The organism is Sphingobium sp. TomMM15 (genome assembly GCF_055397045.1).
Genome location: NZ_AP027315.1, coordinates 875,805 through 932,815, shown reverse-complemented (window position 1 = coordinate 932,815; position 57,011 = coordinate 875,805). Strand labels below are relative to the sequence as shown.

Sequence of the window (57,011 nt, the reverse complement as noted above, 5' to 3'; positions counted from 1 at the left end):
TCAACGCCAGCCCGTCAACTGGATCGCGATCTGCATGTTCGTCGCTTTTGTCGGGCTGACGTTGTGGATCACGAAGGTCGCGGCTGCGCGCACACGCACAGCTTCGGACTTCTATACAGCGGGCGGAGGCATTAGCGGCTTTCAGAATGGCCTCGCGATGGCGGGCGATTATATGTCGGCGGCGTCCTTCCTCGGCATTTCAGCGCAGATCTACTTGGACGGATATGACGGGCTCATCTATTCTACCGGCTTTCTGGTAGGCTGGCCGATCCTGCTGTTCCTGATGGCGGAGCGGCTGCGCAACCTCGGACGCTTTACCTTCGCCGATGTAGCCTCCTACCGCTTTGCCCAGTCGCCGGTGCGCAGCTTTGCAGCGGTCAGCACGCTTCTGGTCGTCAGCTTCTATCTGATCGCTCAGATGGTGGGGGCAGGACAGCTCATCAAATTGCTGTTCGGCCTGCCATATGCGGTTGCGGTGGTGATCGTTGGCACATTGATGATGCTCTACGTCCTGTTCGGTGGTATGCGCGCGACCACCTGGGTCCAGATCATCAAGGCCGTGCTACTGCTTGGCGGCGCCACCTTCATGGCCGTGATGGTGCTGGCGCGGTTCGGCTTCTCGTTGGAGGCGCTCTTCGCCAGGGCCGTTGAGGTCAAGACGACTGGGGCATTCGATGCGGGCGCCAGCGCTGCCGATGCTGCTGATAAAGGGCGTTCGATCATGGCGCCGGGCAACTTCATCAAGGACCCAGTGTCCGCGATCTCCTTCGGCCTCGCGCTGATGCTGGGAACGGCGGGCTTGCCTCACATATTGATGCGCTTCTTCACAGTGCCTGATGCAAAGGAAGCGCGCAAATCCGTGCTGTGGGCGACCGGCTGGATCGGATATTTCTATATCCTCACCTTCATCATCGGCTTTGGTGCGATCGTGCTAGTCGGGACGCAGCCTGCCTATCTGGATACCGGAGGCGCGCTGCGGGGTGGAGGCAATATGGCGGCGATCCATCTTGGCCATGCAATCGGCGGGAATCTCTTCCTCGGCTTCATATCCGCGGTCGCCTTTGCGACTATTCTTGCGGTGGTCGCGGGGCTGACCCTGTCGGCTGCCTCCGCGATCAGCCATGACCTATATGCAACCGTGCTGAAACATGGCGAGGCGAACCCGGCTGACGAATTGCGCGTGTCGCGTTTGACCACGCTCGCGCTGGGCGCGTTGGCGGTGTTGCTCGGTCTCCTGTTCGAAAAGCAGAATGTGGCCTTCATGGTCAGCCTGGCCTTCGCATTGGCCGCGTCGGGTAATTTCCCCGTGCTGATCCTTTCCCTTCTCTGGAATGGCTGCACGACACGTGGTGCGGCCATGGGCGGCACGATTGGCCTGCTTACCGCTTTCATCCTCACGCTGCTGTCGCCGACGGTCTGGACAAGCACCTTCAACCTTGGTCCGGCTCCTTTCCCGTACAGCTCTGCTGCGATATTTTCAGTGCCAGCCGGCTTCCTTGCTATCTGGCTGATCTCGCACTTCGATCGTTCATCACGCGGGGCGATCGACAGGGCTGGCTATGCGGCGCAACGCGTACGGGCCGAGACCGGCATCGGCGCCTTCGCCGCTAACGAACACTGATCGGTGGGGGGCTTCCGGCATCTTGTCACGGTCGGTTGTTGGTAGAACATCGAGCGCCAGAACAGATCGGCCGGTCCAACGCAAACGCTGTTGAACCGGCCGGGGGTACAGAATGGGGCGGCCGTCATGGCCGCCGTCCCGTTTTTTTAAGCCTTATTCTCCGCCGAAACGATAGCGAAGCTTGAGGCCATACATGCGCGGCTCGCCGTAGATCGTTGCCCAGGAGAGCAACGAGCCGCCCTGGTACACGTCCGTGTTGCTGATCCGGTAGAGCTTGTTCGTGGCATTGGTGACGTACAATCCTGCATCCAAGCCGGAACCTGCGATATTGTTCCAGTCCAGCGACATGTTCAGCAAGCCGAAGGCGTCCAGCTTTTCGCCCGGCTGCTGCGGCGCAACGACCGTGGCTTCGGTATGCTGCGACGAATTGTGCGCATAGTTCACGAAGAAGGATAGGTTTCCTAGCCTTTCCGCGATGGGCAGGTTCACCGCCACGTGGAAGCTGTAGATGTAGGGCACGACATACTGACCGGGCAGGCAGGTCAGGTCCGTGGGCGTTCCGGGCGGCAGCGCCGTGCCGGAACAATCCGCCAGGAAGCCGTTCGATGGCAAAGTATATTCGGTATATTTAAAGCGCGTATAGCTGAAATTGCCGCCGATCTCGATGGGCTTCCACGGCCGGATGGACGCGTCGACCTCGACACCTGAAACATGGGCCTTCGCCGCGTTGATCCGCGCGCCGCTGGCCAAGGTTACGGGATTGAAATCCCCGGTTGCCTTCTGGATATTCTGGTAATTCAGGTAATAATAGGAAGCATTCAACCGGGCAGGCACGCTGGCGATCCGAAAGTCCGATTTGAACCCCGCCTCATAGGAAGTGACCTTTTCCGGTTCGAAGGTACGGGTGGTCTCGCGAACCGCGTAAGGATTGAACCCGCCTGCCTTGTAGCCACGGCTGACCTTGGCAAACACCATCAGGTCGCGAACCGGCTTGTAATCAAGCCCGACGAGCCAGGTGGCCGCCTTGCTCTTCAGCGAAGCGGTGAAGTTGCAATCCGAAATCGCGTCCACCAACGTCGAGTCCGCCGAGCAGATAAACTGTCCGGTTAGAGTCGGCGTATAGCTTTGCGAGAAGCCTTTGATCTTGTCCCAGGTATAGCGGAAACCGCCGGTAAGCCGCAGGCTATCGAGAGACGGCGTCATCGCTCCGAAATCGAATGTGCCCTGCGCATAGAGCGCCTTTGAGGTCGTCGCGACATAGCCCGGCGTTGCGTTCGCTACGCAGGTAGGTGGGATACCCGGAAGGGGGGTGCCAGTCAGACCCGCCGGACAATAGTTGATGGCGCTGCCTGCCTGATCGCCGTCAGGCTTCTGGCTGTAGTAGAAGCCGCCCGCCGTGAAGGTCAGCTTGTTGTCCAGGTAGGTGCCCTGGATCTGGAATTCTTCGGTAAACTGCTTGTAGCTGTCCCGCGGGAGCGTGACAGGCGACGTATTATTATAGACGACCGGCGTGCCTACGCCCGGAAGCGTAACCTGTCCCGGCGCGGGCAGCTTGTAGGGATCGACATCATATTGCTGCAAGACGGTGCCGTCGCCGTCATAACGGTAGAAGCTCTTGAACTTCTGATAGCTGACGATGTTGCGCAGGACGAGTTCGTCGTTGAGGTCGAAGGACAGGGTATCCGTGATGCCCCAAGTCTTGGTCTTCTGATAATCATCAATGCCGTGTGCGGTCTGGCGAGGGCCGAGCGCGTCGGCCTGAGCCGTGGTCGCGCGATAGACGTCGCACGAAAATGGCCCGCTTGTCGCGATCGGCGTGTTAGAGCAGAGCTGCAACTGAGCCAGACCGGCGGTGCCGTCGATATTGAATCCTTTATGGATAAGCCCCGTGCCGTTGAAGCGCGAGTAGGAGCCATAGGCCATCAGGTAATTTTCAATACGCTCGGTCGGGCGGAAGGTGATGCCGATGCGGCCCGAATACCAATGCGTATCGTCGCGATCCTTGTTCCAGATCACATCATGGGTATAGCCGTCGCGATCATGATAGGCGCCGACGACGCGGACGAGCAGCTTGTCCTCGACCACGGGCACGTTGATAACGCCTTCAATCTCCTTGGCTTCGTAATTACCATATTTCGCAAGCAGCGAGCCGGAAAAGTCGTTCGTCGGCTTGTGCGGCACGAGAAGGATCGCGCCACCAGTCGTGTTACGGCCGAACAACGTGCCCTGCGGGCCGGCGAGCACCTGAAGATTTTCAAGATCGACGAAGTTGCCGGGTCCGCCCTGCTGGCTGAGTGTGATCGGCGCAGGTAGCGGCACTTCGTTCAGGTAAAGGACGACGCCTGGCGACGCCTGGAACGTGGCCCCCTGACCGCGCAGCGTAAATGTTTGGGAGTCGCGTGAACCCTGCCCTGCGGACCCGACGACCAGCGACGGGACGCTGGCGTTCAGATCCTGCGACTGGGTGATGTTTTGTTGCTGAAGGCGTTCGGGCGAAAAAGCCGTAATCGCGATGGGCACATCCTGCGCACGTTCGGCGCGGCGTTGAGCCGTCACGATGATGTCGGCGGTTGCACCGAGTTGGGTGCCTGACGCGTCCTGCGCCAAGGCAGGTGTGGCTATCAAAACCGCGCATGATGCTACGCTGTTGAAAAGCAGTGCGGAATGCTTCTTCAAAATCCCCTCCTATTTTAGTTCGCCGCCTTTGTTCAGGCGGTCGATCTTCAGAGTAGAATATGGAAACAAACTACGCAATTGAGCAATGCACAATTGTGATGCACTTTTGTCACTATTGCAGGAAGAATTATCAATCTGGGTGCTGACGCTTTCCGAATTCCAGACTTACCGGCCGCATGACCCCATCCGGCCTGATCCTGACGCGCACCAGACCTTGCGCGTCCGCGTCCGCCAATCGGCGCGACAAAGACATCACATTAGCTTGCGACGTGAACAATATGCCGGAATCCAATCCCCGCACCTCGCGCCGCGTGCCAATCGAAGCACGAACGATAATCGCGCACCCCGTTATTTGCTGAGCATCGGGACGACCTGGAATGGGATTTAATTGGCGAACCCTGGCAATATGCGGCGCGGTGCCCTGAATGCATAATTCAGGTGCAAGCGATGCATCAAAGGAAGTCTTGCCGCCGTTGTGACCGTCGCGCGAAGCATCCACGGGCCAGTCATATCGATATTGAATATAATGCCCGCGCAGCAAATCCCTTGGATCATAACCCCGAATGGGAATGAGCCATTCTTGCCCTTGCTGCGCGAGACGATAGGTCGCGACCCAGCTGTAAGCCAAGGCCATGATCGGCAACAGCAGGGCGGCGGCGAGTAGAAAGCGGGGCGATGACGCAAGCCTCTTCATGCTGCCATCCCTTCCGCCGGTGCATAGCGTTTCGAGATACGGACGGTCGCCCACGCCACCGCGATGGCGAAAGCCCCGGAAAATATAAGACCCGCCCCGCTTTCAAGCAGGCTGTCATTAAGTTCGAAACTCAGGATGATGATGCGCAGCGCTACCAGCGCGATCGCCCCCTGGAACAGGCGCCGCCACCGGGCGAAGATGGCCCCTGCGGCCACGGCACCCCACAGCATGACGAAGAATGATGCTCCGATCCAGGGGCTGCGGATCGGGCCGTGCAGATCGACCAGCAAGGCCTGCGCGAAATGCAGCAGCGCCCCGGCGGCCAATATCCCCGCCGTCGCCGTTCCGGATCGTGTGGGCGTGACGCGGAATATGATCGCGGCGGCACCGATCAGCGCCAGACTCTGTATGGCGATGCTGCCGAGGGCAGCGTGGGTCCGGCTGCCCCAGCCGCCCGCTATGATGGCGATGCTGATGCCCGCAAGGATCACGCTGATCGCCAGCTGTTCCAGCAAGCGCCAGAAGGCGGGCCGGTCGCTCCGGCCCCGCATAAACGCGGCGAAGGCCGCCACCACCATCGGCGGACAAACGATCAGGCCCCAATAGAGTGTTGGAAAGGCGGGTTGGGGCGCATGCTGCCCCCATGCCCACGCAAGACCATATTCGTCGGCATGAGACCATGCCGTGCCGACTACCGCTGCCAGCCAGAGGCCCGCGATCGGCCAGCCTCTTCCAAACAGAAGCAGCAGCGGCGAAAAAATGACCAGCCATGCCAGCAGCGGCTGCCAGAGCGGCGAGGAGGTCTGATACACCTGCCCGACATGGCCAAAGAAGGCGAGACCCAGAACCGCAGCCACGAACAGTAATCCATCGCTGAAATAATGGTTCTTCGCCGCTGCCCTCGGCAGATACCACCATAGCAGTCCTGCAAAGCCGATCATCAGGGCGAAGTGGATCGCCAGACGCGTCTCACCGGGTATCGCGTCCCAATTCGCGGCGACGACGGAGATGATCCCCAGACCGATAGTCAACGCACCCAGGCCGACGATCGCCCACAATCCGACAGGCCGACTATGGACCAATTCCCACGCGCGGATACGTTCGGCAACATCGGCGTCGATCAGCCCCGCGTCCTGCCACGCCTTCAGCTGCCGTTCGGACATGGTTTATTCCCCCTGTTCAGTGTCCGGGCGTTCCATTCCACCCTGTGGATCTTGGGCGCGCTGGAATCGGAAACCATCAGAAGATGGCCCTGAGCACCGATCGGCAATGCAGGCGGAGGAAAAGACGAGATGAAATCAAGATATTTCAAACACGTAAGCCCTATCCGCCAGTATGCGCCAGCATGCCCGAAAATCCTTGGCGGCTCCAGTGGCATTCTGGCCGTCCGAGTCACGCGGCTGATCTTCGCGGCGACCACGGCATCGCTGGGGAAATTGCTTAATCTTAACTTTCGGGTTAATAAACTTACGCTGCGGACCTCGGTTCGTCGCATGAAGCAGTCCTACCAGCCCCAGCAGCGGAGCGCGATCGGGCGCGTTCATCTCCGCGAAAGGTTGGGCTGAACAGGCAGGACGCCCATGCTGTTCAGGTGCGGCCGAATACCGCGCGTCATAATGAGACTACATGGAGGGGGTTCTGACAGCCGTTACGACATCACGGATGCGGCGGTCGGACGAGAAGCTGCGATCACGCAGGCCCGCCCGATCGAGTTTGAAGGAGTAGCGCAATGAGTAACATTCTAAAAAGTCCGAAACTTTTCTTACTATTGTCCGTGGCGGCCGGGACCGCTTCAGCCAGCTTCGCGCAGGAGGCGCAGCAGGAAGCGCCTGAAGCCAATCTGTCGGCGACCTACAGCGCCCCTGCGCCCGAAGCGGCGCAACTGGCCGAAGGGCCGGAGGTCGAAGGCCTTATTTCCGCGCGCAATGGCGATAAATTGCAGGTGACTGCTGCCGACGGCACCAACACCATCGTAACCATCAATGACGCGACCCGCGTCAAGTCCAGCGGCGGCTTCCTTGGCCTCAGCCGCAGCAAACTTGCCACAGCTTCGCTGCTGAACGGTCTGCCAGTTTCCATCAAGACGCTTCAGTCGGGTGCTGACCTGATCGCCAGTCAGATCGATCTGAAGAGCAAGGACCTGAAGACCGCGTCGATGATCCGCAGCGGCACTGCCCAGGGCTTTGCCGAACAGACCGCCGCGACGGACGCCTTGCGCAGCCGCGTGGGCGATATCGATAAATATAATGTCAAAAGCACGACCAACGTGAACTTCGACGTCGGTAAGGCGGTATTGTCCGATCAGGCGAAGAACGACCTGTGCGCCACTGCGTCAGCGGCCGAAGGCATGAACAACGCCCTGTTGCTCGTCGTGGGCTATACCGATTCCACCGGCAGCGACGACTTCAATCAGGCGCTTAGCGAAAAGCGGGCCAGCCGGGTGGTCAACTATCTTCAGCAGACCTGCGGTTGGAAGCCCTATCGCATGCTGACCCCCACCGGCATGTCCGAAGCGGACCCGCTCAGCAGCAATGATACGGTCGAAGGCAAGGCGCAGAACCGCCGCGTCGCGGTGAATATACTCGTCAGCAAAGGGCTCGACGGGCTCTAAAAGGCAAGGGGCGGGCAACAGTCCGCCCCTGTTTACTGATTATCGTGGTTTAACCGATAGCGGCGATCACTTATCAGTCTTGCTCTCCAGCGCCCGCGCCATTTTCAAATGCCCCTCTACCACCGGAGCGATCTCGCCCGCTGCCGCCTTCAGCGCCGCGTCCGTCCCGCCCGACGCGTAGGAACGCATCAGCGCAAGAGCGTCCTCGTGCGCATCGACCTGGCCATCGATATATTCCTCGTCAAACGCCGCGCCCTTCTTCTGCCGCAGTTCGTCCAAATCCTTCTTCTGCCCAGCGGTAAGGTCAGGGTTCGGTATAACGGCAGGCCGTGCCTTGCCCGCTGCCGCCTTGATCTTCGCAGTGGACTCAGAGTGGGCCTTGATCATCTGAACGGCGAAGGCCTTGACTTCAGCGGACGTGGCGTTGGCCGAGGCCAGCTTCGCAGCCGCAATCTCGAACGCATCGCTCCTGGCTGCGAGGTTCACGAAATCCTGCGCATCAGGGGTTGGTTTCAATGCATCGATTGCGTTCTCCGCCGCCTTCTCGACCCTGTCGCCGGCATTTTCAGCAGCGTTCTTCGCCGCATTCAATGCGTCGGCATTGCGCTGCTCACTCGCCTGATTACAGGCCGCCAGCGTCAATCCTGCGGCTAGGACCATCGACGTGATACGCGCCATTTTCATTCTCCCTGAAATTCAGGACGCAAACGCGCCTTCGGTCCAGGCGTTCCTTCTTACCACGGGAGGCTGCACAGCATTTTTGGAACCGTTGCGCTGACGGCGGCGACAGGCCGTTCGACAACTGGCGACGTCAGGACGCGATCTGTTGACGATATCGGTTCGGACTGCTTCCGGCCTCACGCTTGAATGCCGCTGAAAAGGCACTGGCATTCGCGAAGCCCAGACGGTGCGCTATCCCTTTCAAGGGAAGCGATCGGTCGGCGAGGAGCATCTTTGCCCTTTCAAGGCGAATGCCATCGACATAGGCGCTGACGGAAGTTCCCGTGCTGGCCTTGAACAGGCGACGCAAATGCGGCGCGCTGATACCGCATTCGTCGGCCAATTGGCGGACGGTGATCGGCCGTCCTTCGACGGTTTCCACAATATCGCGGATCCGGCGCAGCTGCCATGAGGCGAGCTTACCACCCTCGCCAGCGCGCGCATTGGTGTGCGTATCGTCAAGCTGCCGCACCAATTCCACGAGGATCAACCGGCACAGGGAATCCACCTTCACGGCATGGGAAAAACCGGGCGCGCGAAGCTCATCTGCAAGAAGCTTCAACGCCTGTTGAGAGACATTCCCATTCTCGCAATATAGCAGCTGCTCAACATGGTTGAGCGGCTCTATACCCGTGGTCTCGTTGAAATATTCCTTTTCGAAATCGCAGAAGATTGCGGGCTTCAGGGGACCGGAATTTTCGACTTCGGCGATCCAGTCGATATCGGCGGGGACAAAGGTGGCCTGCTTCAATTCTTGATAGTGGGACTGGGTGGCGTAGCGAAATCGGCCGCGCGGCCTGTAGATGCTCGACGTCCACATGCCGACCTGATGAGTAGGCTCCCGTCCTGCGAGATGCTGTGGAAAACTCCCCCCGTGCGGAAGGTTCAGCCGAACGACGACCCCCGGAATGCGAGACGTGGCAAGACGCTCCTCTGTCCAGGTGACATATTCGTGCACTGCTGCGCTCTCCATGCGCCGCGCATATGCGTGGCGAGTCTTCCCCCTCTCTTATGGGAAAGACGCGGCGGCGGCGACAAGATTGATCGGCCGCCGCCCGCCCGAGCTTATTTCGGCAAAGCGTAGGCGACGAGGGAATCGCCCAGCTTCGTACCCAGAAATTTGTGCCCGCCAGCGGCAATCACGACATATTGGCGGCCATCCTTCTTCAGGCGGTAGGTCATGGGCGTGGCCTGCCCGCCCGCAGGCAGACGAACGCGCCAGACGACCTTGCCGGACCTAATGTCATAGGCCCGCAGATAACTGTCCGTGGTCGCGCCAAGGAACACCAGTCCCGAAGCCGTGGCGACGCTGCCGCCAAGGTTCGGCACGCCAAGCTTCAGCCACATGGGCGGCGGCGCCTGGTCGCGCGTGGTGCCAAGCGGCACGTTCCACAGCGTCTTGCCAGCCTTCAGGTCGATCGCGGTCAGGCGGCCCCAAGGCGGCCGGTTGCATGGCGCGCCAAAGGGAGACAGCATGGGCTTCATCTGCAGGCCATAGGGCGCGCCCTTGGTCGGCAGGATGGCTTCTCCGACCGCGGTGCGGGACGCGATTTCGGCCTGCGGGATCAGCTTCATGATCGCGCCCACCTGCGTGGTATTGGCGATCAAGATGCCGCGCTGCGGATCGACGGTCACGCCACCCCAGTTGGACGCGCCCTCAAAACTTGGCCATTGCAGCCATCCCCGTGTCGAAGGCGGCGTAAAGACCCCCTTATAGTTCACGGAGCGGAACAGTTCCCGGCACTTATATTTGTCATAGGGGGTAAAGCCCCACATATCTTCTTCGCGCAGGTCCGGATCGCGGATGATGAACGCCGGATTGGCGGGGAATGGTTGTGTGGGCGACAGCTTTTCGCCCGGCACCTTGCCTTCCTGCGGCACAGGGCGTTCGACCACGGGGAAGATCGGCTTGCCCGTGCGCCGGTCAAGGATGAAGATATGCCCGACCTTCGTGGTCTGCGCGAGCGCGGGGACAGGCCCGTCCGCCGTGGGCAGGTCGAACAACACCGGCTGCGCGGGAATGTCATAATCCCACACGTCGTTATGAACCGTCTGGAACCGCCACTTGACCTGACCTGTCGTCCCATCGAGCGCCACGACCGAACTTGCATAATAATCGAGGCCCGCCCGGTTGGCGGCATAGTGGTCGGGCGGCGCGTTGCCCATGGGCACATAGACAAGGTTAAGCTTGGGATCGACCGCCATCGGCGCCCAGCTATTGGGCGTCCTCCGCACGAATTGCTCGCCCTTCGGCGCGTTCTGCGCATCGCTCATCCCCGGGGGCAGGCCATTCCAGGACCAGAGCGGTTTGCCAGAATGAATGTCGAACGCCCGGATCGCTCCAGCCGGCATGTCGACCCGCATATTGTCGGTAAGCCGTCCATTCACGACGATGGCATTGCCGATCACGACGGGCGGTGAAGAGATCGATAAGTCGCCCCGCTCTATCTTGCCCAGACCCGGCTTCAGATCGACCACGGAATTGTGCCCGAAGGAGCGGCACTCGCGACCCGTGGCAGAATCGAGCGCCACCAGCCGCCCGTCCAGCGTCCCGGCAAAAATCCGTCCCGCGCATTCAGCGCCTGCTGGCACGCTCTCGTCACGCGCATAGGTGACGCCACGGCAATTCAGCAGGTAGGTGCTGAAATTGTCCGAGCTTGGCTGCTTCACCCAGATTTGCTTGCCGGTTTCCGGGTCTACCGCCGCGATGCGGCCATTGCCGGAGCAGAGATAAAGCCGGTTTTCCGCAATGATCGGCGTCGCCTGGAATGTCGGGGAAAGCGGCTCCGGCGCCGTGACCATGCCGATATGATAGGTCCAGGCAGGCTTCAGCGCCCAGACATTGTCAGGCGTGATCTGCGTCAGCGGCGAGTAGCGCGTCCCGCCCGCGTCCCCGCCATAAAAGCTCCAGCCCGCCGTCGGCCCGGAATAATCGATCGCTGGCGCAGGGCGGAACAGGTTCCCGCTATAGGCCCAATATCCCCCGCCCAGGATCGCGATGGCGCCAGCAGCCATTAGGACAGTGCGACGCCATCCACGGCGGCGCTTCTTCCCGCGCGTCCCGTTGCCGCCGCCTGACAAGGCAGGCTCTGCATCCTGAAAGGAAAAGCGTGTATCAGTCTGGTTCATATGGCCTCGATCATCGATGTTTGCGGACCACAGCGCGCATCCCTCCGCTGGCTCCGTTTGAAAACAGACCGGCCTTCACCCGGCTATCGCCTCCACCGCCTGTGCAGCGCCGCGCATTGCGCCTTCGATATAACCAACCCCTTTGGCATCGCCGAGGACGTGAACAGTAAAGCCCTGCGCCTGCAACTGATCGGCGAGCGTCAGGTTACCCGTCGCGCCTTTCGCGACGATCACATGGTCGGCGGCGACAGCCTGCTCCGCTCCGCCCTTGTTCATGAAACGGACAGCGTCGCGCTCGATCCGGATGGCGCTCGACGCTGGATAGAGCTGAACGCCATGTTCCTTCATTTCTGCAAGCAACCGCATCCGGCGGACGATCGTCGGAACTTTGGCCAGGCACCATCCGGCGCATGTCGGCTTGCCACTCCAATGAGATGGACCAAACTTGTCCCCACCGATTTCTCTCCTGCCTCTCCAAAAGCCTTATACCCTGCCCCCTCTCGGCCGACGATGCCTACCGCAGGCGCCCGTGCGTCATCAGCCCCATTTTATGTCGTGAAGCGCCCATAATTATGCGGATCAATCATCCTTCACCGCCTCCTTTGCGCCGCGCCACCGGATCGACGGCTGATCCTTCCAACGCTATGGGTCGGGCCATGAGCAGCGACAATCTTGAATCTTCCTCTGTTGAGGTGGAGGAGCCGCCACCCACTCCCCGCACTGTCGGGCGGCCACGCCGGTTGACCTTGGCTCAAATCCTCGACGCCGCGATCGACATGGGGCTCGATGGCCTCAGGATCGCGGCGCTCGCCGATCGGCTCGGCGTCCGCCCGGCGGTGCTGTACACCTATGTCACCGGCCGCAAGGAGCTGGTGCGGCTCGCAGCGCAGCGTGCTTCGGGGGCCGCCACCTTCCCGGAGGATGAGGGTCAATCCTGGCGCGAATATGCCACCCAATATGCCGAAGCGCTGCACAAGCTGGTGGAGGAAGGGCAGCTTGTATCCACCCTCGTCAGCGGCAATTTGGGACCAGCGGTCGAGATCGACAGTTCCGAACAATGGCTGCAAGCCATGCTAGCACGCGGGTTCGACCTGCCCGACGCGCTGGACCTGCTGCGCTCCATCGACCTGATCGTGCTCGGGGGCGCGTTCCTCTCCTCCTATGCCCGCGCGGTTGCAGGCGGCGAAGCGGAATATCGCGAAGCCGTGCGCTCCTCGATCAGGCAGCGTTCGGCGGAAGACGTACCGGTCATCGCCGCGCATCCTGACCGTTATGCCGACACCGCCCTCCCCCGCTGGCGCACCACATTGGCGCTGGCGCTCGACGGAGTGGCCGCACGGCGCGGCGAATAGTCGAACATATTTTCGGAAATTATTGCCAGCGAAGCGGTGATGGGATATTCCCGTCTTCAGACCCTGCCGTTCGCGCCGGGAAATTGCTTGCTGGAGAGAGCCTATGCCCGCTGATGTCGCTTCCACTTTCCTGCCCGTCGCGCCGCCCAGAATCGTCGACAATCTTTATACCGAAGACCAACATCAGCGGGTTCTGGACGTCGTCCGCCGGGAAGGCCCCTGGTCGCTGATCCTGGCGCAATATTTCGCTTCGCCCGAGGAGGTGATCGCGACATCCACCGGCTCCATCCCAGAAGGCTTCACGCCGACCTGGGAGATGTTCATGAACCCGGTTTTCCGGGGCTACCTCGCCGACAATGGCGTCAATCGCTATCCGGAACTGGACGATTGCTTCTATAACAAGAAGTTCCTCGACATGGCGCGCGCTTATTGGAACACGCCCTATGTCGAATGTGACCAGCTAATGTTCAACCTTCAGGGTCCAAGCTCGGCCGGCGGATCGCCGCATGTCGATGGCACGCATTTTCGCGGACTATACGAAGTCAACTGCCCGATCTGGCTGCTGAACATCATGGCCAAGTCCGGGCTGTTCCGGCGCTGGCAGGCGAAAAAGGCGCAGGTCATCGCCTGGTATTATCAGGGTTCGATCGGCGGCGGCTTCCACTATTGGCCGAACGGGCCGCAAAATGATCCGGTCTGCCTCGAAGCGCCGATGTGGGGACGCGGCGTCGTGGTCGAAAATGAAATGATGTTCCACACCGCGCAGGGCTGCGGACCGGTCGATCAGCGCAAACCTGTGGGCCTCGCGATCAATTCGACCATGTCGGCCGATCCCGATGTGGCTGCCGGATGGCGGATCATGACCGGCGACGATGTCGTGGCCAAGATCTCCGAGCAGGAATTTCGCCTGCTACTCCATTGGAATGCGCAGGTTTACACCGACCTCAACGACCTGCGAATTTCGCGCGACCATAGCGACGACATCACGACCGACATGGCGTTCGAGATATTCGTAAAGGACCTGCGCACGCGGGGCGAAATCTTTGAGATGCCGAGCGATCCACTGCACGACACCAATTTCATTCGCCTGCTGACCCGCGTCTATGATGTGGGAACGCCCAAGGGCGTGCCGCAGGACCCGGTCGAGCCACGACTGGTCGCCTGACGTCCTCGACTGGATCTGGGGCGCTTCAACTGATCGGAGCGCCCCCGCCTAGCAGCTCTTCCGATCTTTCCCGCAGCATGTCGGACACGGCGAGGATGCGGGCGAGCTTCGTCATTTCCGGATGCGTCACCAGCCAGAAGGATCGCGCAATCTCCACCTCTTCTGGAAAAAGGCGCACCAGCTTCTCATCCTCGGCGACGATGAAGTCCGGCAGCACGCCGATCCCGGCGCCATCCAGTATCAGTTGACGCTGCATGCCGATGCTACTCGACCGGAGCGACGCTTCCAATCCCGCATAGACCTCATCCAGATAGTCGAGTTCCGGCGAGTATAGAAACTCAGGCACATAGCCGATCAGCACATGCTCATGCAGCCGCTCGCGCGACACTGGAGCACCCCGCGCCGCGAGATAGCCGGGCGACGCATAAAGGTGCAGCTTGTAATCAGCCAGCTTCCGCACCGCCAAATGCCCCCGCTGCGGCCGCGCCAACATGACCGCCATGTCCGCTTCCCGTTTCGACGGATTTAGGAATCCCGACGCGGTAATCACGTCCAGTCGGATACCCGGATGGCGGGCGTGAAATTCGGGGATCGCAGGGGCCAATATCCACCGGCCAAAACCCTCGGCAACCGACAGCCGCACCTGCCCGTTCAGACTGTGCCTTTCCCCCTTCACATCGACGATCGCCGACATCGCCGCGCTTTCGATGCTCTCGGCGTGGCGCAGCAAGGCCGCGCCATGTTCCGTCAGCGCCCTCTCCGCGCCAGTCTGCTCGAACAGTTGCGCGTCTAACGCCTGCGACAATCGCCCCAAGCGCCGGGAAATCGTCGTCGCATCAATGCCGAGCGCCCGCGCCGCCGGAGCCACCTTCTTCAGCCGTGCGACAGTCAGAAATATGCGCAAATCATCCCAATCGAACATCACACGCCATCCATGCAAAAATGCAGATCAACTCTGCAACAAAGGGGAATTGAATGCATTATCGCCTTTCGGCATGATAAGGCAAATCTCATCGAGAGGGTGCCATGCGCGAAATTTCCCACAAGCTCGCCTTTGCTCATAACAGCGAAGCGCCGCGCTACAGTGATGTGTTCAATCCCAATGATGGGCAGGTTCAAGCCCGTGTGGCCCTGGGCGACCGCGCCCTCCTCGACCGTGCGGTAGAGGCGGCGAAGGCGGCGCAGCCCGCCTGGGCGGCAGTCAATCCGCAGCGGCGCGCTCGCGTCATGTTCAACTTCAAGACGCTGGTCGAGAAGAATATGGACGAACTGGCGCATCTGCTTTCGTCCGAACATGGCAAGGTGATCGCGGATTCGCGCGGCGATATCCAGCGCGGGCTGGAAGTCATCGAATTTTGCTGCGGCATCCCCCATGCGCTGAAAGGCGAATATACGCAGGGCGCGGGTCCGGGCATCGACGTCTATTCCATGCGCCAGCCGATCGGCATCGGCGCGGGTATCACGCCCTTCAACTTCCCCGCGATGATCCCGCTCTGGATGTCGGGCGTGGCGATCGCGACGGGCAATGCGTTCATCATGAAGCCTTCCGAACGCGATCCGTCCGTTCCCGTGCGCCTCGCCGAACTTTTCCTTGAAGCCGGTCTGCCCGAAGGCATTCTGCAGGTCGTGCAGGGCGACAAGGAAATGGTCGATGCCATCCTCGATCATCCGGACATCGGCGCGATCAGCTTCGTCGGCTCCTCCGACATTGCCCATTATGTCTACAAGCGCGGTGTCGATAACGGCAAGCGCGTGCAGGCGATGGGCGGCGCGAAGAACCATGGCATCGTCATGCCGGATGCCGATCTCGATCAGGTCGTCAACGATTTGTCTGGCGCGGCGTTCGGTTCGGCTGGCGAACGCTGCATGGCGCTGCCCGTCGTGGTGCCGGTGGGCGAGAAGACCGCCCTCGCCCTGCGCGAAAAGCTGATCCCCGCCATTCAGGCGCTGCGCGTCGGCGTTTCGACCGATCCCGAAGCCCATTATGGCCCGGTCGTCACCGCCGCGCACAAGGCGAAGATCGAGAATTATATCCAGATGGGTATCGATGAAGGCGCCGAGCTGGTGGTCGATGGCCGAGGCTTCACCCTGCAAGGGCATGAGCAAGGCTTCTTCGTCGGCCCGACGCTGTTCGATCAGGTCAAGCCTAGCATGCGAACCTATCAGGAAGAGATTTTCGGCCCCGTGCTGCAAATGGTGCGCGCCGAAAGCTTCGAGGACGCAATTGCCCTGCCCAGCCAGCATCAATATGGCAATGGCGTCGCGATCTTCACTCGTAACGGCCACGCCGCGCGCGAATTCGCCGCGCGGGTGAATGTCGGCATGGTCGGCATCAACGTGCCGATCCCGGTGCCCGTCGCTTATCACACATTCGGCGGCTGGAAGCGCTCTGCCTTTGGCGACACGAACCAGCACGGCATGGAAGGCATCAAATTCTGGACGAAGGTGAAGACCATCACCCAGCGCTGGCCCGATGGCGGCGCGTCCGGCGACAGCGCCTTCGTCATCCCCACCATGGGGTGACAGCTGCGAGGGGAGAGCGCATGCTCTCCCTCAAGACGCTTGGCGCACGCCATCGCCGCAACAGGATGCATAATGACCCAGTTCGACCTTACCGACGACCAACGCCAGATCCAGGACATGGCTCGGCGCTTTACCGCCGACGCGATCACGCCGCATGCGGCCGAATGGGATGAGAAGCATATCTTCCCGCGCGACACGATCCGCGCGGCGGCCGAGCTGGGCTTTGGCGGCATTTATGTGTCGGAAGAGTCGGGCGGCATCGGCCTTGGCCGTCTGGAATCCGCGCTGATCATGGAGGCCATGGCCTATGGCTGCCCGTCGACCAGCGCGTTCATATCGATCCACAACATGGCCGCCTGGATGATCGACCGTTTCGGCGCACAAACGGTCAAGGACAAATATCTGCCCTCGATGGTGCCGATGGAGCGGATGGGCAGCTATTGTCTGACCGAGGCGGGATCGGGATCAGACGCCGCCGCGCTCAAGACACGCGCCGTGAAGAACGGCAGCGACTATCTCGTAACCGGATCGAAGCAGTTCATCTCCGGCGGCGGCGAAAACGATATCTATGTCACCATGGTCCGCACGGGCGAGGATGGCCCCAAGGGCATAAGCTGCCTCGTCATCGAAAAGGATATGCCCGGCGTCAGCTTCGGCGCGCAGGAGCGCAAGCTTGGCTGGCATTCGCAACCGACCGCACAGGTCAATTTCGACAATGTCCGCGTGCCTGCGGAAAATCTTGTGGGAGCAGAGGGCGAAGGCTTTCGCATCGCGATGATGGGCCTTGACGGCGGACGGCTCAACATCGGCGCCTGCTCGCTTGGCGGGGCGCAGCGCTGCCTCGATGAAGCAGTCGCCTATAGCAAGGATCGCAAGCAGTTCGGCCAGGCCATCGCTGATTTCCAGAACACGCAGTTCACCCTTGCCGACATGGAAACCGAACTTCAGGCGGCGCGCGCGCTGCTCTACATGGCGGCGGTCAAGGTGACCGAGAACGCGCCCGACAAGACCCGCTTCGCCGCCATGGCAAAGCGCCTCGCCACCGACGCTGGGTCCGCTATCGCCGACCGCGCGCTGCAACTGCATGGCGGCTATGGTTATCTGATGGACTATCCGATCGAACGCTTCTGGCGCGACCTACGCGTGCATTCGATCCTGGAAGGCACGAACCAGGTGATGCGCATGATCGTCGCGCGCGACCTGCTGCGTCCATGAAGGCGGCCAGACAATCAACAGAAGGAAGTCGGCATGACTGAGACTATCGCCTTCATCGGCTTGGGCAACATGGGTGGCGGAATGGCCGCCAATCTCGTCAAGAACGGCTTTGCCGTGCGCGCCTTCGATCTTTCCGACGCGGCCCTCGCCAAGGCCGAGGCGGCTGGCGCGACCCGCGTCAGCAGCGCGGCCGAAGCCGTCGCGGGGGCCGATGCAGTGGTGACGATGCTACCAGCTGGCAAGCATGTCGAAGCGGTCTATAATGATGAGGTTTTCGGCACGGCAAAGGCAGGAGCGCTGTTCCTCGACTGTTCGACCATCGACGTCGCGACCGCTCGCCGCGTCATCGCTGCGGCGAAGGCGAAGGGTTTCCTGATGGCCGACGCGCCGGTTTCTGGGGGAATCGCCGCTGCAAATGGGGGATCGCTAACCTTCATGGTGGGCGGCGACGATGAAGCCTTCGCCAAGGCAAAGCCCATCCTGTCCGCCATGGGCAAGGCCGTAATCCACGCCGGTAGTGACGGCAACGGCCAGGCGGCCAAGATCTGCAACAACATGCTGCTGGGCGCGACCATGGTCGCAACGTGCGAAGCCTTTGCCATGGCGGAGAAGATCGGGCTCGACGCCCAGACCTTCTACGACATTTCCAGCGTTTCGTCGGGACAAAGCTGGTCCATGACAAGCTACTGCCCCGTGCCCGGCGTTGGTCCGCAATCCCCTGCGGACAACGGCTATAGCGGCGGCTTTGCCGTTGCCCTGATGCTGAAGGACCTGAAACTCGCGCTGGAAGCGGCGGCTTCCGTCAACGCCAGCGTACCCATGGGCGCGCAGGCGGAAAGCCTTTATCAGTTGCTGGCCAATAAGGGCGAAACTAGTCAGGATTTCTCCTCGATCATCAAATTCCTGTCCTGATCAGCATGTAAGTCACGCAGCCGCCAAGCCAAGCGGCGATGCCGATGCCGATGAAACTGAACGCCTCGCCTTCCGTTAACAAGGATAGGTCGTAAAAAAGTGAGGCAATTCAATGCGGACGGAAAGCGCGACGGGCTGGTCGGCAACCTACAGCTACTCCCCACTATATCGGGAGGATGAGCCCAATCATTGTCCCGGATGTGACAGGCAACATTGGATCATAGGGCGCATGACCGCCGAATGCAGTTTCTGCGGATCGGCCATGCCCCTTGAACACTTCAGCACCTACAGTGCGTCACCACGGATCGAGTGCCGTAATCATGCTGCCGATGAACTACCGGAATATCTGCGGCCAGTCGCCTGAACCAAAGCATCTGATCTCAACCGCAAAAAGCCCCACCTCCGAAAAAGAAGGCAGGGCAGTTTGGGTCGCACTGCAGGATAACCTGCTCTCAGCTAACCAGCTTTGCAGGCTACGGTTCCGGCTGCGAACCGCCCGCAAAACTTCCGCATTGGTTCCACACCTTTGAATTGTCCCGAAAACTCGGGCGTTTCACGCAAGGTATAACAAACGCTATAATCAGAAATATCATGCCGTTCGCTGACCTTTTCTGCGCTCAGCCGCGTGCCACCGCCTGATTGGTCGCGGCATAGCTGCGCAATCCGGACCATGCGGCGAGGGCAGCGGTTAGCGATGCGCATAGGCCCACGGTCGCCAGCGCGGGGCCGATCTGACCACGGCCATCGAACAAGGCGTTGTCGATCAACGGCACGATCGCTGTTCCGAGCGACAAGCCTACGAGACTGTTCGCCAAAAGGAACAGCGCGGCTCCGGTTGCCCGCATGCTGGGCGGCGTCGCGAGTTGGATCGCAGCCAGCGAGCAACCGAAATAGCCATTGAAGCAGAAGGTCAGGATTGAAAAGAGCAACAGCAGCAGCGTTGAGGAAGGCATGACCGGCGCAAGCGTCGCCGGAATAACGCACAGAAAGGCGAGGATCATCGCCATCCTCAAATTGGCATCGCGCACGCCTTTCAGCGAAAGCCTCTCCGCCGCGAAACCGCCCGCCAAGGAACCCAAGCTCCCAAGCAGCAGATAGATCAATCCCAGACGGAGCGAAGCCTGCCCGGGCGTCATGTCGAAGGTCCGGATGAGTAATGTCGGATACCATGCCGACAGGCCATAACCCATGGTCCCCAGCAATGTGGAATTGGCATAGATCGCCGCGAATGTCCGCCAATGCGCGCGCAGGTGCGAGAGCGCCGCGCGAAACGGCATACCCGCCTTCACCCACCCCGCGCGGCGTGCCGGTTCACGGGCCACGAAAACCAGCGCCGTCACCAACAGGCCGGGTAAAGCCACCAGCAGGAATGCCGCCCGCCAGGTAGGCATCGGCCCGATGCCGGGCAGCACCAGCGCACCCTGCGCCGCGACCATATCGACAACAGCGCCCCCGACCAGCAGCGCCAGCCCACCACCAATGGTGATGCCCAGATTATAGATCGCCATCGCCCGCGAAAGCTGGGCTGGCGGGTAGGCATCACTTAGCCAGCTGTGAGCCGAAGGGGATAGCGATGCCTCCCCCAAACCGACGCCCATGCGCGCGACGAACAGATGCGCATAGCTGCCCGCAAAGCCGCAAAGTGCGGTGCAGGCGCTCCAGAACAGGACGCCCACGGCGATGATCCGGCGGCGGCTGATCCGATCGGCCAGCATTCCGATGGGAATGCCGACCACTGCATAGAGCAGGGCAAAGGCCAATCCCTGAAGCAACCCGACCTGCAAATCGCTAAGGCCCAGATCCTGTTTGATCGGCTCGACCATCAGGCTCAATATCTGCCGGTCGACGAAGGAAAGGATGTAGGCGACGAGAAATATGCCGAGCGCAACATGGCCTTGCCGCAGAGCGGCCCTGCCGCCCGCAGCGGCAGACTGTTCGTGGCTCAACCCCTCATCCCCTCGTCCCATGCTTTTTTCTTCTGCTTGATCGTCTTGCGTCTCTGCATATCTTGGGAGGGGAAGGTCAAGGCTGCGGCAGCATGGCTGAAGCAGCCCGTGAAAAAACCTACGCCCGCAGAACGACCTTCCCGATGGATGCGCCCGTTTCGACCAGCTCATGCGCGGCCTTAAGGGTGGCGGCACTCATCAATCCTAGATCGCGCGTCATCGTCCCCTGCAAAACCCCTTCATCCACCAGCCGCGCAATCTCGGACAATATGCGATGCTGTTCGATCATGTCCGGGGTTTCGTAGATGGAGCGCGTGAAAACACCCTCCCACGCGACCGTGATCGACTTTTGCCGGAGGGCCACGATGTCGAAACTCTTTACGTCGTCGATAACCGCCAGGCTTCCTTGAGGCGCGATGATGCGGGCATAGGCTGGCAGATGCTGTTCGCTCCCAGCCAGACTTGCCACGAAGTTGACCGCCTTGACGCCGATCGCGGCTAGCCCTTCGTTCAAGGGCTTTCGGTGGTCGATCACATCATGCGCGCCCATCTGCTTCACCCAGGCGATGGTTTCCGGGCGCGAAGCGGTAGCGATCACGCGCAGCTTGGTCAGCTGCCGCGCGAACTGCACCAGCATCGATCCGACGCCGCCAGCGCCGTTGACGATCAGGATCGCCTGTCCTTCACCCCCGCCCCGCGGCACGCGCAGACGATCGAACAACAGCTCCCATGCCGTAAGCCCGGTCAGCGGGAGCGCGGCCGCCTGCGCGAAATCGAAGGAACGCGGCTTTGGACCGACAATCCGCTCATCGACGACGTGCAGTTCCGAATTGGTCCCCGGCCGCTTGATGGTGCCAGCATAGAAGACTTCGTCACCCGGCGCGAAAAGCGTGACGTCAGCGCCGACGGCTTCCACCACGCCCGCCGCGTCATAGCCCAGAACCATCGGCTCCTCAGCGGGCTTGGCGCCGCCGCGCACTTTCGTGTCGACCGGATTGACGGACACAGCACGCACACGAACGAGCAGATCGCGAGGGCCAGGCGACGGATCGGCGACCTCAATGTCGATCAGCGAGTCCTCCCGCTCCAGCGGGCCGCCCTCTTTGAATCCCACCGCCTTCATCCAGCGCCTGCCTCTCGATAGTTGATCTCAGGACGAGAGGCTTATTGTTGCCGCGCTGAAAAGGGAAGGCGCCAATGCGTCAGGCGAGCTCAAACGCCATAGCTGTCGCTTCGCCACCGCCGATGCACAGGCTTGCCACGCCGCGCTTGAGACCGCGCTCCTCCAGCGCGCCCAGCAGAGTAGCAATGATCCGCGCGCCCGAAGCCCCGATCGGATGCCCCAGCGCAGTCGCACCGCCATTAACGTTCAACTTGTCGGCGGGGATGCCAAGATCCTTGGCCGCGATCATCGCAACAACGGCGAAGGCTTCGTTCACCTCAAACAGATCAACGTCGGCCACGGACCAGCCCGCCTTGTCCAGCAGCTTGCGCATCGCCGGAACGGGTGCGGTCGTAAAGCGGGCCGGTTCATGGGCGTGTGCGGCGCTGGCCACTACCGTGGCTATTACCGGCAAACCCATACGCTCCGCCACACTGCGCCGTGTCATCACCAGTGCCGCGGCCCCGTCGGAAATGGACGAACTATTCGCCGCCGTGATGGTGCCATCGGCAACGAAAACGGGCCTTAGCGAGGGGATCTTGTCCGGACGGGCCTTACCCGGCTGCTCGTCGGTATCCACCAACGTATCGCCGCCACGCCCGGGCACTGTCACTGCTGCGATCTCGCGCTGGAAAGCGCCGCTCGCGATGGCCGCCTGCGCCCGTTCCAAGGATCGGATCGCATAGCCGTCCTGCTCCGCGCGCGTGAACTGATAATCACGCACCGCCTCCTCGGCAAAGACACCCATCGCCTTGCCGGGTTGATAGGCGTCCTCCAGCCCGTCCATCATCATCGTATCGATGATCCGATCGTGACCGATACGTGCGCCGGACCGGTGCTTGGGCAGCGCATAGGGCGCGTTCGTCATGCTTTCCATGCCACCCGCCACAATCAGGTCGGCCGCGCCTGCCTGCAGCGCCTCCTGCGCCATGATGGCGGCCTGCATGCCCGAACCACACATCTTGTTCACGGTGGTCGCCTGCGTGTTGAGGCCAAGGCCCGCGCCCAACGCCGCCTGCCGCGCGGGCGCCTGCCCCAAGCCCGCTGGCAGGACGCAGCCCATGTAGATACGGTCGATCGCATCCACAGGCGCACCCGCGCGCTCGACCGCCGCCTTGACCGCAGCCGCGCCCAGATCGGTCGCCTTTAAAGGGGAGAATATCCCCTGGAACCCACCCATGGGCGTGCGGGCATAACCGGCGATGACAACAGGATCATTCTGCATGACAACTTCCTTCAAAAGCCAGCTAGGGTTGGCACAACGCCGCTACTGCCGATAAAATCATATAGGTGCGCGCCTATGATCATGCACCGCCGCCCTTGATCAACGTCATGCGCAAACACTGGCATACCAGCTCATACCGCTGGTTCAGCAGCCGGTGCGAAAAGGTGACGACGCCCGAGCCCGGCCGGGATTTGCTCGGCCGCAACTCCATGACCTCGGTCTCGGCGCGCAAAGTGTCGCCCAGGAATACGGGCTTGGGCATGACGAGCTTGTCATAGCCCAGATTGGCGATCAGCGTCCCCAGCGTCGTGTCGCCCACGGACAGTCCGATCATCAATGCAAAGGTGAAGGTACCGTTGACCAGTATCTGGCCAAATTCGCTCGCCTTGGCCGCTTCGACATCCAGATGCAGCGGCTGCGGATTATGCGTCATCGTCGAAAAAAGCAGGTTATCGGTTTCCGTAACCGTCCGCCGGATTTCGTGAACAAGGGTCTGCCCCACTTCCCATTGTTCGAAAAACTTCCCGGCCATCAACCTTCCTCCGCTTTTGCTATTTTGACGAGCAGCGTGCCTTCACTCACCTGTCCGCCTTCAACGCCGTGCAGTTCGACGACTTCCCCATCGAACGGCGCGACAAGGCCATGTTCCATCTTCATGGCCTCCAACGTCAACAGCTTCTGCCCCTTCGTCACCTTGTCTCCCGCCGCGACGGACACGGAAATGATCCGCCCCGGCATTGGCGAGAGGATCGCGCCATCGGACGCCTCACCGCCTCCCAGCCCGCCAGTTCGCCAAGGCGTCAGCTGCCAACTCTGGCCGCCCTCCGCGACGATCACGCTACGTCCAGTCCTGGCCCCGCTCGAAACCGCCAGCGCAACCTTCACCGGCGCTCCATCCAGCAGGAACCAGCCGTCGCGCCGCGCCTCCGCATTCAGGCGAAAGCCAGCCATCGGCCCCGGCGCCGCGAGCTTGAACGCCGCATCTTCCAAAGCCGCCGTTGAGGGCAAGGCAGACGGCAACAGCGCCTCCCCCTCACGCCCGATCAGTCCGGTATCTACCCGGCCGTCAGCGAAATCGGGATGTTGGAGCGCCTTCGCCAGAAAGCCAGCATTGGTCTTGAGCGGCCATATGACCGTCTCCTCCAGCGTTTGCGACAAGCCCAGCCGCGCGGCGTCGCGATCTGGACCCCACGCGATCAGCTTCGCGATCATCGGATCGTAGAAGGACGATATCTCCGCCCCCTGCTCCACCCCGGTATCGACACGATAACATGGTCCGACATCGAAACGGTCCAGCCTGCCGATCGAAGGCAGGAAGCCCTTCGCGGGGTCTTCAGCATAAAGGCGCGCTTCCATCGCCCAGCCGCTGATCGACAGTTCATCCTGCGCCTTGGGCAAAGGCTCGCCCGACGCCACCCGCAATTGCCATTCGACCAGATCCTGCCCGGTAACCTCCTCCGTCACCGGATGCTCGACCTGAAGGCGGGTGTTCATTTCCATGAACCAGATGCGATCCGCCCGCAGCCCTTCGGAGCCGTCCGCAATGAACTCGATCGTCCCGGCGCCCACATAGTCGACCGCCTTGGCCGCGCGCACGGCCGCCTGACAAATCGCCTCCCGCGTCTGTTCATCCATGCCCGGCGCGGGCGCTTCCTCGATCACCTTCTGGTGCCGCCGCTGGAGCGAGCAGTCGCGTTCGAACAGGTGGACCACATTGCCGTGACTGTCGCCGAATACCTGCACCTCGATATGGCGCGGGTTCGTTACCCATTTTTCCAGCAGCACCTGATCATTGCCAAAGGAAGACGCCGCCTCGCGCTGGCAGGACATTAGCGCATCGGCAAAGTCCGCCGCGCTATCGACCTTGCGCATTCCCTTGCCGCCACCGCCAGCGACCGCCTTGATCAACACGGGATAGCCGATAGCGTCCGCCTCGGCTTTCAGCCTGTCGGGACTCTGATCCTCCCCCAGATAGCCGGGCGTCGTCGGCACGCCCGCCTCGCTCATCAGCTTCTTCGCCGCATCCTTGAGGCCCATCGCCGTGATGCTCGCGGGATTGGGTCCGACCCAGATCAACCCAGCGTCGATCACAGCCTGCGCGAACTCAGCATTCTCCGACAGGAAGCCATAGCCGGGGTGAATAGCCTGCGCACCCGTCTGTCGAGCCGCATCAATGATGCGCGCCCCCAGCAGATAGCTTTCGCGCACCGGCGACGCGCCGATATGCACCGCCTCGTCAGCAGAACGGACGTGCAGCGCATCGGCATCCGCGTCCGAATAGACTGCGACGGTACGAATACCGAGCCGCCGCGCGGTGCGGATGATCCGGCATGCGATCTCGCCACGGTTGGCGATGAGAAGGGACTGGATCATCGTCATCACATCCGGAAAATGCCGAACGACGGGCGCTCAGCAATAGGAGCGTTCAGCGTCGCCGCAAAGGCCAGGCCCAGCACATCACGCGTCTGGGCTGGATCGATGACGCCATCATCCCACAACCGGGCGGTTGCGTGATAGGGATTGCCCTCATCCTCATATTTCTGGCGGATCGGCGCCTTGAAGGCTTCCGCCTCCTCCGCCGTCCATTTTTCCGCATCCCGATGCACAGTCGCCAGCACGCTCGCTGCCTGCTCGCCACCCATCACGGAAATGCGGCTATTAGGCCAAGTGAAAAGGAAGCGGGGACTATAGGCCCTACCGCACATGCCATAATTACCCGCGCCAAAGCTTCCGCCGATCAGCAGGGTGATTTTCGGCACGCTCGCGGTCGCAACCGCCGTCACCAGCTTCGCGCCATTTTTGGCGATACCCTCGGCCTCATATTTGCCCCCGACCATGAAGCCGGAGATATTTTGCAGGAACAGCAGCGGTATCCGCCGCTGGCACGCCAATTCTATGAAATGCGCGCCTTTGACCGCGCTCTCGCTGAACAGCACGCCATTATTGGCTAGGATGGCGACCGGCATGCCCCATATATAAGCGAAGCCGCACACCAGCGTCGTCCCGTACAGCGCCTTGAACTCATGAAATTCGCTGCCATCCACGATGCGCGCGATGACCTCCCGTACATCATAGGGCGCGCGGACATCCTGCGGCACGATGCCATAGAGTTCCTGCGCATCATATTTCGGCAGCACCGGCTCGCGCATGTTAACGTCGATCGCGGGTGCGGGCTGAAGCGTCGATATGATGTCCCGGACGATGCTTAGCGCATGCTCGTCATTCTCCGCGACATGATCCACCACGCCGGACTTGCGGCCATGCAGGTCGCCGCCGCCCAGATCCTCGGCGCTGATGACCTCTCCCGTCGCCGCTTGCACCAGCGGCGGCCCGGCAAGGAAGATCGTCCCCTGATTGCGCACGATCACCGTCTCGTCCGACATTGCGGGCACATAGGCCCCACCCGCCGTACAACTGCCCATGACGCAGGCGATCTGGGGAATGCCTCGCGCCGACATCTGCGCCTGATTGTAGAAGATGCGCCCAAAATGCTCCCGGTCGGGAAATACTTCGGCCTGATTGGGGAGGTTCGCACCGCCGCTATCTACCAGATAAATGCAGGGCAGCCTGTTTTCGAGCGCGATTTCCTGCGCGCGCAAATGCTTCTTCACCGTCAGAGGATAGTAAGTGCCGCCCTTCACCGTCGCATCGTTGCAGACGATCATCACCTGCCGTCCCTCAACGCGACCGATACCCGTTATCAGGCCAGCGCCCGGCACCTCGCCATGATACATGTCATTGGCCGCGAGTTGCCCGATCTCCAGAAAAGGACTGCCGGGGTCCAGCAACCGCTCCACCCGTTCGCGGGGCAACAGCTTGCCGCGCCCGACATGCTTGTCCCGCGCCTTGGCCGGTCCACCGACTGCCGCAGCGGCAACCTTCGCCCGCAGCTCCTCCACCAACGCCAGATTATGGGCAGCATTGGTGCGAAACCCATCCGCCTGCGATGACAGCTTCGTGTCGAGCGCTGGCCCGCTCATGCGCCGATAAGCTCCCGGCCGATCAGCATGCGGCGAATCTCATTCGTCCCAGCCCCGATATCCAGCAGCTTGGCGTCGCGCATATAGCGTTCGACCGGCCAATCCTTCGTATAGCCCGCACCACCTAGCGCCTGCACCGCCTCCAGCGATACCCGCACCGCATTCTCGCTCGCCAGCAATATGGCACCCGCTGCGTCGAACCGCGTCGTCCTGCCCGCGTCACAGGCCCGCGCCACTGCATAGACATAAGCACGCGCCGAATTCAGCGCGACATACATGTCGGCCACCTTCGCCTGCATCAACTGGAATGCGCCGATCGGCTTGCCGAACTGGTGGCGCTCCCGAACATAGGGCACCACCGTGTCGAGGCATGCCTGCATGATCCCAAGCTGGATACCCGCCAGCACAGTGCGCTCATAATCCAGACCCGACATAAGCACGCCAGCGCCGCCGTTCAGCGGACCCATGATATTCTCTTCCGGAACTTCGCAATCCTCGAACACCAGTTCGGCGGTTGGTGAACCACGCATGCCGACCTTGTCGATCTTCTGGCCGATGGAAAAGCCCTTGAAGCCCTTTTCGATCAGGAAGGTCGTTATCCCCTTCGATCCCTCTCCCGTCCTGGCATAGACAACCAGCGTATCGGCATAGGTCGCATTGGTGATCCAATATTTGGTGCCATTCAGGATATAGCGGTCGCCCTTCTTTTCCGCCTTCAGCTTCATCGAAATGACATCGGACCCAGCTCCCGCCTCCGACATGGCCAGGCTGCCGACATGCTCGCCGGATATCAGCTTGGGCAGATAGCGCGCTTTCTGCTCCGCATTGCCCCAGCGGCGGATTTGATTGACGCACAGGTTGGAATGCGCGCCATAGCTCAGCCCGATGGAGGCAGAGGCCCGCGCCACCTCCTCCTGCGCGACCACATGCTCCAGATAGCCGAGGCCAAGGCCACCGTCCTCCTCCGCGACGGTAATACCGTGCAGGCCGAGCGCGCCCATCGCGGGCCACAGTTCGTCGCGCGGGAACCAATCCTCCGCATCGATCCGCACGGCCAGTGGCGCGATCAAATCCGTCGCAAAGCGGTGGGTCGTTTCCCGGATCATCTGAGCATTGTCACCCAGAGCGAAATCGAAATCGGGCGTCATGGCCTCTCCTGAATATCTTGCGCCCTTTTATCATGCCCTCGGACGGCTGGAAAATTGACCAGACACTAATGATATCATAGATACGGTCTATGATTGAACGCTACCTCATCCACTATTTTCTGGCAGTGGTGGATCACGGCAACTTCTCCCGCGCGGCCCAACAATGCGGCGTGTCGCAACCCACCTTGTCCGTGGGCATCGCCAAGCTGGAAGCGCAGATCGGGCACGTCCTGTTCCATCGCACCAATCGCCGCGTGGAACTGACTCCAGCAGGCAGCCGGTTTGCCGCTCATGCCCGCCGCATAGAAGCAGAGTTCGCCCGCGCCCAGCAGGCAATGGCGGAAAATGACAGCAGCAAGCTCATTCGCCTCGGCATAATATCGACATTGCCGTCCCATTGGATCGAACAAGCCACTCGGCACGCCTGTGAGGCGAAAGGCGAAAGGCTGGAAATCGTCGAAGGACGCATGCGGGAATTGCTGCCGCGCCTTGAACGTGGCCGGATCGATGCCGTCATTGGCGTGCTGGACAATGATGCGCGCGCCCGAGAAACCCTGTTCGAGGAAGGCTACGCCCTCGCCCTGTCGGGCAGGCATCCACTGGCCGATCGAGAAAGGCTGGACGCGGATGAGGTCGCAGGCATGGACATGATCGTCCGCCGCAATTGCGAAGCGCTTGCCGCAGTCAGCCGCTTCTTCACACAGCGCGGCGTCCGCCCCTTCTTCACCGCCCGCACGGTTAGCGACGACCGCGCGATCGCCTTCCTCCGCGCCGGGCTCGGCATCACCGTCATGCCCCGTTGTTTCCTGCAACCCGGCATAGCGATGCCCGCGCTTTCCGGTTTCGACCAACGTCGCAAGATCGGGATATTGATCGACCCGGCAAGCAGTGGACGGGTTGAAGCGAGCGAAACCCTGCGCCGTTTTTCTTCCGAATTGCGACGTCTACACGCCGCCTGACCCCTTATTTCGAAAGCTCGCCACCCACACAGCGCGGTCCTTCCAGCCCCGCCGCCCAGGCGATAGCTCCGCCGATCATCTTGCGATGTAGCGGCTCGCCATAGGTGGACGCGGCATGACCCAGCGCGGAATAGAATGCGCGTCCATCGCCCACGCAATGAGTCCACACCATCGGATGGTCGGCGCCCATACGGATATCCTTGGGCTTGGTGAAGGGGAGCAGCTTTTCAAACGGGCTGTAGCTTTTCTCGTCGATGGTGACGAGGATGCGGTAGCCCTTGTCCCGAGGATTTGACGCGAAGGAATACCATTCGTCCGTCCGTCGCCAGACCTTGGGCAAATCGCGGGTCGCGGGATGATCGCGATCCTCGACATTCAGGTTCGCCGCCTGAAATTGCGGGTCCATGATATGGCCGATAAACTGCGCGCCGATCAAATCATCGACATACCAGCGCCACGCATATTGCGGATCGCCACCCGCGCCATGCAAACCAACGAAGCCGCCGCCCTTTTCCAGCCACGCGCGAAAGGCGCTGCGTTGCTCCGGCGTCAGCACGTCACCGCTGACGCTGTTCCACACCACCGCCTTGAACCGGGCGAGCTGCGCCGGATTGAATATCGCGGCATTTTCCGTCGTGTAGCTGCTCCAGCCACGCGCCTTTGCAATCTCCTCCAACGCGCGATTTGCGGCGACGATCGACTCATCATCGCGAAAGCCATTCGTCTTTGAAAAGATGAGGATGGTATTGCCCGACAGCTTGGCGGGCAGCTGCGGCGGGGTCTTATCATAGCCCGCGCCAATGCCGAAGACGAGGCGGCCCGCATTACCCGGCCCCACCGCCATCGTGAACATGACCGCCAACGCGATCACCGCAAGGACGATGAAGGCCACCAGCCATTTGAGGACGCGCATCGCCATGCTCTTACCGCTCACCATCAACTTCCCTCCCGCCTTTTAATATCAACGCCGAGCGTCTTGAAACATGCTCTGGCCAATCAGCCGCACCGCCGCGACATCGATCAGGCCGACATATATCCGCGCCGCCCGCTCGAATTTTGGGTAAGATATGTTCCCATCCATTCCTGCGGCATGGTTGTTCAGCAGCGAGCAAGGCATAGCCGTATATCCCCAACGAAGTAAACATATGCGTTGCATTTTTACAAAGGTGCATTACCCCCAAGTGGCTTACAAACGGAGAGTATAATGAAGAACTGGATGATCGCCGCCGCCTTGATTGCCATGTCGCCTATACCTGCCTTGGCGCAGACGGCCTATTCCTCCTCTACGACGGAAATCGGCACCCTGCTCGATGATCCCGCAGCCAAGGCAGTGCTGGCAAAGCATATTCCCGAAATGACAACCAGCGATCAGGTCGACATGGCCCGCGCGATGACCCTCAAGGATATTCAGCAATATTCGCCTGATGCGATCACGGACAAGGTTCTCGCCGACATTGACGCAGACTTGGCGAAGCTCCCAAAGAAATAAGACGGAAAATGCTACTGGCCGGGGTTATCACTCCCGGCCAGTTTATTATCATCCAGTTCTGAACCGCTCCCGCTTTGGGTGGACGATTACCAGCTGTCCCGCCCGCGTAACAGGACATCGACGGCATCGTCAGCGAAACTCGCTGCTTCTTCCAGGCTCAAAACCCGTATCGTTTCCTCCGTCCGGCGCCATCCCTGGATCATGCTCAGCAATTGCCGGGCGACGCGCTGTGGATTTTCGGCAGGAACCGGGTCGTTCTTCGTTCCCTCGGTAATTTCGTCGGTCAGGAACTGAAGTTCGTAACAATATCCGATCTTGTAAAAGGTTTCGGCGATTTCGGGAAACCGCGAAGCTGTTGCCAGGATCAGTCGATCGAACTGCTGAATTTCCGGGTTTCCCAATGAAGCCATCGCAGTCCGGACATGATGTTTCAGGCGTTCGGAAAATTCCTGCGGAAGATCGACATTATTGGCGCTTGCTTCATTCGACCATCTACGCACACGGTCTTCCACAACCGCTTTCATGAGCGCTTCCTTGGTCGAATGGCGCGCATATAGGGTTCTTTTGGAAACCCCTGCCCCCTGCGCTACCGCCTCCATGGTCGTCGCCTCATATCCGACCGACAAGAACAGATCCCGCGCCGCGCTCAAGATCGCCTCATCGATCTGGCCCGCCTTTTTATTAGGCGGCCGACCAGTTCGGCGATTGGGCGTCAGCCGATCTTCGGCCTTTGCCCCAGCGGAATCCTCCTTTTCTGTCGTCTTTCCCGTAAGCGGCATGTTCCACCCAAAGCTTAAACTCTATGCCCCTTATGTCCTTTCCAGCCATCATCACAAGTAAACTCTCCACGCTGCACCGAGATCAAAGCCCGGTGCAGTCGGCGCCGACCACCGTGGCTCTTGTGCCATCGGTCGATCGGCATCCTCCATGCCCGCCCAGATACAGCAGCTTTCAGGCTCGGGCCTCCAGACAGATCAAGGTCGATGCAGTCAGCGACCTTGACCGGACAAAGTCTTGGCGGATTGGAGCGGCGCAACGATCTGGCGGCATGCATCTCCAGGAGTGATGTCTTCGCACCATTCGCGGAGAATATTGTCGACCCAGATTATCGCGGGCAGCAGTCCACTATCCCTCAATGCCTGATCCGAACGGTTCTGCATGGATGCCCAAACATCTGCCGGAACCTGATCAAGGACACCGGCGATTATGTCCAGGATCGTGCAGATCGCTGTTGAATAGAGCGAGGCCTTATATTGCAGGCGTAGTTCGACGGGATCCAACAGGACTCCGGACTTTTCCTCCAGTTCAGCCGTGAAGGTCCGAAAGACCAGGTCGACCAGTTCCCGGTATCTTTCCGGCTCCGGCATCATCATCATGCCGCTCAACGCCTGCGCGATGCTCATTTGGCCCGCGCCTCCCCAATCGAGCAACCCAACCTTAAGCTCTCCCGATGGTTCGCGCCAGTACCAAGCGTTATCCACGTTCAGATTTGGATGGCAAAGGCCAGTATAATCGCGGTCCTCGTGCAGGTAAGCAATAACCGCGTCCTTATGCTCCAGCCCGAACAGCACATCCTCTCGCCAACGTGCCATGAAGTCTGGATCGGACACCTCATCTATGAATAGATGTGGCGCGGTACGTGTGACGAATTTCTCGAGCATTGCGATCTTGGCAGTGGCATCCGGTATCGGGTCGAAGTCGCGCGCGGCTTCTCCAAAGGGAAATATTTTCTCGATGTCCGACCCGAGCGCGCCGCGTTTTTGCGCCGCCACCAAATGTGCCAACGATCGTGCGAGCAGCACATAATGATCCTCGACATTACTGATCTCGTGATCATATCCTTTGCGGTGAGCCAGCTCGATCGGCGCCACGCCGAAGGCAATACGCTCTGTAATCAGGATATAATTGGTCGTGCTGCCAGAATAGTCACCGAAATAATATTTCGCCGTCGTGACCGGAAGATCAACTTCACGCGCAAGGCGCTGCATGTCGATCTCGCCGCTACCCAGGCGGATCAGGCCAAATTTATGATCGGCATCCGCCGGTGGAAACTTGGCGAACAGTTCGGTGTGCAATCCTTCTTCGTCCCGCGCATAGGCTACGGTAAGAAGCGCTCGCTCGGACGCTCCCGGAACACTGATCGGATTCAGCGCGACTATTGCCGTGACTTCATTGTCGGCGGACATGACCCCCGAAGCCCGGAAGGCCTCTGTCAGAAACGCCGCACCGAATTCCGCCAGCATTTCTGGAGAGATGGGGAATGCAAGACCATAATGATCGCCCGGCGCAACCGTCCGGTGCAATTGGTCGAACAGCTTGCGATCAGGCAGCGATCTACGGTGCATCAGCATATTTCCCTGCATAACCACTCAGCCGTGCCGCTGACTGATCTGAAGGAGATGCCCTTCAAGATCCTTCACAAAAGCGTGACGCCCCACGTCAGGAATCGATCGATCTTCCAACACGGTTCCGCCAGCCTTCTCGATGCGCTGCAAGCAAGCGTCGAAATCTCCGCTCGCAAAGCCGATGATCGATTCATTGCGAGCAGGTTGCGTGTCGTCGGGAAAGCTCGCCAGAATGAACAGCGGGCCGCCCTTGTAAGTCGGCTGGTAGACGATTTCCACAACCGCCCGACCAGCGATATTCGCTTCCATTCGGTTCATTTCGACGAGCCCGAACACGGATTTATAGAAGGCGTCAGACTTTTCTATGTCGTGAACGATCAACTTCGTGAACATGAAGTCGATATCTTGCTCCGCACCGAAAGGAAGTTCCATTACATCTCTCCTTGTTTGATTGTCCGCCACTGTCCCTGATCAGATGGTCAGCATTTCCATTTCGCGCGGTGCGGGTTTAACGGCATCACCGGCGCGCGTGACGTTGAAGTCTTCTTCGCGGGGCGAGCGCAGGACATGCCAGATGCGCGAGTTGTGGCGCGGGATGGCGAGGATGACCTTCTTCTGCCCGTCGGCGCCCTTGTCGCGATAATAGCCATGGGCGCTGCCGCACTGGACCCAGGCGGTCTTGGCCAGGTTCGCATCGACATCGTTGATGAACGCCTGCGTCGCCTCTGGCGAGACATCGAAGGACGACAGATGATCGTCCACCATCCATTGCAGCAGTTCGACGATATAATGGACCTGCTGCTCGCTCACCACCGCATGGTTGGCGACCAGATAGCTGTAGGGCGCGCCCATGAAGACGAAGTTGGGGAAGCCGGTGATCAGCATGCCTTCATAGGAGAAGGGATGCGGGTCGAACGCGTCCGTCAAAGTTTCGCCACCGGCGCCGCGGATGTCGAACTGCCGCCCGAAATGCAGATTATAGCCGGTCGACAGCAGCAGCACGTCGCATTCGATCCGCGTGCCATCGGCCAGGATCACCGCGTCCTGCTCGGCCTCGGCCAATTCGCCGCGCACGATCGACACATTGGGCTTTTTGAGCGTGTCGTAAAAACCGCAATCCAGGATCGGCCGTTTCGCGAACACCGGGAAGTTGGGTGTCAGCAATTCCACCATTTCCGGATCGTCCGGGAAATGACTCTTCAGATAGCCTTCGCACATCATCCGCATGCCGTCGTTGATCGGACCAAAGCCGCCCGTCTTCGCGGCATAGTCCTCATCCTTCATGATCATGCCGTGCATGTCGCGCATCTGGCTGTGTAGGCTTTGCAGCCGCTTCCACTGCGCGACGAAGGGCACATATTCCATCGCCCAGCGCTCGAGTTCCGCCACCGGCGCATGCGCCTGCGGATTGGGGATGATATGTTCCGGCTGGCGCTGCACGATCACCAGTTCGCCAACCTTGTCGGCAATGGCCGTCGCCACCTGTACGCCCGAACAGCCCGTGCCGACCAGGACGACCTTCTTGCCCGTCAGATCGACCGAATGGTCCCAGGCGGCCGAATGAATGACCGGCCCCTTGAAGCTGTCGAGATTCTTCACCTTGGGATAATTGGGATTGTTGTTGGGTCCCACCGCCATGATGAGGACGTTGCACTCATGGCTTTCCGGCTTGCCGTTCCGGACCGCCTTCACCGTCCAGATCTTGCGCTTCTCATCCCATTCCGCACCCTCGACCCAGGTGCCGAACCGGATCCGGTCGCGAAGGCCATATTTGTCGGTGACGCGATCCAGATAGGACAGGAATTCCTGGCCGCGCGGGTAGAATTGCGTCCACGAAGCATTGGGCTCGAAGGAGAAGGAATAGATGCGGCTCGGCGTGTCGACCGCCGCGCCCGGATAAGTGTTGGTCAGCCAGTTGCCGCCAACCGTGTCCATCGCCTCCAGCACGGTGAAGTCAAATCCCGCCTGCTGCAATTTGATGGCCGCGTTGATGCCCATCATGCCCGCGCCCACAACCAGCACCTTGAAATCGGCGGGCGGGACATCGGCCGCCTTGCGAATGCGCGTGTCGGTGGTGAACCCGGCATGCTGGAACGCGACATCCACCGACATTTCGGGAAGGTCCTGACCCAGCAGCAAACGGCTCATCCGCTTGAACATCGGCCGGTCCAGCTGCGGCATGACCGGAGGCTTCCCGGCCTTTACCGCCACGCGCAGGCGATCCCGGATCTCGGCGACCACGGCCGGATCGATGGACGGCCGTTCTTCATGCGCATGGATATCGACGAACGTCTCGACCAGATCTTCCTGGCGGCCGTCGATTGCGTCCCAATAGTGGTTCAGCAGCGTCCGATTGCCGGTCATCTGGATCAACGCCATCAGCGCCATGGTGGGGTCCAGCGCATCGATCGCGGCATCGACCCTGGCATTCATGTCCAGCACCCGTTCGTGCATCCCGTTTCTCCTCTTATGTGTCCGCTTTCGGACTCGATGAGAATATATTACACATTAGTGTGTAATTGATCAAGCGACATTCGCCGACAACGGCCAAATGTGATGCCGCGCCGCCCTACTGGTCTGCTCCGTCATTTCGGCTCCAGTCATTTGGCGATCAGCCCAGGATCATCCGCCGCTGAAGCTCACCGAGGACTCCGTCTCGCCATTCATTGGGGGCGTTGCGCCAAAATAGCGATGCCGCACCCAAGCTGGTGCCAGCAAAAGCTCCATCCCCATTTTCCGTGTCGGATCAATTGGTGAGCCCATATGGTAACTTCACGTTAGACATGCGGGCGCCGTCGATGAAATGCCAATTCAATCTGTGAAAAATTTTCGACATTGGCAGTGTTTCCGATGGAGCTTGTCGGCAACGTTAGTTGCGAACAACTACCCATCTCTCATTATGGACTCACCGGCATATGGAACCATCCGCTGTCGGACGGACCGCTGCGAATTAGCAACGTCCGTCTCGCCAGCTTTTTAGACAAATAGGGTTCGTCGCTCGGTTAAAGGAATTCTCTCGCATGTCACTCGCCCCCGCCATTGCCTCCCCTTCCTCTCCCGTCATCATCACCGGTGGCGCATCAGGCATAGGCCTTGCGTCCGCTCATGCGCTGGCCGTCATTGGCCGCCCTGTTGCTCTGTGGGACATCGACGGCGACAAGGCGTCGGCAGCGGCCCGCGCCATCGTGGCGGAACATGGCACGGCGTCCACGGGCATTGCGATTGATCTGCGTGAACTTGGTGGCATCGAAGCTGCCTTGGCGGCGACGCGGAAAGCGATCGGCAGGCCGGGCGGACTGGTCCATGCTGCTGGCGTTGTTGATACCGCATCGCTGGACGGGCTGACGGCGGAAAGCTGGGACAGCGGGATCGCGATTCATCTCCGTTCCCTCGCTTTCATCGTTCAGGCGCTCCATCAGGATTTGGCGGCGCAGCCGGGCTCCGCAATCGTGGCGATAGCTTCCATCAACGCAACTCTCGGCAATGCCATGAACCCGATCTATAGCGCGGCGAAAGGCGGAATATTGTCGCTCGTAAGATCACTGGCCGATCGGCTGGCCCAAGATGGCGTCCGCATCAATTCGGTATCACCGGGCCAGATCATGACGCCCATGATGCGTCCCGCAGTCGAAGCCCTGCCCCATGGACATTTCGAAAAGCGCATCCTGCTCAATCGTCTTGGCGATCCAGAGGAAGTGGCGCGGGTTGTACGCTTCCTTTTGTCCGATGAGGCAAGCTATATCACCGCGTCGGAAATTGTCGTCGATGGCGGCAACATCTCCTCCCAAAGGGGATGAGCATACGGACCGCGGTTTCCTTCCCGATCGCGGCGCATTCTTCCCGAATGCCACGTCCATTCCCCACCACCCATTGCCCAGACCCTGCGGCAATATGCTCCGCGCATCATAGCCCTCTGCAACGGCGGTCAGGCCGGTAGAGGGATGATCATTCTATCGGGTAGCCAGAACGAGGACATTTGACCCGCGTTCATAAATGAAACGTAGTTGTTTACATTGTCGACCTCGCACACTAAAACCGCCCCCAATGATGTAGCTTACAGGGCTGCGCTCGCCATGCCGACGACCGGACAAGGCCTGTCACGCCTGGCCCAGTGGCAAGTAGCAAGGCCTACGAATGGTCTTGCCTGAAACGGGCCTAATGAAAGTCGACGAGGAGATCACGTGCGCCACCCCTTCCGTTATCTGACGCTCATGCTTTGCGGCGTTACGCTCGCTGGACAGGCTACCGCTGGTGAAATACCGCGCCTGCGCACGGAAAATGGCCGCCATGCGCTGATGGTTGACGGCAAGCCCTATCTGATGCTGGGCGCGCAAGTTCATAATTCCAGCAATTATCCTTCGGTACTCCCGCAGGTGTGGCCGGTGATGCAGGCGTTGAGCGCCAACACGATCGAGATTCCGGTCGCCTGGGAACAGTTCGAACCGACCGAAGGCAAATTCGATTATAGCTGGGTCGATACGCTGCTGACCCAGGCCCGCCAGAACGACATGCGCGTCGTGCTGCTATGGTTTGGCAGCTGGAAGAATGGAGAATCGACCTACACGCCGGAATGGGTGAAGAGCGATACCAAGCGCTTCCCCCGCCTGATGCGCCGCGATGGCCGCCCGACAATGACCTTGTCACCGCTGGGCGAAGAAACACTCAAGGCGGATCGCAAGGCCTTCACGGCACTGATGCGGCACTTGCGTGAAGCAGACGCCAAGCACACGGTGATCATGGTCCAGGTCGAAAATGAGATCGGCAGCCATGGGGTCGCGCGTGACTATTCGGCCGCAGCAGAGCAACTGTTCGCGCAGCCAGTGCCTGAAGATGTCCGCGTCGCGTCCGGCAAGCCTGCGGGTACTTGGGCGGAAGCCTTCGGCAAGGAGGCGGATCAGGCATTTGCGGCATGGACCTATGCGCGCTTCGTCCAGCAGGTTGCCGTCGCGGGCAAGGCCGAGAAGAACCTTCCCCTCTATACGAACGCAGCAGTGTTCGACGCCACGGGGACGGCCATGGCGGCTCAGGTTGCGAGCGGAGGCCCCAATTGGAATGTGTTGCCCATATGGAAAACCGTTGCGCCCGCGCTAGACCTCATAGGTCCTGATCTCTATCTGCCCTTGGAGAAGACCTATCTAGGCCTGCTGGATCGTTATACCCGCCCTGACAATGCACTATTCGTTCCGGAAACGAGCAACGCGACTTGGGCAGCGCGCTACTTCTGGTCGGCACTAGGTCGTGGAGCTATTGGCTATGCGCCGTTCGGCATGGATGCGACCAGCTATTCAAACTATCCGCTGGGTGCACGAAAGTTAGACGCAGCCACGATCGAAGCCTTTGCCGCGCCCTATCGCCTGTTCCGTCCAATCGCGAGCGACTGGGCGGCGATCGCCAGCAAAAGCTCCACTTGGGGCACTGCGAAGAATAGCGCGGGCGAAGACTCCACCACTATGGGCAGCTGGAAGATTTCGGTGACCTACGGTCACAACAACTTCGACGTGCCCGCCTGGCCAGGCATGGAACCGCCGCCCTGGGCCAAGGAACCGGTCGGCGGAGGGGTCGTTGCTCAGTTGGCTCCCAACGAATTTTTGGTCGCGGGACAATATAGCCGGTTCCAGTTCACGCCCACGGATTCGGCTGTCAACGGGCAGGTCCTCAGCGCGGAAGAAGGGACGTTCGTGAACGGCCAGTGGGAAGCACGGCGGCGCTGGAACGGCGACCAGATTTCCTACGGCTTCAATTTCAACGAACAGCCTGCGCTCCTTCGCATAAAATTATCCACCTATTGAGGTTCAAGCTTGGGGGCGGCACGCCCGCCCCCTCAACGCTGATCGCCGGGCGGAACAGGCTGCTGATCGATAATCCCGTGATTTCATTGCCACTGCATTGACGCTTCCGCAGTATCAGCGATTTGCACGCCGTTAATCCCCAACTTCCTGCGGGCTTGATCGGGCGTCAACGCCAATACATCCTCGTAGCGCATCATGTAGATCGGATCGGATTCGCGGCCAACCTTGGCACCCCGTTCCACAGCATTTTGAACCACCAGCCAGGTTTGCGGATAATGGAGAACCGCGCGTGTAATGATGCGCGTCGAACCGAGAATGGAGAAGACCGAAAGCTCGCCCGCCAACTCCGGACTCATGTGCATGAACAAATTGGTGAGCCGCATATAATAAGGCACCAGCTCTCCGATGAAATCGAAGCCCCCACCGCCCAATATATGTTCGAAATCATGCGTCTGCCCGGCGCGTAGCTGGAAATATTCGAAATCATTGCGTGGGGTAAATGGCGGCACGATATCGACCTGAAGGTCATTGCCCGTCAGTTGCGCGTAGAAGATGCCGCCTACCGTGTCCGGCTCATAATGTTTGAGGTCATCCCGCCCAAAGGTTGAGACGAAGCCTTCACGGAACCATGCGTCGAGGGCCGGATTCTTCTGCCGCTCCGCCGCGAACAGGGCGTTGATATGGTCGATGTCCTGCACCTCGCGCAGGATCTGGACGAGCTGGATAGAATCCGAAGGGGTCGGCACATCAGGTCCATTGCGTCGGAGCAAGTGTGTCGCCACCCAATCCCGGACGCGCGCATCATTCAGGTAGCGAGAGGAGCTGATGAGCACGCTGCTGTCGGTTTCCACCGATCTGATGCCTTTCATCAAATAGGAATAGTCGGCCATCTCAACGAACTCCTCTGAATGGGTCAGACCCGGCGATCCTGGCCGCCAGATCGGGAGGAACGGGAATGGGAAAGCGCATAAGCATTTGCGCCATTCCCTTTGCGGCCGGATCGAGCCGGGTGCTGGCATTGATGCCCCCTGCCAGAGCATCATGAACCACGAAATTGAGCGCATGCAGCCCCGGCGCGTAATAGCGATCGACGTGTGGAAGCTTATTTCCCGGCGCAAGATGACGATACCAATCCGCGACCGCCTCTGGCGTCAGCGCCAGGCGTAACCATGGCAAATATTCCGGCTCGCGCGCGATGACAGCTACGTTGAACAAATGCCCCTTGTCGCCACTGCGCGCCCATGCGAGGCGGATCAGGTCCACGGCAACCGCGCCGGGGGGTGCATCAGGAACTGGCTGCGACGCTTGAGGCAGGATCGAGACAGGCTCGCCCTCGGGTATGGACACAGGCCATGTCTCACCACGAACAGTCACCTGCGGCACGATCCCCTTCTTGTCGACGAGGAACAGGAATATCTCGGTCTTGGGCAGTACGCTGGTCGCAAGGTTGATGGTGGTGCCGACCGCCATGCCGCTGATACCTGCCCATTGTTCGCGGGCAAATATATCTGCTCCACGGCGATCGGGGTGATCCACGACCATCTTGCAGATGACTTCCCGCGCCTCACGGCCGCCACCATGAGGTCCGAAGCTGGCTCCTTCACCGATGATGACCGTGTCGGTATCCGTGAAATCGGCCAGATTATGAGCACGCAGCAGCGCCCTGCCGCGCGCATATAGTGCCTCTGCCTGCCGCATGGCCTTTTCTGCGGCGTCCTCGCCAAGGATTGGCTGGTACGCGACGGCCCGCCATCCGCCGTCCGACGTGATGCACACCTTGTAGCTGTCGGTCGGCGGGCGCCCCTTCGCGCCAGTCACCTTCACCCGATCCTTGCCCTGCTGCTCCAGCTTCACACCGCTGAAGTCGCAGCGGACATCGGCCACGATATAGTCCGCTGGATCGCTTACCTCATAAAGCAGCTGTTCGGCGACGGTGCCGATGGACACCAGACCGCCCGTGCCCTCCGGCTTGGTAATGATTATCGTCCCGTCCGCATGACATTCGCCAACCGGGAAACCGATATTCGCCCAATCCGGAACCTCGCGCCAATCGGTGAAGGTGCCTCCGGTGACCTGCGCTCCACACTCCAGCAAATGACCCGCCAGCGTCCCGGCCGCCAACAGGTCGAAATCCCCTGCCCCCCAACCGAATTCGTGGATCAGTGGTCCCAGCACTATGGCACTGTCCACGACGCGTCCGGTGACGACGATGTCCGCTCCCTTGTCCAGCGCCGCCGCGATGGGAAAGGCACCGAGATAGGCGTTGGCGCTGATGATGTTTTCCGGGAAGGCAGCACCAGTAAACATGTCGCGATGCCCGGCGGCCCTCAACTGCTCCACCCTTGCGCGCAGATCGTCGCCCTCGACATAGGCAACGGTAAGGGAAAGACCTTCCTCATCGATCATGCGCTCCAGCGCGGCGGCCAGCCCCGCCGGATTGACGCCACCTGCGTTGGCGACCACCTTCACGCCCTGAGCCGCGATCTGGCGCAGATGCGGTCCGACATGGACGGTCAGGAAATCCGTGCCAAATCCGGCAGTCGGATCGGCGGCCTGCATCCGGCCGAAAATGCCCATCGAACCTTCGGCCAGATAATCGAAGAAGAGATAGTCAAGCCGCCCGCCATCCAGCAACTGCGGTACTGACAATGCGGTATCGGAAAAGGATGCGGTCGCCCCGCCTATCCTGACGATCTTATCTGACGCGGCGGTCATGGCATCCTCTCCATCATTTTCTGTCTGGAAGAATATAGGATCGGGTAGCGAATGAATGTCACAAAGGTTACACTTGGACCATGAAAAAGAGCGAGCATGCATCTGCACTCCGCCTGTTACGCGGCACGGACTGGCTGCGGGAGTATCCTGCGGCGTTGGCCGAGGAGCTTCTGGCCCACGGTCGCATCATTCATCTGGACACCGGCCAATGGGCGCAGGCGCAAGGGGATGACCGAAGCGGCCTTTTCGTTGTGATCGACGGACTGTTTCATTCCTTCTGCACAGCGCCGGGGGACAGGCAGGTGATGATCGGCCCATCCGGCCCCGGATCGGTACTGGGCCATGCGACACGGTTCAGCGGCGGTCCTCGGCTGGTGACCGCTATATCGGTCGAACCAAGCATGTTGCTGGAAATCAGTGAGAGTGCGTTGGAGCGAATTGCCGAGAAGCGCCCCGAAATCTGGCGGGCTATTGCTGACTTTGCCTACACCAATATGCGCCGGACCCTGCATATGCTTGCGGAGCTGATGGCGCTCCCGCCCAGACAACGCATAGCCTCTCGCCTGCTGGCATCGGCAATCCCTTCGGACGACGGACTCGTCGCCCGGCTGAGCCAGCAGGCTCTGGGGGAGATGATCGGCGTCACGCGCAAGACGATTAACCTGCATCTCGCTGCGTTTGAGCGGGCGGGGCTGATCCGGCTAGGTTATGGCCGTATCGAACTGACCGACGCTGATGGGTTACGCCGCGTGGCGGCAGCGGACTGACGCTACAGAACACCCCAGCGTTGTCCCATCCGGGCGGCTGGCAGCAGAAGATGCCGGATCAGCACCTCATATTTCCGGTTGAACGAGACAGGTTCCGGCTTTTCCAACGGGAAGGGTAAGGCGTGCATGGCATCGCGTGCCAGCGCGTCCGCCATGATCTTGCCCATCAATGGTGCCATGACATTGCCCCATGCATTGAAATACATGAGGCCAAAAACATTGTTCGCCAATTCGAACACGCCCGGAAATTGCGCCTTTCGCATCGCGACGCGGCCGGTCCAATAATCCTCCATCTCAATTCCCATGCCGCGAGCTTCCGGCCAGACCCGGTGCAACCATCGCAATTGGGATCGGAAATGCCATGCCGCATCATGGGCACCGCCGACCCGGGGAATGGACGAGAGGATCAATCGGTTGTGGCGATCGCGGACCATCGGATTAAGATCGACCGGCGCCTGCGCGAACGTGCCCCCGCCGGGCAGGATGATATCCAGTGCTTCGGGCGGCAGAGGCTTTGTCGTCAATGCATAGGCGGTCAGGGGATAGAAGGCTTTACGAAACGCCGGTTCAATGGCCGCCGGATAGGCTGCGGTGCAGAAAATCACACGATCGGCCAACACGCTGCCGCTCCGGGTCCGCACCCGCCACCGGCCTTGCACCGGTTCAAGTGACAGAGCTTCGCTGTCGCCATGAATTTGTGCGCCGAGCCGGGCCGCCGTTGCGATCATGCCGTTGGTGAACAGATAGGGGTTCACCCGCCCGCCATCTTCAAAGATCACGCCAAAGGGATAGGCGTTTGATCCGGTTCGCGCCTTCATTTCCGCGCTGGACGCAACCGTCAGGCGCTGAAGTCCGCTCGTCTCCAGATAGGAAAAGGTCCGGACGAAGGCGTCAAAGGCCCTCCGTGTCTTCATACCATTGATATAGCCCGACCGAACCGCGTCGCAGTCGATCCCAAATCGAGCGGAAAGATCGAAGGGGATGGTGTGATGCTCGCGGAATAGTTCCAGGAACCGCTTACCCCCTTCTGGAAAGCGCTCGACGACCTTCACGTCGCGCAGGATCGGTAGCACATGACCGGCATTACGCCCGGAGGCGCCCCAGCCGGGCTGTCGTGCCTCCAGCACGGCCACGCCGATCCCCGCCTCCGCCAGATGAAGCGCCAGAGACGCACCCGCCAGCCCGGCGCCGATCACCACGACATCAGTCGAAACATCATCCAACAGGCTCGGCCATGCTCTCGCCAGCCCCTGTGGTCTTGTCCAGCCGCTGCTCGCTACAGGCACTTCCCCCCGTTCATAGGCTTCGTTGTTCGACATGATCATATTTCCAGACAGAGGGTGGATTCATCGCGCGCAGGTCTTGCACGGCAGAAGGTCGAGGCGCAGGCAGCGAGCAGACAGAGCGCCGCGATGACGAGTATCGGCCGGGAATATCCGCCGGTCGCTTCATAGGCCCAGCCCACGACCGCCGGTGCCAGCGCGGCGAGAAAGCCATTCGCCGTGAAAACGATGCCCAGCATCGCGGCATAGGCCCGCTGCCCGATGATCTCGCTCAGCAACATCGAACCGGCCTGCGCGGGTAATCCTGCAACGCCGCCCCAGCACAGGATGAACAGCAGAATAGCACCATAGCCGTGCCCGACGCCGAGCAGCGCCAATGTGCCCACGCTTTGAATTAGCAGGATCAGCGGCAGGAGAATGCGCCCGCTCACCCGATCGGATAGGTAACCGCCGATCATCAGGCCGGGCAGGCTCATGAAATTGGCAATGCCGAAAAGGGTGACGGCATCGCTGCCCGAAAATCCGGCCTTGCGCAGATAGGCGATGAGATTGAACAATATGGCGTTCATTCCGAACTGGCTGATTGTCAGGACCAGGGTCAATATCCAGAAGGCGGGCAGTCTCAGGCCCTGTTCTACCGTGAGGCCCGACGCCTGATGCTTATGAAGCTGATCACCGTTGATCCTGCGGGGAAGGCGGCACAAGAGCGGCAGGCCGATCAGGGCGACGACTGATCCGAAAATCCAGAAAGCCTGCCGCCATCCCGCAGCGTCGATCAGCCAACGGCTGGCGATTGGCATGGTGGAACTGGCAAGAGCACTGGCCCCAATGAACAGCGCCACCGCCAATCCCCTTCGCCGGTGAAAGCATTGCGAAATCACGGCGATGCCCGGCACGATCGTCGCGACGCCCGTGCCGATGCCCGACAGTGCCATTGCCGCCATGAATTCGGCCAGAGACCCGACGAACCCGGCCGCCACCCAGCCGCACAGGGCAATGCTCACACCGACGAGAAACAGCCCCCTCACCCCCAAACGCCGCATGAGCGCGCCGACGCTCAGATTGCCGATGCTCATGCCAAGCAGCAGCATGACCGGCCCGCCACCCATTGACGCTTCGCTCCAGCCAAAATGTGCCTGCATCACCGAGACATAGACGCTGAGCGACGTCAGCATGCCCCCGATCAGCAGAAAGCCGATCGTCGAGAGGATGAGCAGCAGTCCCCACGGCTCATCTGGGGACATCGCCTCTCCTTCCGACACCGCATTCTGCCCGGTCGCCTGCATATATAATCTCTCATGTTCCATGAAATGGGACTTGAACCGGACAGCCGCGGCCCGATAAGGAAAGCGCATGACGCGCGGCAACATCCGCCCCGGAGGGCGCACGGAAAGGGTTCGGCAGACCGTTGCCGCGACTGTTCTTCACCTCATAAAGAGCGGGGCGACTGAGTTTTCCATGCTGGATGTGGCGGAACAGTCCGGCATTGCGCGGTCGACCATCTATGCGCGTTGGCCCAGCAAAGAGGCGCTGATCGCCGAAGCGTTGACGACACATAATTCGACGTTTCAGGTCGAACCCAGGTCCGACTGGCGCGATCATCTGCGCGCGATTGCCACGGCATTTCGCGACTTTTCCTCGGAACCGGATGAAATCGCCATCAATGGCCTGATCGCCAGCCTTGGACCCGGCTTCCTCAACGAGGAAACGAGGCGTCAGTGGCTGTCCATCTCGCATGACATGGGGGAACCGCTTCGTGAGGCGCAGCGCGCGGGATTGATCCGCCCCGATGTGGACATCACGATGGTGATCGCGACATTGTTCACATCGATAGCGGGCCTGATCGTGATCGCGAAGGACCGGCCGGATGACGATCATCTGGAGCAACTGACGAACCTGCTGATCAGGGGATGCGAGGTCCCCGGGGTGAAAGGCTGACTTGCCGACGGCCGAGGAAAAGGCTCGCCCTTCCTCCGGCTGCCGATCGCTCAATAAGTGAACTTCGCATCCACCCCGAATGTGCGCTTTTTCTTGAACGAGGCGCTGCCATAGCCAAGGCTGCCGAAGTCGATGCCGAAATCGATATTGCGCTGATTGGAGAGGTTGTCGCCCCACACGCCGACGTCCAGCTTGCCTCCACCCGCGGCAATATCCGCCAGCGAAATGCGAGCGCGCAGATTATGATCCGGGCGAGACCGGATGTCGCGATTGAACAGATTCAATCGATCGATCGTGAACCAGTAAACCGTGCTGCGATAGGCATAGTCGGCGCGTAGCGACAGCTTTCCGATCGGAAGACTATAATCATACTGAACGCCGATATGCGTGTTGAGCTTCGCGGCCTGCGACAGGCGTGCTTCGGACGCGACATTGACCAGTTCGTTGGTCGCGGGATCACGATAAATATAGCTTTTATATTTGGGCGATGTGTAGCCCAACGACGCATCTATCGTCAGTCCCCGCACCGGAATGGCGGTGATTTCGGCCTCCACACCCCGATACGCAACGCGTCCTGCATTGACGATCGCCGAAGTCGCGCCGCCCGTGCCAGCCAGGAATTGCGAGATCTGAAGGTCGCGGTAATCGACATAAAAAGCGGACAAATTGGTCCGCAGCATATGGTCAAACCACTCGCCCTTCAGCCCCACCTCATATGCGACCACCTTCTCCGGCGCGAAGACATTGATCTCCGAAGCGGAAGGATTGATGCCGCCCGACCGGAAACCACTGGACACACGGACATAGCCCATCAAATCCTGCCGAAGTCGGTAATTAGCCGACGTCAGCCATGAAAGATTGCGATAGGAAACCTGCCCATCCAGATTGGGCTGTACATCGCCCGCCAGCGTCAGCCATTTCTTGTCTCGCGTGTAGCGAACCCCGCCCGTTAGTTCGAGGCCGCTGCCTTCCGGCGTGTAGCTGATCTGGCCGAACAGAGCATAGGAACGCGCTTTGCCCGAAAATGCCTGCAAGGGGGAGAGGTTGACGCCCGCATCACCGCCCGGCAGCACAAAGGTCAGCTGCTGATAATTGGCTTCGGAAGACTTCTCGCTGAAATAAAACGCGCCGCCGACATATTTGAATTCACCGGCTTCACCCAACAATTGTACTTCCTGCGAAAACTGGTGCTGGCGTTGCGTCGTATAGCCATCATAGGGCGTGACGGGCTGCACTCCGGTCGGCGCGACAGTGCCGTCAACGAACAGAATCGGGCTAAGCGTAAAGCCGCGCAGCGTGCCATTGCCCGACAGGCCGTTCGCGCCGTCCTGGCGGTAGGAGCGGTAAGCAGTGATCGACTTGATCGCGAGTTCCGGGATCAGCTGATAGTTCAGTGTCAACGCATGGCCATAGACTCTTGCCTTCACCCCGAAGGTAGGATTGCCATTCAGGTCGAGCGCGGGCTGCTGTTCGCCCTTGCGCAGTCCCTCCGCGCCAATCTGGAAAGATGAGCCACCGAACAGCGGTGAGGCGCCAAAATAGTTGCGCACATCGTCGGTGGCATTGACGACCTGGAAAAAAGCCGGAATGCCGGTCCGCGTGTTGTAGTCGAAACCATAATTGACGGTCAGGTCACCAAAGTCTCCCTGCACCGCAGCCGTGACGGCTTCACTGTTAAGCGCGCCGGGATCCTGATTGGACGGTGCCAGAACATTGTCGAAATAACCGTCACGCTGCCGGTGCATATAGGAGGCGGACGCCTTGATCGGCGTTCCAGCGATATATCCCGTATCGAAGCGCGCCCGAGCATACCAGTCGTCGAAGCTGCCATAGCCCGCCTTGCCTTCGAAGCCTGCATGATCGGCAGGCTTGCGGCTGATCAGTTGGACGGCACCGCCAACACTGTTACGACCGAACAACGTCCCCTGCGGTCCACGCAATACTTCGATCCGCTCCAGATCGACCAGATCGAAAACCGCGCCGGCCGATCGGGCGATGTAGACGCCGTCCAGATAGATGCCGACCCCCTGCTCGGACACCGCGCTGGGCGACGCGTTGCCGATGCCGCGGATGAACACCGATGCGGCGGTGATCGACGCGGGCTGCTGGCTGATGCCCAGATTAGGCGTGAATTGGGCGGTGGCAACGACGTCACGGATGTTCAGCCTGTCCAGCAATTCGCCAGACATCGCGGTCACGGCGACTGGCGTGTTCTGGAGGTTTTCGCGTGTCCGCCGTGCCGTCACTACAATGGTTTCCAGACGGGAGACCTCGCCCTGCGCGACCGGTGTCGCGGCCTGCTCCTGTGGTGCGGCCGCCCACGCCGGGGTCGCGCTCCATGCCACCCCCGCCAGCAATGCGTAGCGCGAACAGAGTCCAACTCTCATGCCAATACTCCCCTAATTTTATGGACTCGTTCGAGCCCGTCCATGTTCTTGGCGACGGCAATTGGCACAGTGTTTTTTATTTAACAAGACATTTTGTATCGTTTATAGCAAAGCGCATCGGTGGCAGCCGATCGCCGCTCGGAGGAGAAAGACATGTCTGATATTGAAGGCGCTGAAAGCTATGGATTGTGTGAAGCGAAAGTGGCGGGCGGACTTCTGTTCTGCTCCGGCCAGATCGGTGTGGAGGCCGACAGAACCGTGCCCGCTGACCCTTCACGCCAGTTTACCCTCGCCTTCGACGCGCTAGCCGATGTCCTCGCGCGTCATGGAAGCAAGGCGAGCGATATCGTTGACCTCACGACCTTCCATGTCGGCTTCCCCGACCATATGGACGTCTTCATGGCCGCCAAGGCCAGCTTCATGAATGGCGCCATTTGCTGCTGGACGGCGGTGGGCGTCGCGGCGCTCGGCTATCCGGGCTCCCTCGTCGAGATCAAGGCCATCGCAAGCCTGCCCAATCCTGCACGCTGACGGGAGGAAGTTCGTGAAGACCGCTGACGAATTTGATTATATCGTGGTCGGTGCTGGTTCGGCCGGATGTGTCCTTGCCAACCGGCTTTCCGCAGACCCGTCGATCAATGTGCTGTTGCTTGAAGCCGGGGGACGGGACATTAATCCGCTGATCCACATGCCTGCGGGTTTCTTCCCGATGCTTCAGGCCGGAATGGTCAGTTGGAAGTATCAAACCGCGCCCCAGAAGCATCTGGACAACCGCGTCCTCAATGATGCGCGCGGCAAGGTTCTGGGCGGCAGCAGTTCGATCAACGGCATGTGCTACAGCCGGGGCAGCCCCGAAATCTTCGACCTGTGGGCTGACCTTGGCAACAGCGGCTGGTCCTATTCGGATGTCCTGCCCTATTTCAAGCAGGCGGAATGCAGCTGGCGCGGGGAGAATGAATTTCACGGCGGCAGCGGTCCTCTGCCGGTGACGCACGCAAAGGTGACCAACCCGGGCCACAAGGCATGGCTTGAAGCCGCGCAGCAGGCAGGCTTCCCCTATAGCGACGACCATAATGGCGCCGCGCCGGAGGGTTTCGGTCCATGCGAATATACGATCCGCAAAGGCCGCCGAATGAGCACGGCGGTCACCTATCTTCGGCCCGCAAACAAGCGGCCGAACCTGACGGTCCGGACGAAAGCCCACGTCACCCGCATCATTATGGACGGCCATCGTGCGGTAGGGGTCGAATATCGCCAGAAAGGCCGCATCGCACAGGCTCGCGCCGTTCGCGAGGTCATCAGTAGCGGTGGTACTTTCCAATCGGCACAACTACTTATGCTGTCGGGCATCGGCGATGGCGACCATCTCCGGTCGGTCGGGATCAGAGCGGTTGCAGACCTCAAGGGTGTCGGTCAGAATCTGCACGACCATATTGGCTCCCAAGTTCAGATAATCAGTCCCGAACCGGTGTCGGATTATAAGTTCATCTCGAACCCCTTGCGGATCGCGGCGGCAGCTTTGCGCTACATGACGACGCACACCGGGCCGCTTGCGGGCTTCAGCACGGACGTCATCGCCTATCTGCGATCAGGTGCGCCAGGGCATGACGAACTTGACCTCAAATATTATTTCCTGCCGATCCTGTCGGGTGAGGGCGCGCAGATCGTTCGCCAACATGGCTTTACCAATCTCGTCATCCTGACCCGCCCGGAAAGCCGCGGGGAGTTGAAGTTGCGATCGTCCGATCCGTTCGCGCAGCCGATCATCGACGCCAACTATCTGGCCGAGGAACGCGACCGCGATGCGCTACGGCGCGGCGTTCGGATCGCGCGGGAAATCTTCAAACAACCCGCCTACGCCAAATATCGCGGCGAGGAATATCATCCGGGCGCTGATTGTTCCACCGATGCAGAGCTTGATGCCTTTTTCCGCCGTGACTGCCACGTCAATTACGAAGCGGTGGGCACCTGCCGCATGGGTCATGACGAGCTTGCCGTTGTCGATGATCAACTGCGTGTGCATGGCATTGACGGGCTACGCGTGGTCGATGGTTCCGTCATGCCGCGGATCACTACAGGCGATCCCAATGCCTCGATCATCATGATCGCGGAAAAGGCGGCGGATATGATGCTGAATGGATGAAGAGTTGCAGCTCGCATGAAGACATCAAATTGAGGGCGCAATCGTGCTCACATCTTTTCGGGATCAAATCATGGAAAACGCATTTGCCACATTCGAACGACGTCTTGCGGCCGCAGAAGACCGGTTAGAGATTATCGATCTGGAAGCAGAATATTCCCGCGCCTGGGATAGCGGAGACACAGATGGTTGGGCGGACGTCTTCACCCCAGACGGAGTGTTCGAGATTACCAAATCCGGCGACCAGCCAACCCGCCTGGTCACAGGAACAGAGGAACTTGCGGGGTTTTGCGCGGAAGTCAGTGAATATTATCAGGGGCTCCATTTTAACACCGCGCCTCGCCTCCACATTGACGGAGCCATGGCTTGGGGCCAGGTCCACTTCCAGTGGATCGGCATCTTCCGGCCCGGGGCAACGCATAGCGGCCAACGCCACGCGGCTGGCTACTATCAGGTGACCTACCGTCGGCTCGAAATCGGCTGGCGTATTGAACGGCGCGTCGAAACACAAATCAGCGGAAACATCGTCGAAGCCTTCGACCCGGTGATCGCTGCTATGAGTCGCGACGCTTTCAGGAAATCTTGAATATGACTCGTTGATCCAGACAGCAGGTCAAACGCCGATGAACGCCACACGACTGTCCTGCGACCTTGCAGCCTCGCGCTGGCGCGCCTGTTCCAGCGCTTCATGATTGTCGCCGATCCAGTCACAAATCTGACTGACTGTCCCCAGGAAACCCCTGCCCAGATCTGTCAGTCGATATTCCACGCTCGGCGGCATGGTCGGCCGGACTTCCCTTGACACCATCCCGAAACGCTCAAGTTCGCGCAGCGTCTGCGTCAGCATTTTGGAGCTGATGGGCGCTGCGCAGCGCTTGAGGTCGGAAAAGCGCATCTCGCCATCACCCAGTCTGTAGGTGACGAGCATTGTCCACTTGTTCCCGACCAGTTCGAGAATCTGCAGGGCGGTTTGCGGGTCCACTTTGGTATCCATAAGATACCTAATACCTAATCGGTGCCTTGTTGCAAATCGAAACTAGAATCGGTAGCCCTTTTTCATCAGGAGGCGCGAGGCGCCCGTGGAGAGGAAGCTATCATGAAAATTCTTGTTATCGGCGGCACCGGCATGATCGGCGGCCATGCGGCCCTTCATCTTGCTTCGCAGGGGCATGATGTTACCGTCTCGGGCCGCAAGCCCCCGCAACAAAGCACTGAATTGTCGCGCCTGCCTTTTTTGCAGGGCGATTATGTTGAGGGTAGCTTCACGACGCAGGACTTGACCGGCTTTGACGCCATCGTCTTCGCGGCGGGCAACGACATCCGTCATGTTCCGCAAGGGGCCGATTATGACGCTCATGTCCTGCGCGCGAACGCCGAAGCGGTGCCGCAGTTCGCCGCGCTTGCCAAGCAGGCGGGCGTGCGCCACTTCATCCATATCGGCAGCTTCTATCCGCATATTGCACCGGAACTGCTGGAAACAAATGTCTATATCCGCGCCCGTAAGCTAGCCACCGACGGTATTGCCGCGCTGGCGGACGACAGCTTCCACGTCGTCAGCCTGGATGCTCCGTTCGTTGTTGGCACCGTTCCGGGCATGAGCTTGCCGATGTTCGAAGCCTACACCCGCTATGCCGAAGGACAATTGGGCATCCCGCCTTTCGGCCCTGCTGGCGGCACCAACTTCATTTCCACCCAATCCTTGTCCGAAGCGATCCAGGCCGCTCTGGAACGGGGCGAAAATGGCAAAGCCTATCTGGTCGGCGACGAAAATCTGAGTTTCGCGGACTATTTCAAGCTGTTCTTCCAGGCTGCCGGGAATGGCGTGGATGTGCCTTCGCTGGATCAGGAACATCCCATGTTGCCGGACGCCGCCATCTTCACCGGGCGCGGGAGCATGGTGCGGTACGAGCCTGACGCCCAGACGATGTCTGACCTTCGCTACCGCCGCAACGACGTCGCGCGTGCGGTGAAGGAAGTCGTCGATCAGTTCCGGTCGGCAAAATGAGTATGGCTCCTCTGGCGGGCCAAACGGCGGTCGTTACAGGGGGCAGCGGCGGTATCGGCACGGCTTGCGCACGGGCGCTGGTTGCCGATGGCGCGCGCGTGCTCATCACGGGGCGCAGGCACGAAGCGCTGAACGCAGCGCGCACCCGCATAATCGGCGATTTTCCGGACGCGCAGGTCGCGACCTTCGCTGGTGATGCTACGTCCGAAAAGGATGTCGGCGACGCGCTTGCGCAAGCCTATGCCATGGCAGATCGCCTCGATATTCTGGTGCCTGCGGTCGGAGGGGGCGGCTTCGGCCCCTTCCTCTCGACCAGTGTAAAGGATTTGCGCCGGGATCTTGACCTCAACATCACCAGCGCTTTCATCGCGATGCAGGCCGGGGCCAGGTTAATGCGCGAAGGCGGGTCGATCGTGTGCATATCGTCCACGGCCGCGATCCTCCCCTTCCCCGCGCTCGCCACCTATTGCGCCAGCAAAGCTGGGCTGGAAGCATTGATCCGGACGGTGGCGGACGAACTGGGCGCGCTCGGTATCCGCGTGAACGCGGTTCGCCCCGGCCTCACCCGCAGCGACGCGACGGCGGACATGTTCGCCAGCCCGGCGGTCATCGATCGCTTTCTGGAGCAAACGCCGCTCAAACGGACGGGAGAGCCGGAAGATATCGCGGCGGCTGTGGCTTATCTTGCCAGCCCCGCTGCGTCCTGGGTCACCGGACAATCCTTCGCGGTCGACGGTGGACAGGAACTGAGGCGCAATCCGGACCTGCTAGGCGGCGCCTGATCAACGGACAGAATAATCAAGGACAGGATGATGCTGGATTTCACAGGCAAGACGGTTTTGGTGACTGGCGGCGGCGCGGGGATCGGACGCGCCTGCGCCGACGCTTTTGCACGGCAAGGCGCGCAGGTCTTCATTGCAGAGATCGATCCGGAACGCTGTGCCGATTTCACCGTCGGCAGAGCGATCCAATGCGACGTCAATGATCCGCAACAGGTTGATGCGCTGGCCGACCGACTGAAACAGGAAACGGGCGGGAAGCTCGATATTCTTGTGAACAATGTCGGCCATTTCCTTCATGCCAAAGCGTTTTCCGATCTTTCACGTGAGGAGATGCAGGAAATTGTCGGCCTCAACCTGATCAGTCTCATGCATGTGACGAACCGCCTGCTCCCGCTACTGAAGGCATCGTCCCCCGGCAGTTCCATCATCAACATTACCTCCATTGAAGCCTATCGCGGAATTCCCAACTGCTCCGTCTATGCCGCCGCCAAATGGGGGATAACGGGCTTTACCAAAAGCCTTGCTCTGGAACTCGCGCCGCTCGGCATCAGGGTGAATGACATCGCTCCGGAAACCACGGACACACCCCAGACCCCGATCGACTACATGGTGCCGCCGGAAAACCGCGAGCATGTGCAAAGATGGGTGCCGCTCGGCCGCTTCGGCCATCCGGACGACTGCGCGGGCGCTGCGCTCTACCTCGCCAGTCCGCTTGCGTCGTGGGTCACGGGAACGGCCATCAACGTTGACGGCGGTTCGCTCGCGGCAGCAGGATGGATTCGTGATATAAACGGGACGTGGACCAACATGCCGATCGTTACTGGCAACGGAATGAACCTGTGAGCGGCGCGATGAACAAGCTGATCGATGAGGCAGCACTCCGGCATACGGCGGAAATCTACGCTCAGGGTGCGGATCGGAAGGACAAGCAGCTGTGGCGATCCGTGCTGGCGAATGACTGCCGGATCGAAGGGCCGGGCTTCGTCACAGAAGGGCTGGAGGCGACATTGATGTCGATCGACGGACTCGCGCAGATGTTCCGCTCGACCTTCCACCGCGTCCATAACCAGACAGTTATGATCGACGGTGATAGGGCCAGCGGTGAGACCTATTGCACCGCCGATCATTTGCTCAACGACGCGGACCAGATTTTGCGCTGGACGATCCGTTATCTCGATGAATGGCGTCGTGATGGGGACGCGTGGCGCTTTACCCGGCGCAAGCTCGAACTGTTGTGGGAGGAAATGGTGCCCGTGACGGTTCGTCACGGCTGACGCCAATCCCAATTCATTGGGAAGCAATCAAAATCGCGCTACACATGTTGGACCCTGTCCAGCCCGGATCATATATCGCATCGTCGGCGTTATAGACCCCGGCAACAAAGTGGAATGCGATGAACGAAAGACGTGCCTGCATAAACGCGATAGGTTGCGCCGTTCCTGACCAGGATGTGCATTCCCCCTTCATTCGATGGGCCAGCCAGCAATTAGTGGATGAACGGGCGCGCAGCCTGTTCGTCCGCATGGCGGAACGCAGCGGCATAAATCATCGCTGGTCGGTCCTTCCCCAAGTGGACGCGGAAGCCTCACCTGTCGATCCCGGCGGCTTTTATGCGGACGCCATGCCTTCGACATCGCAACGCATGCAACTCTATCATCGCTACGCCCCTGAATTGGCCCTGCGAGCCATCGACGCCTTGCGCGCAAAGATAGTTCTCGATGGCATTACCCATCTGGTCGTTGCCAGTTGCACCGGCTTCGTCGCTCCCGGCGTCGATCAGATCATCGCCGACGCGCTGGGTCTGGTCGGTGTGGAGCGGACACTTGTAGGCTTCATGGGCTGTTACGCGGCGGTCGCGGCGCTTCGGACTGCGCGGCATATCGTGCGGTCGGAACCCGATGCGCGCGTGCTGGTGGTCACCGTCGAACTGTCGTCGCTTCACCTTCAGCGGGAACAGCAGGTCGAAAGATTGCTGATGATGCTGCAATTTGGCGATGGCGCGGCGGCGGCACTGGTCAGCGCGCAGGATCGCGGTTTCGCGATGGATGCGCCCTTCGCGATCAATCTGGAAGGTTCTGCCGATCTCATCCGTTGGGAGATCGGCGACGCCGGTTTCGTCATGCACCTGTCGGGCGAAGTCCCGAGCCGCATTCAGACCGCTCTGCGAGACAATTGCGTCAGGGACCGGATTTGCGGTTCGACTGATCCCGCATCGGTCGCGAATTGGGCGGTTCATGCCGGGGGCCGGTCCATATTGGACGCAGTCGAAAACGGCATGGACCTGCAACCTGATGCTCTGGCTGTGTCTCGCGGCATCCTCGCGCGCCACGGCAACATGTCGTCCGCAACGCTGATGTTTATCCTGAGCGATCTGCTCGATGAAGGGAGCCACGGCCCCGGCGTCGCGCTCGCCTTCGGACCGGGCGTCGCTGCGGAAGGATTCCGCTTTTCGCGAGCCGGATGATGACAGGAGCGGCCAAGCTAGAGGCGCTCATCATAGGCGGCGGCCCGGCTGGCTCGGCCGCTGCCATCACGCTTGCCCGTGCCGGAATGAGGCCGCATCTGGTGGAACGCCATGCCGCTGCCCGCGCTGGCGTATGCGGCGGCTTCCTTGGCTGGGACGCGATCGCTGGCCTTATGGAATTGGGGGTGGACCCCTGGAAACTTGGGGCGCGGCCCATAAGCCGCTTCAGGCTCATCACGGGGACACGCTGCGTCGAAGCCGCCCTGCCCGCCACCGCCGGCGGTATTTCCCGCCAGGTCCTGGACAATGCCCTTATGCAGGCAGCGGCCGACGCCGGTGCTATTGTCAGCCGAGGCCGAACAGCTCGCACAGCCGATCCAGATAGCCGCGCCGTGCGTTTCGACAATGGCGAGACGCTTACCGCAGACGCCCTGTTCATAGGCGTCGGCAAGCATGAGCTGCGCGGCGTCGCCCGGGATTTCTCAAGCTCATCGGTCGGGCTACGCACCTCCCTCCCTGCGTCCTCCGAATTGCATGGCGCACTGTCGGGCTTCGTTGAACTGCACCTGTTCGATAAAGGCTATGCAGGACTGCTGTTGCAGGAGGATGGATCGGTCAATCTCTGCCTGTCGGTAAGCAGAGATCGGCTCACTACAGCGGGGAGCGTTCCCGCGCTGCTGGACGAGTTGCAACAGGAGGCGCCACTGCTCAGCGAACGGCTTCAAGGCGTCCCCGCCCATTTCGATGCTGTCGCGGGTGTTCCCTATGGCTGGCGCGCGCCGCAAAGCCACAAAGGCGTCTTTCGGATCGGCGATCAGAGCGCCGTCATAGCCTCCCTCGCAGGCGACGGTATCGCCATCGCCCTGGCCAGCGGCGCGAGCGCCGCCGAGGCGATGCTGGCCGCAGGACCAGAAGCCTCACCGGCATGGCAGGACAAATGGCGGCGGCAATGCGAGCGGCCTGTCGGCATTGCCGAAGCCCTGCGCCATGGCGCCGCAGCGCCGCTGACCCGTAAAATCCTCATGTCGCTCTTACGGTTCGCGCCCGGACTGGGAACGGGCGCCGCATCCCTCACCCGTATCAGGAAAGGTTGACCGGCGTCTCCCGCACACGCTCCACGCATAGGCGAAAGGCAAAACGGCGCACTATCCGCACCTGATCCTCGGATATGCCGGCCTGCGCCAGCAGGTCGATCCACTCCTGCCGACGGAAGGATCGGGCGATCGATAATTGACCATCTTCCCGCACGATCCTGTGGACGCGCAGCAGCCGCGCCAGAATGGGAAAGCCCCAATGTGCAAAGCCATGGCGGTGCAGGTCGCAGATCAACCAGCCCATCCGCGCATTCGCTTCCATATGACGCAGGAAGGTCATCAGTTGCGAGTCGGTCATATGATGCGTGACCTGGCTTGAAATGATGAAGTCGAACGGTTCCGGCTGATCGAGATAGTCGCCAGCCCGATAATCGATCGACAGGTCGGACGGGGTCGCATGCCGGGCCGCCTGCAAACTCTTTTCATTCAGGTCCACGCCGATCAGCTCAGCATCGATACCCCGGCGCCGCGCCCATCGGGCAATCGCGCGCAGAACATCGCCGTCGCCAAATCCGACATCGAGCAGGCGGAAATGTCTTGCCTGTCCTACCGCGCGTTGGAGAAAGGCGATGGTGGGCCAGGCTGTGAACGTCCATCGATTGACCCGCGCCAGATCATGCAGAACCCGCTCATATACCGCCGGATCGAGATCGGGCGCGTCCATCTGCTCTTCCTGACGCGATCTTGTGATGAGCTTTACCATGTCTCGTCTTCTCCCGCGATCATTCTACCACGGAGAAAGCAGTTGATGCGCCACAGTTTTTGTCTCACCGTG

Annotated in this window: 50 protein-coding genes (1 of these 50 only partly in view); 23 read left to right on the top strand and 27 right to left on the bottom strand. The window is 60.5% G+C overall.

Annotated elements, in window-relative coordinates:
• Nucleotides 1-1,621: the 3' portion of a cation acetate symporter gene (locus tag ACZ51H_RS16955; RefSeq protein ID WP_464795129.1), read on the top strand. It extends 83 nt beyond the left edge of the window; the window shows 1,621 of its 1,704 coding nt (coding positions 84-1,704); the start codon falls outside the window, past its left edge; the stop codon is at nucleotides 1,619-1,621.
• Between the two features lie 153 nt (nucleotides 1,622-1,774).
• Here the strand turns inward: ACZ51H_RS16955 and ACZ51H_RS16950 are convergent, their stop codons facing one another.
• The 3 genes from ACZ51H_RS16950 to ACZ51H_RS16940 all read right to left on the bottom strand — a co-directional run bounded on the left by ACZ51H_RS16950 (nucleotide 1,775) and on the right by ACZ51H_RS16940 (nucleotide 6,154).
• Entirely contained in the window at nucleotides 1,775-4,297 is a 2,523-nt protein-coding gene (locus ACZ51H_RS16950; RefSeq protein WP_464803192.1) for a TonB-dependent receptor, read from the bottom strand.
• Nucleotides 4,298-4,427: 130 nt separating this feature from the next.
• A complete protein-coding gene (locus ACZ51H_RS16945) occupies nucleotides 4,428-4,931 on the bottom strand; it encodes a GDYXXLXY domain-containing protein (protein WP_464803191.1) in 504 nt (167 codons plus the stop codon).
• Between the two features lie 56 nt (nucleotides 4,932-4,987).
• The gene (locus ACZ51H_RS16940; RefSeq protein ID WP_464803190.1) at nucleotides 4,988-6,154 is read right to left on the bottom strand and encodes a DUF2157 domain-containing protein; all 1,167 of its coding nucleotides are present in this window, start codon (nucleotides 6,152-6,154) and stop codon (nucleotides 4,988-4,990) included.
• A gap of 566 nt (nucleotides 6,155-6,720) precedes the next feature.
• Between ACZ51H_RS16940 and ACZ51H_RS16935 the strand changes: the two genes are divergently transcribed.
• Nucleotides 6,721-7,602 (top strand): OmpA family protein, encoded by an 882-nt coding sequence (locus tag ACZ51H_RS16935; protein ID WP_464803189.1) that lies wholly within the window; start codon nucleotides 6,721-6,723, stop codon nucleotides 7,600-7,602.
• A 66-nt stretch (nucleotides 7,603-7,668) separates the two neighbouring features.
• Here the strand turns inward: ACZ51H_RS16935 and ACZ51H_RS16930 are convergent, their stop codons facing one another.
• The 4 genes from ACZ51H_RS16930 to ACZ51H_RS16915 all read right to left on the bottom strand — a co-directional run bounded on the left by ACZ51H_RS16930 (nucleotide 7,669) and on the right by ACZ51H_RS16915 (nucleotide 11,817).
• Nucleotides 7,669-8,280 (bottom strand): DUF4142 domain-containing protein, encoded by a 612-nt coding sequence (locus ACZ51H_RS16930; protein WP_464803188.1) that lies wholly within the window; start codon nucleotides 8,278-8,280, stop codon nucleotides 7,669-7,671.
• 133 nt (nucleotides 8,281-8,413) lie between these two features.
• A complete protein-coding gene (locus tag ACZ51H_RS16925) occupies nucleotides 8,414-9,295 on the bottom strand; it encodes a helix-turn-helix domain-containing protein (protein ID WP_464803187.1) in 882 nt (293 codons plus the stop codon).
• Nucleotides 9,296-9,387: 92 nt separating this feature from the next.
• Nucleotides 9,388-11,451, bottom strand: coding sequence for a pyrroloquinoline quinone-dependent dehydrogenase (locus ACZ51H_RS16920; protein WP_464803186.1), 2,064 nt, complete (start codon nucleotides 11,449-11,451; stop codon nucleotides 9,388-9,390).
• Nucleotides 11,452-11,526: 75 nt separating this feature from the next.
• Entirely contained in the window at nucleotides 11,527-11,817 is a 291-nt protein-coding gene (locus tag ACZ51H_RS16915) for a hypothetical protein (RefSeq protein WP_464803185.1), read from the bottom strand.
• 290 nt (nucleotides 11,818-12,107) lie between these two features.
• On the opposite strand from ACZ51H_RS16915, the gene ACZ51H_RS16910 reads away from it, so the two are divergent.
• Together ACZ51H_RS16910 and ACZ51H_RS16905 are read left to right on the top strand one after the other, a co-directional pair.
• On the top strand, nucleotides 12,108-12,803 hold the full coding sequence (locus ACZ51H_RS16910; protein ID WP_464803184.1) for a TetR family transcriptional regulator: 696 nt from the start codon (nucleotides 12,108-12,110) through the stop codon (nucleotides 12,801-12,803).
• 103 nt (nucleotides 12,804-12,906) lie between these two features.
• Nucleotides 12,907-13,968 (top strand): hypothetical protein, encoded by a 1,062-nt coding sequence (locus ACZ51H_RS16905; RefSeq protein ID WP_464803183.1) that lies wholly within the window; start codon nucleotides 12,907-12,909, stop codon nucleotides 13,966-13,968.
• 25 nt (nucleotides 13,969-13,993) lie between these two features.
• Here the strand turns inward: ACZ51H_RS16905 and ACZ51H_RS16900 are convergent, their stop codons facing one another.
• Complete coding sequence (locus ACZ51H_RS16900) at nucleotides 13,994-14,890, bottom strand: LysR family transcriptional regulator (protein ID WP_464803182.1); 897 nt, start codon at nucleotides 14,888-14,890, stop codon at nucleotides 13,994-13,996.
• Nucleotides 14,891-14,994: 104 nt separating this feature from the next.
• Between ACZ51H_RS16900 and ACZ51H_RS16895 the strand changes: the two genes are divergently transcribed.
• The 4 genes from ACZ51H_RS16895 to ACZ51H_RS16880 all read left to right on the top strand — a co-directional run bounded on the left by ACZ51H_RS16895 (nucleotide 14,995) and on the right by ACZ51H_RS16880 (nucleotide 18,982).
• A complete protein-coding gene (locus ACZ51H_RS16895; protein ID WP_464803181.1) occupies nucleotides 14,995-16,491 on the top strand; it encodes a CoA-acylating methylmalonate-semialdehyde dehydrogenase in 1,497 nt (498 codons plus the stop codon).
• A 72-nt stretch (nucleotides 16,492-16,563) separates the two neighbouring features.
• On the top strand, nucleotides 16,564-17,706 hold the full coding sequence (locus ACZ51H_RS16890; RefSeq protein WP_464803180.1) for an acyl-CoA dehydrogenase family protein: 1,143 nt from the start codon (nucleotides 16,564-16,566) through the stop codon (nucleotides 17,704-17,706).
• A gap of 33 nt (nucleotides 17,707-17,739) precedes the next feature.
• On the top strand, nucleotides 17,740-18,618 hold the full coding sequence (gene mmsB / locus ACZ51H_RS16885; RefSeq protein WP_460989024.1) for a 3-hydroxyisobutyrate dehydrogenase: 879 nt from the start codon (nucleotides 17,740-17,742) through the stop codon (nucleotides 18,616-18,618).
• 112 nt (nucleotides 18,619-18,730) lie between these two features.
• A complete protein-coding gene (locus ACZ51H_RS16880) occupies nucleotides 18,731-18,982 on the top strand; it encodes a hypothetical protein (RefSeq protein WP_464803179.1) in 252 nt (83 codons plus the stop codon).
• 253 nt (nucleotides 18,983-19,235) lie between these two features.
• Here the strand turns inward: ACZ51H_RS16880 and ACZ51H_RS16875 are convergent, their stop codons facing one another.
• From ACZ51H_RS16875 to ACZ51H_RS16845, 7 genes are all read right to left on the bottom strand, one after another.
• Nucleotides 19,236-20,585: an MFS transporter gene (locus ACZ51H_RS16875; RefSeq protein ID WP_464803178.1), complete on the bottom strand. Its 1,350-nt coding sequence runs from the start codon at nucleotides 20,583-20,585 to the stop codon at nucleotides 19,236-19,238.
• Between the two features lie 97 nt (nucleotides 20,586-20,682).
• Nucleotides 20,683-21,687: a zinc-binding alcohol dehydrogenase family protein gene (locus ACZ51H_RS16870; RefSeq protein ID WP_460989021.1), complete on the bottom strand. Its 1,005-nt coding sequence runs from the start codon at nucleotides 21,685-21,687 to the stop codon at nucleotides 20,683-20,685.
• A gap of 79 nt (nucleotides 21,688-21,766) precedes the next feature.
• Complete coding sequence (locus tag ACZ51H_RS16865) at nucleotides 21,767-22,951, bottom strand: acetyl-CoA C-acyltransferase (RefSeq protein ID WP_464803177.1); 1,185 nt, start codon at nucleotides 22,949-22,951, stop codon at nucleotides 21,767-21,769.
• A 79-nt stretch (nucleotides 22,952-23,030) separates the two neighbouring features.
• Nucleotides 23,031-23,483, bottom strand: a complete 453-nt coding sequence (locus ACZ51H_RS16860; RefSeq protein ID WP_464803176.1) for a MaoC family dehydratase — start codon at nucleotides 23,481-23,483, stop codon at nucleotides 23,031-23,033.
• Nucleotides 23,483-25,324, bottom strand: a complete 1,842-nt coding sequence (locus ACZ51H_RS16855) for an acetyl/propionyl/methylcrotonyl-CoA carboxylase subunit alpha (RefSeq protein WP_464803175.1) — start codon at nucleotides 25,322-25,324, stop codon at nucleotides 23,483-23,485. Before ACZ51H_RS16855 ends, ACZ51H_RS16860 begins: the two co-directional genes overlap by 1 nt.
• A gap of 5 nt (nucleotides 25,325-25,329) precedes the next feature.
• Nucleotides 25,330-26,931, bottom strand: coding sequence for a carboxyl transferase domain-containing protein (locus ACZ51H_RS16850; RefSeq protein WP_464803174.1), 1,602 nt, complete (start codon nucleotides 26,929-26,931; stop codon nucleotides 25,330-25,332).
• Nucleotides 26,928-28,079 carry an acyl-CoA dehydrogenase family protein gene (locus ACZ51H_RS16845; RefSeq protein ID WP_464803173.1) on the bottom strand — a complete coding sequence of 384 codons (1,152 nt, stop codon included), beginning with the start codon at nucleotides 28,077-28,079 and terminating at the stop codon, nucleotides 26,928-26,930. Before ACZ51H_RS16845 ends, ACZ51H_RS16850 begins: the two co-directional genes overlap by 4 nt.
• An 89-nt stretch (nucleotides 28,080-28,168) precedes the next feature.
• On the opposite strand from ACZ51H_RS16845, the gene ACZ51H_RS16840 reads away from it, so the two are divergent.
• Complete coding sequence (locus ACZ51H_RS16840; protein WP_460989015.1) at nucleotides 28,169-29,038, top strand: LysR family transcriptional regulator; 870 nt, start codon at nucleotides 28,169-28,171, stop codon at nucleotides 29,036-29,038.
• A gap of 4 nt (nucleotides 29,039-29,042) precedes the next feature.
• On the opposite strand, the gene ACZ51H_RS16835 is transcribed toward ACZ51H_RS16840, so the two are convergent.
• On the bottom strand, nucleotides 29,043-29,972 hold the full coding sequence (locus ACZ51H_RS16835) for a ThuA domain-containing protein (protein WP_464803172.1): 930 nt from the start codon (nucleotides 29,970-29,972) through the stop codon (nucleotides 29,043-29,045).
• A 270-nt stretch (nucleotides 29,973-30,242) separates the two neighbouring features.
• On the opposite strand from ACZ51H_RS16835, the gene ACZ51H_RS16830 reads away from it, so the two are divergent.
• Nucleotides 30,243-30,527, top strand: a complete 285-nt coding sequence (locus ACZ51H_RS16830; RefSeq protein ID WP_464803171.1) for a hypothetical protein — start codon at nucleotides 30,243-30,245, stop codon at nucleotides 30,525-30,527.
• A gap of 86 nt (nucleotides 30,528-30,613) precedes the next feature.
• Here ACZ51H_RS16830 and ACZ51H_RS16825 read toward each other — a convergent pair whose 3' ends face one another.
• The 4 genes from ACZ51H_RS16825 to ACZ51H_RS16810 all read right to left on the bottom strand — a co-directional run bounded on the left by ACZ51H_RS16825 (nucleotide 30,614) and on the right by ACZ51H_RS16810 (nucleotide 35,326).
• The gene (locus tag ACZ51H_RS16825; protein ID WP_464803170.1) at nucleotides 30,614-31,306 is read right to left on the bottom strand and encodes a TetR/AcrR family transcriptional regulator; all 693 of its coding nucleotides are present in this window, start codon (nucleotides 31,304-31,306) and stop codon (nucleotides 30,614-30,616) included.
• Between the two features lie 210 nt (nucleotides 31,307-31,516).
• Nucleotides 31,517-32,872, bottom strand: a complete 1,356-nt coding sequence (locus tag ACZ51H_RS16820; protein WP_464803169.1) for a hypothetical protein — start codon at nucleotides 32,870-32,872, stop codon at nucleotides 31,517-31,519.
• A 24-nt stretch (nucleotides 32,873-32,896) separates the two neighbouring features.
• Entirely contained in the window at nucleotides 32,897-33,304 is a 408-nt protein-coding gene (locus tag ACZ51H_RS16815) for a VOC family protein (RefSeq protein ID WP_464780132.1), read from the bottom strand.
• A gap of 39 nt (nucleotides 33,305-33,343) precedes the next feature.
• Entirely contained in the window at nucleotides 33,344-35,326 is a 1,983-nt protein-coding gene (locus tag ACZ51H_RS16810) for a flavin-containing monooxygenase (protein WP_464803168.1), read from the bottom strand.
• 566 nt (nucleotides 35,327-35,892) lie between these two features.
• On the opposite strand from ACZ51H_RS16810, the gene ACZ51H_RS16805 reads away from it, so the two are divergent.
• Both ACZ51H_RS16805 and ACZ51H_RS16800 read left to right on the top strand, forming a co-directional pair.
• Nucleotides 35,893-36,669, top strand: coding sequence for an SDR family NAD(P)-dependent oxidoreductase (locus tag ACZ51H_RS16805; protein ID WP_460989010.1), 777 nt, complete (start codon nucleotides 35,893-35,895; stop codon nucleotides 36,667-36,669).
• A 384-nt stretch (nucleotides 36,670-37,053) separates the two neighbouring features.
• Nucleotides 37,054-38,661, top strand: a complete 1,608-nt coding sequence (locus ACZ51H_RS16800) for a DUF5597 domain-containing protein (protein ID WP_464803167.1) — start codon at nucleotides 37,054-37,056, stop codon at nucleotides 38,659-38,661.
• An 83-nt stretch (nucleotides 38,662-38,744) separates the two neighbouring features.
• Here the strand turns inward: ACZ51H_RS16800 and ACZ51H_RS16795 are convergent, their stop codons facing one another.
• Both ACZ51H_RS16795 and ACZ51H_RS16790 read right to left on the bottom strand, forming a co-directional pair.
• The gene (locus ACZ51H_RS16795; protein ID WP_464803166.1) at nucleotides 38,745-39,551 is read right to left on the bottom strand and encodes a Coq4 family protein; all 807 of its coding nucleotides are present in this window, start codon (nucleotides 39,549-39,551) and stop codon (nucleotides 38,745-38,747) included.
• Nucleotide 39,552: 1 nt separating this feature from the next.
• Nucleotides 39,553-41,376, bottom strand: coding sequence for an acyclic terpene utilization AtuA family protein (locus ACZ51H_RS16790; protein ID WP_464803165.1), 1,824 nt, complete (start codon nucleotides 41,374-41,376; stop codon nucleotides 39,553-39,555).
• Nucleotides 41,377-41,456: 80 nt separating this feature from the next.
• Between ACZ51H_RS16790 and ACZ51H_RS16785 the strand changes: the two genes are divergently transcribed.
• On the top strand, nucleotides 41,457-42,143 hold the full coding sequence (locus ACZ51H_RS16785) for a Crp/Fnr family transcriptional regulator (RefSeq protein WP_464803164.1): 687 nt from the start codon (nucleotides 41,457-41,459) through the stop codon (nucleotides 42,141-42,143).
• 2 nt (nucleotides 42,144-42,145) lie between these two features.
• Here ACZ51H_RS16785 and ACZ51H_RS16780 read toward each other — a convergent pair whose 3' ends face one another.
• Together ACZ51H_RS16780 and ACZ51H_RS16775 are read right to left on the bottom strand one after the other, a co-directional pair.
• On the bottom strand, nucleotides 42,146-43,462 hold the full coding sequence (locus tag ACZ51H_RS16780) for an NAD(P)/FAD-dependent oxidoreductase (RefSeq protein ID WP_464803163.1): 1,317 nt from the start codon (nucleotides 43,460-43,462) through the stop codon (nucleotides 42,146-42,148).
• A 2-nt stretch (nucleotides 43,463-43,464) separates the two neighbouring features.
• On the bottom strand, nucleotides 43,465-44,670 hold the full coding sequence (locus ACZ51H_RS16775; RefSeq protein ID WP_464803162.1) for an MFS transporter: 1,206 nt from the start codon (nucleotides 44,668-44,670) through the stop codon (nucleotides 43,465-43,467).
• A gap of 109 nt (nucleotides 44,671-44,779) precedes the next feature.
• Between ACZ51H_RS16775 and ACZ51H_RS16770 the strand changes: the two genes are divergently transcribed.
• On the top strand, nucleotides 44,780-45,364 hold the full coding sequence (locus ACZ51H_RS16770; RefSeq protein WP_464803161.1) for a TetR/AcrR family transcriptional regulator: 585 nt from the start codon (nucleotides 44,780-44,782) through the stop codon (nucleotides 45,362-45,364).
• A 50-nt stretch (nucleotides 45,365-45,414) separates the two neighbouring features.
• On the opposite strand, the gene ACZ51H_RS16765 is transcribed toward ACZ51H_RS16770, so the two are convergent.
• Nucleotides 45,415-47,751, bottom strand: coding sequence for a TonB-dependent receptor (locus ACZ51H_RS16765; protein ID WP_464803160.1), 2,337 nt, complete (start codon nucleotides 47,749-47,751; stop codon nucleotides 45,415-45,417).
• A 153-nt stretch (nucleotides 47,752-47,904) separates the two neighbouring features.
• On the opposite strand from ACZ51H_RS16765, the gene ACZ51H_RS16760 reads away from it, so the two are divergent.
• The 3 genes from ACZ51H_RS16760 (at nucleotide 47,905) to ACZ51H_RS16750 (ending at nucleotide 50,477) form a co-directional block, all read left to right on the top strand.
• Nucleotides 47,905-48,282, top strand: coding sequence for a RidA family protein (locus ACZ51H_RS16760; RefSeq protein WP_464803159.1), 378 nt, complete (start codon nucleotides 47,905-47,907; stop codon nucleotides 48,280-48,282).
• Nucleotides 48,283-48,295: 13 nt separating this feature from the next.
• Nucleotides 48,296-49,894, top strand: a complete 1,599-nt coding sequence (locus ACZ51H_RS16755) for a GMC family oxidoreductase (protein WP_464803158.1) — start codon at nucleotides 48,296-48,298, stop codon at nucleotides 49,892-49,894.
• 70 nt (nucleotides 49,895-49,964) lie between these two features.
• Nucleotides 49,965-50,477, top strand: a complete 513-nt coding sequence (locus tag ACZ51H_RS16750) for a nuclear transport factor 2 family protein (protein WP_464803157.1) — start codon at nucleotides 49,965-49,967, stop codon at nucleotides 50,475-50,477.
• A 27-nt stretch (nucleotides 50,478-50,504) separates the two neighbouring features.
• Here ACZ51H_RS16750 and ACZ51H_RS16745 read toward each other — a convergent pair whose 3' ends face one another.
• The gene (locus ACZ51H_RS16745; RefSeq protein ID WP_464803156.1) at nucleotides 50,505-50,873 is read right to left on the bottom strand and encodes a winged helix-turn-helix transcriptional regulator; all 369 of its coding nucleotides are present in this window, start codon (nucleotides 50,871-50,873) and stop codon (nucleotides 50,505-50,507) included.
• 114 nt (nucleotides 50,874-50,987) lie between these two features.
• Here ACZ51H_RS16745 and ACZ51H_RS16740 point away from each other — a divergent pair, with 114 nt between their 5' ends.
• The 6 genes from ACZ51H_RS16740 (at nucleotide 50,988) to ACZ51H_RS16715 (ending at nucleotide 56,236) form a co-directional block, all read left to right on the top strand.
• Nucleotides 50,988-51,896 (top strand): NAD-dependent epimerase/dehydratase family protein, encoded by a 909-nt coding sequence (locus ACZ51H_RS16740; protein WP_464803155.1) that lies wholly within the window; start codon nucleotides 50,988-50,990, stop codon nucleotides 51,894-51,896.
• 2 nt (nucleotides 51,897-51,898) lie between these two features.
• A complete protein-coding gene (locus ACZ51H_RS16735) occupies nucleotides 51,899-52,678 on the top strand; it encodes an SDR family NAD(P)-dependent oxidoreductase (RefSeq protein WP_464803154.1) in 780 nt (259 codons plus the stop codon).
• A gap of 30 nt (nucleotides 52,679-52,708) precedes the next feature.
• Nucleotides 52,709-53,521 (top strand): SDR family NAD(P)-dependent oxidoreductase, encoded by an 813-nt coding sequence (locus ACZ51H_RS16730; protein WP_464803153.1) that lies wholly within the window; start codon nucleotides 52,709-52,711, stop codon nucleotides 53,519-53,521.
• A gap of 8 nt (nucleotides 53,522-53,529) precedes the next feature.
• Nucleotides 53,530-53,952, top strand: a complete 423-nt coding sequence (locus tag ACZ51H_RS16725; RefSeq protein ID WP_464803152.1) for a nuclear transport factor 2 family protein — start codon at nucleotides 53,530-53,532, stop codon at nucleotides 53,950-53,952.
• A 119-nt stretch (nucleotides 53,953-54,071) separates the two neighbouring features.
• On the top strand, nucleotides 54,072-55,142 hold the full coding sequence (locus ACZ51H_RS16720; RefSeq protein WP_464803151.1) for a type III polyketide synthase: 1,071 nt from the start codon (nucleotides 54,072-54,074) through the stop codon (nucleotides 55,140-55,142).
• On the top strand, nucleotides 55,139-56,236 hold the full coding sequence (locus ACZ51H_RS16715) for an NAD(P)/FAD-dependent oxidoreductase (RefSeq protein ID WP_464803150.1): 1,098 nt from the start codon (nucleotides 55,139-55,141) through the stop codon (nucleotides 56,234-56,236). The genes ACZ51H_RS16720 and ACZ51H_RS16715 overlap by 4 nt, the downstream gene beginning before the upstream one ends.
• Here the strand turns inward: ACZ51H_RS16715 and ACZ51H_RS16710 are convergent.
• The gene (locus tag ACZ51H_RS16710; RefSeq protein WP_464803149.1) at nucleotides 56,223-56,939 is read right to left on the bottom strand and encodes a methyltransferase domain-containing protein; all 717 of its coding nucleotides are present in this window, start codon (nucleotides 56,937-56,939) and stop codon (nucleotides 56,223-56,225) included. The two genes, ACZ51H_RS16715 and ACZ51H_RS16710, sit on opposite strands and share 14 nt — an antisense overlap.
• Between the last annotated feature and the right edge of the window lie 72 nt (nucleotides 56,940-57,011).

Coding starts and splice junctions, on each gene's coding strand:
- ACZ51H_RS16765 (WP_464803160.1), bottom strand. CDS start 47,751: ATGAGAGTTGGACTCTGTTCGCGCTACGCATTGCTGGCGGGGGTGGCA.
- ACZ51H_RS16810 (WP_464803168.1), bottom strand. CDS start 35,326: ATGCACGAACGGGTGCTGGACATGAATGCCAGGGTCGATGCCGCGATC.
- ACZ51H_RS16805 (WP_460989010.1), top strand. CDS start 35,893: ATGTCACTCGCCCCCGCCATTGCCTCCCCTTCCTCTCCCGTCATCATC.
- ACZ51H_RS16735 (WP_464803154.1), top strand. CDS start 51,899: ATGGCTCCTCTGGCGGGCCAAACGGCGGTCGTTACAGGGGGCAGCGGC.
- ACZ51H_RS16790 (WP_464803165.1), bottom strand. CDS start 41,376: ATGACCGCCGCGTCAGATAAGATCGTCAGGATAGGCGGGGCGACCGCA.
- ACZ51H_RS16770 (WP_464803161.1), top strand. CDS start 44,780: ATGACGCGCGGCAACATCCGCCCCGGAGGGCGCACGGAAAGGGTTCGG.
- ACZ51H_RS16715 (WP_464803150.1), top strand. CDS start 55,139: ATGATGACAGGAGCGGCCAAGCTAGAGGCGCTCATCATAGGCGGCGGC.
- ACZ51H_RS16915 (WP_464803185.1), bottom strand. CDS start 11,817: ATGCGGTTGCTTGCAGAAATGAAGGAACATGGCGTTCAGCTCTATCCA.
- ACZ51H_RS16930 (WP_464803188.1), bottom strand. CDS start 8,280: ATGGCGCGTATCACGTCGATGGTCCTAGCCGCAGGATTGACGCTGGCG.
- ACZ51H_RS16830 (WP_464803171.1), top strand. CDS start 30,243: ATGAAGAACTGGATGATCGCCGCCGCCTTGATTGCCATGTCGCCTATA.
- ACZ51H_RS16775 (WP_464803162.1), bottom strand. CDS start 44,670: ATGTCCCCAGATGAGCCGTGGGGACTGCTGCTCATCCTCTCGACGATC.
- ACZ51H_RS16910 (WP_464803184.1), top strand. CDS start 12,108: ATGAGCAGCGACAATCTTGAATCTTCCTCTGTTGAGGTGGAGGAGCCG.
- ACZ51H_RS16725 (WP_464803152.1), top strand. CDS start 53,530: ATGAACAAGCTGATCGATGAGGCAGCACTCCGGCATACGGCGGAAATC.
- mmsB (WP_460989024.1), top strand. CDS start 17,740: ATGACTGAGACTATCGCCTTCATCGGCTTGGGCAACATGGGTGGCGGA.
- ACZ51H_RS16925 (WP_464803187.1), bottom strand. CDS start 9,295: ATGGAGAGCGCAGCAGTGCACGAATATGTCACCTGGACAGAGGAGCGT.
- ACZ51H_RS16840 (WP_460989015.1), top strand. CDS start 28,169: ATGATTGAACGCTACCTCATCCACTATTTTCTGGCAGTGGTGGATCAC.
- ACZ51H_RS16880 (WP_464803179.1), top strand. CDS start 18,731: ATGCGGACGGAAAGCGCGACGGGCTGGTCGGCAACCTACAGCTACTCC.
- ACZ51H_RS16935 (WP_464803189.1), top strand. CDS start 6,721: ATGAGTAACATTCTAAAAAGTCCGAAACTTTTCTTACTATTGTCCGTG.
- ACZ51H_RS16740 (WP_464803155.1), top strand. CDS start 50,988: ATGAAAATTCTTGTTATCGGCGGCACCGGCATGATCGGCGGCCATGCG.
- ACZ51H_RS16940 (WP_464803190.1), bottom strand. CDS start 6,154: ATGTCCGAACGGCAGCTGAAGGCGTGGCAGGACGCGGGGCTGATCGAC.
- ACZ51H_RS16795 (WP_464803166.1), bottom strand. CDS start 39,551: ATGGCCGACTATTCCTATTTGATGAAAGGCATCAGATCGGTGGAAACC.
- ACZ51H_RS16845 (WP_464803173.1), bottom strand. CDS start 28,079: ATGACGCCCGATTTCGATTTCGCTCTGGGTGACAATGCTCAGATGATC.
- ACZ51H_RS16855 (WP_464803175.1), bottom strand. CDS start 25,324: ATGATCCAGTCCCTTCTCATCGCCAACCGTGGCGAGATCGCATGCCGG.
- ACZ51H_RS16820 (WP_464803169.1), bottom strand. CDS start 32,872: ATGCACCGTAGATCGCTGCCTGATCGCAAGCTGTTCGACCAATTGCAC.
- ACZ51H_RS16750 (WP_464803157.1), top strand. CDS start 49,965: ATGGAAAACGCATTTGCCACATTCGAACGACGTCTTGCGGCCGCAGAA.
- ACZ51H_RS16710 (WP_464803149.1), bottom strand. CDS start 56,939: ATGGTAAAGCTCATCACAAGATCGCGTCAGGAAGAGCAGATGGACGCG.
- ACZ51H_RS16920 (WP_464803186.1), bottom strand. CDS start 11,451: ATGAACCAGACTGATACACGCTTTTCCTTTCAGGATGCAGAGCCTGCC.
- ACZ51H_RS16780 (WP_464803163.1), bottom strand. CDS start 43,462: ATGTCGAACAACGAAGCCTATGAACGGGGGGAAGTGCCTGTAGCGAGC.
- ACZ51H_RS16720 (WP_464803151.1), top strand. CDS start 54,072: ATGAACGAAAGACGTGCCTGCATAAACGCGATAGGTTGCGCCGTTCCT.
- ACZ51H_RS16945 (WP_464803191.1), bottom strand. CDS start 4,931: ATGGCCTTGGCTTACAGCTGGGTCGCGACCTATCGTCTCGCGCAGCAA.
- ACZ51H_RS16895 (WP_464803181.1), top strand. CDS start 14,995: ATGCGCGAAATTTCCCACAAGCTCGCCTTTGCTCATAACAGCGAAGCG.
- ACZ51H_RS16785 (WP_464803164.1), top strand. CDS start 41,457: ATGAAAAAGAGCGAGCATGCATCTGCACTCCGCCTGTTACGCGGCACG.
- ACZ51H_RS16870 (WP_460989021.1), bottom strand. CDS start 21,687: ATGAAGGCGGTGGGATTCAAAGAGGGCGGCCCGCTGGAGCGGGAGGAC.
- ACZ51H_RS16905 (WP_464803183.1), top strand. CDS start 12,907: ATGCCCGCTGATGTCGCTTCCACTTTCCTGCCCGTCGCGCCGCCCAGA.
- ACZ51H_RS16865 (WP_464803177.1), bottom strand. CDS start 22,951: ATGCAGAATGATCCTGTTGTCATCGCCGGTTATGCCCGCACGCCCATG.
- ACZ51H_RS16890 (WP_464803180.1), top strand. CDS start 16,564: ATGACCCAGTTCGACCTTACCGACGACCAACGCCAGATCCAGGACATG.
- ACZ51H_RS16850 (WP_464803174.1), bottom strand. CDS start 26,931: ATGAGCGGGCCAGCGCTCGACACGAAGCTGTCATCGCAGGCGGATGGG.
- ACZ51H_RS16730 (WP_464803153.1), top strand. CDS start 52,709: ATGCTGGATTTCACAGGCAAGACGGTTTTGGTGACTGGCGGCGGCGCG.
- ACZ51H_RS16875 (WP_464803178.1), bottom strand. CDS start 20,585: ATGGGACGAGGGGATGAGGGGTTGAGCCACGAACAGTCTGCCGCTGCG.
- ACZ51H_RS16760 (WP_464803159.1), top strand. CDS start 47,905: ATGTCTGATATTGAAGGCGCTGAAAGCTATGGATTGTGTGAAGCGAAA.
- ACZ51H_RS16815 (WP_464780132.1), bottom strand. CDS start 33,304: ATGGAACTTCCTTTCGGTGCGGAGCAAGATATCGACTTCATGTTCACG.
- ACZ51H_RS16825 (WP_464803170.1), bottom strand. CDS start 31,306: ATGCCGCTTACGGGAAAGACGACAGAAAAGGAGGATTCCGCTGGGGCA.
- ACZ51H_RS16860 (WP_464803176.1), bottom strand. CDS start 23,483: ATGGCCGGGAAGTTTTTCGAACAATGGGAAGTGGGGCAGACCCTTGTT.
- ACZ51H_RS16900 (WP_464803182.1), bottom strand. CDS start 14,890: ATGTTCGATTGGGATGATTTGCGCATATTTCTGACTGTCGCACGGCTG.